We start from the raw sequence: 53,956 nt of genomic DNA on the forward strand, positions 1-53,956 counted from the left end.
TCGTTGGAGGTGAGGACGTTCACGCCCTTGTAGTCGACGCCGACATAATCGAGAATCTGAACGACCTGACCGGAAAAGCCGCACTGCGGGAAGCCGGGGGTGCCCTTCATGAAAAGCACCACGTCGTTGCCCTTCACCTCGCTGTCGATGTATTCGCTGATTCCGCTCATAGTTTATCCTTTCATGCCCGTGGGAGTGGGGCCCGAAACATGCCAATCAAATAAACCCACTGCCGGTTTGAAACAAGGCGGCAAAGAATGGACCAGGGATGAGTCGTTGGATAGCAGGCCTTCTTCTACTGCTTCTTGCGACGGTCGGCGCACTGGTTTGGTTGTGGAGGATACCTGAGCCTGTGACCGAGCCGAAGCCGCAACCCGCCGCCTATCTGCCGCCACCCTGCCGCGAGATGGCCTTCGAGGCGGTGAATTACATCGTCTGCGAGGTCGAACTCGACCAATACGATCTCGTCCTCAGGCGGGTTGACGCGACAGCGAAACCCTACGGAAACCTTGCCGCGCTCGCGAAAGCGGAGCCATTCGTCTTCGCCACCAACGCCGGCATGTATCACGAGGATTTAACCCCGGTCGGTCTCTATGTCGAAGATGGCCGCGAGACGTCGCCGCTCAATCTCGGCGAGGCCCCCGGCAACTTCTTCATGAAACCGAATGGCGTGTTCTATGTCGATCAAGCCGGCAACGCTGGCGTCATGGAATCAGGCGCATTCGCTGCTTCCGGAATCAAGCCGGTGCTCGCCACGCAGTCCGGCCCGATGCTGGTGATCGACGGCAGCTTGCATCCGCGTTTCGAGGCGGATGGCGCCTCCCGCTACATCAGGAACGGCGTAGGTACGAATGGCGGCAAACAGGTTGTCTTCGCGATCTCGCGCCAGCCAGTCAGCCTCGGCAGCTTCGCCCGGCTGTTTCGCGACGGATTGGGAATCAGGAACGCGCTCTTCTTCGACGGCGCCATTTCGGCGCTTCACGACGGCAGCAAATATCTCGTTGGCGGGAGCCATCCCGCGGGGCCGATCCTGGCTGTAAGAGAAAAGCCGGCAGGCACTGCTCAGTAGCTGCGTCGCTTCGCCTTCGACCGCGCCTTTACCGTTCTTCTTTTGCTGGTCTGGCGTTTCGCCGGCTTGCTGGCCTGACGCTCAAGTCGTCGCAGCCTTTCGGCAACGGTGAGGCTGCTGGTCCGCTTGCGCCGCTTGGCGCGCTTGCTGGCCGATGATTTGCGCAGCATGTCTTCGAGAACATCGGCGACCACGCCCTTGACGAAATCGGCGACGGACATGCGCTACTCCGGAACGCTGGTCTGCAGCGCCAGTGCATGCAGCGCGCCGCCCATGTTTCCCTGCAGCGCATTGTAGACCATCTGGTGCTGGTGCACGCGGCTTTTTCCCCGAAAGCTCTCGGCGACGACCTCGGCTGCGTAGTGATCGCCGTCGCCTGCAAGATCGCGGATGGTAACCTTCGCGTCAGGAATGCCCTCCTTGATTAGCCGTTCGATCTCGCGTGCATCCATCGCCATCAGCAGTCTCCGCTTACTCGCCATCCATGAAACGCGGGAACCACGATTCGTGAGCGGACTTCAGTTCGGAAACGAGCATTGCACGCGTCTTGCCGAGTTTCAATTCCGTGCCCCCGGTCGTGCCGATCCACGGGGCATGGATCCCAAGCGCCTTGGCTTCACTCCATAGCGCCGCCATCTCCTCGCTCTGCGGATCGAGTTTCACGGTGACGACGTAACGTCCCTGGTCCTCGCCGAAAAAGACCGGGATGGGGTCGGCTTTTTCCAGGCCGGGGATGGTCGCGCCGATCCCGGACGCCATCGCCATCTCCGCGAGCGCCGTCGCAAGGCCACCGTCGGAAACGTCGTGCACCGCCGTCGCGATGCCATCGCGGATCAGCTTGCGAACAAAATCGCCGACTCGCTTTTCATGCGCGAGATCGACAGGCGGCGGCGGACCGTCGGTGCGGCCGTGGACATCGCGCAAATAGATCGATTGCCCGAGATGCGAACCCCATTCCGGTGGGCCGCCCACCAGAAGGATGACCTCGCCTTCGCGTGCAAAGGCGATCCGCGCCATTTTGCCCCAATCTGGCAGCAGACCGACGCCGCCGATCGTCGGGGTCGGCAGAATGCCTTGGCCGTTGGTTTCGTTGTAGAGCGAGACATTGCCCGAGACGATCGGGAAATCCAGCGCGCGGCAGGCCTCTCCGATCCCTTTGATCGCATACACGAACTGCCCCATGATCTCCGGGCGCTCCGGATTGCCGAAATTGAGGTTGTCGGTCGCCGCGAGCGGCTCCGCGCCCGTGGCGGTCAGGTTGCGCCAGCACTCGGCGACAGCCTGCTTGCCGCCTTCGAACGGATCGGCCTCGCAATAGCGCGGCGTGACGTCGGACGAGAAGGCCAGCGCCTTGGTTGGATGCCCGTCGACGCGCACGACGCCAGCGTCACCGCCCGGAAGCTGCAGCGAGTTGCCCTGGATCAGCGTGTCATACTGCTCCCACACCCACCGCCGGCTGGAAAGGTCCGGCCCGCCGAGCATCTTCAGAAGCGCGTCGGCGACATCAGACTGGGGAATATCATCGGCGGCGAGCGGCGCGGGCTTCTTCGGCTCGACCCAAGGACGGTCGTATTCCGGAGCCTTGTCGCCCAGATCCTTGATCGGCAAGTTCGCGGCTTCCGCGCCCTTGTGCAGGATGCGGAAGCGCAAATCGTCCGTGGTGTGGCCGACGATGGCGAAATCGAGACCCCATTTCCGGAAGATCGCCTCGGCTTCCTTCTCTTTTTCAGGCCGGAGCACCATCAGCATGCGCTCCTGGCTTTCCGACAGCATCATCTCGTAGGCCGACATGCGCTCCTCACGCACCGGAACCTTATCGAGGTCGAGTTCGATACCGAGGTCACCCTTCGCGCCCATCTCGACGGCGGAGCAGGTGAGGCCCGCCGCACCCATGTCCTGGATGGCGATCACCGCGCCCGACGCCATCAACTCCAGGCAGGCCTCGAGCAGGCATTTTTCTGTGAAGGGGTCGCCGACCTGCACGGTCGGGCGCTTCTCGTCGATCTTGTCATCGAATTCGGCCGACGCCATCGTGGCTCCGCCAACGCCGTCGCGACCGGTCTTGGCGCCGAGATAGACAACCGGTAGGCCGACTCCCTTGGCCTCGGAGAGGAATATTCCGTCGGTCTTCGCGATCCCCGCGGCAAACGCATTGACGAGGATGTTGCCGTTATAGCGCGCGTCGAAATTGACCTCGCCGCCGACGGTCGGAACGCCAAAGGAATTGCCGTAACCGCCGACGCCCGATACCACGCCCGCGACGAGGTGGCGGGTCTTCGGATGATCCGGCTCGCCGAAGCGCAGAGCGTTCATGGCGGCGACCGGCCTCGCGCCCATGGTGAAGACATCGCGCAGGATGCCGCCGACACCCGTGGCCGCACCCTGATAGGGCTCGATGTACGACGGGTGATTGTGGCTCTCCATCTTGAAGACCACGCAGTCGCCGTCGCCGATGTCGACCACGCCGGCGTTCTCGCCAGGGCCCTGGATCACGCGCTCGCCTGAGGTCGGGAGGGTCCGCAGCCACTTCTTGGACGACTTGTAAGAGCAGTGCTCGTTCCACATCGCCGAAAAGATGCCGAGTTCGGTAAAACTCGGCTCGCGGCCGATCAGGTCCAGGATGCGCTGGTACTCGTCCGGCTTCAGTCCATGCGCTTTGATGAGCTCTGGCGTAATAGCGACGGTTTTCTCGGCGGTCATAGGCTGTTGTCGGCTCCGGATAGCGGGGAGGGCGCAATGGGCATCCTTAACCCAGGCGCGTTGGGGGCTATACCGCACCGCGAAGAAAAATGCAGCCTTTTCGGCGGCAATCTACAGACTACGCAACCGGCAGATACCGTCGCCGTTCAGCCGTAGCTGTCGTAGCCTGCGTTCGGATTGTCGAGCAGCCGTCTCACAATGGTGAGGCCGGTCTTCAGTTCTTCGCGGGACACAATCGAAAAGCCGACACGAATGCGATGGTAAACCTCTTCGGTCCGTCCGGGCTTGTATTCATCCTCGTCATCGACCAGCACACCCTCGCTGGCTGCTGCCTGTTTGAAGGTGCCGGAAAGCCAGGGGTCCGGAAGTTTCATCCAGATAAAGGGCGCCCTCTTGTGCGAGACGAAGTCCAGTCCGGAAAAAGCTTCTCGGACAATGGCCTCTCTCGCCTCGATTTCGACCCTCGACGCCTGCCGGATCGTATCGGCGGCCCCGGAAAGCACGAGACGCGCCGAAAGCTCTGCCAGCATGAAAGGCATGCCGCCAGTGACCATCTTGTGGGCGACCTGGATGCGTGGTGCCAGATTGGCAGGGCAAGCGACCCATCCGCCGCGAACGCCGGCTGCGACCGTCTTCGACAGGCCACCGATATGGAAGGTCCGCTCGGGAAGCAGTGCCGAAAGCGGCGTCGGCTGTTCGTCGAGTAGAGCGCCGTAGATTGAATCCTCGATCAGCCAGACATTGTTCCGGCGTGCGATCTCGGCGATCTGTCGCCGTCGCTGCAACTGCATGATGTTGAGGGTGGGATTGTGCAGCGACGGGATGAAGAACGCCACTTTCGGGTGCTGTTGGGCACAGACGCGCTCGAAATCTTCGGGGTCCGGCCCTTGGGCATCGAGCTTCACGACGATGCTGCGCCGGCCCATGAGGTTCGCGCTGCGGGCGATCGAGGAATAGGTCAGTTGCTCGAACACGATCTTGTCGCCGGGCGAGGTCATGGCCGCGATGACCGCCATGGCGGACGCATGCACACCGATCGTCGGAATGACGCATTGGGGCTTCGGCATCCATTCGCCCGAACCGAGCCAACGCGAACCGGCTTCTCGCCAGTCCTCGGGCCACGAGCGCGTGTAATCGAGCGCCCGGCCCGAATGATCCCGCATGACGTCGGCAAGAATGCGCGCGACGGTATCAGCTTGTCCGACATCGGGGGCAGACGTGCTGTCCATGATCAGGCGGCCGGAGGGGCTGCCTTCCATGCTGCGCCGCGTTCCTTCGAACGCGGGCTGTGGCGCGTCGGGGATAACAGTGTGCTGATCCGTCTCTCGGCCAAGCACGAATGTGCCGCGTCCAACCTCGCCGCTAACGAGGCCACGCTCACGCACAAGAGCGTAGGCACGTCCAATTGTACCAATTGTAACCCCGATGTCGTACGCCAGGTCGCGTTGCGGCGGCAGCTTGGATCCAGAGGGCAGGATACCCTGTGCGATATCGCTTTCGATACGATCCGCCAGCCGCAGGTACAGCGGGCCCGAGCCTTCGGATAGGTTGGGTAGCCAATTTGTCATCGTGACAATTTCATATATTGCCTTCGAAATAGAGTCAATTCATTGGAGGCAAGCGATACAATTTGATCACTTGTAGCCATAAGGAGAGGGCAATGAGTACATTCACGACGACCCGAACTGACACTTCGATGCGGACTTCAGGATCTCGCGGCAGTTTGCTGCTGCGGTTGATATCGATGATCGAGATGGCGGTTCAGCGCAGGCGCAGCCGCATCGCGTTGATGGAACTGAGCGACGACATGCTCAAGGACATCGGCGTCTCCCGCTCGGAGGCATTCCGGGAATCCAACCGTCCGTTCTGGGACTGAGTAAAGGCAAATGGGCGTAAGACTGCTTCGAACACGTTCCCGCAAAACTGTACCGCAAATGTGATGGCCGCCTCGAAAGGGCGGCCATTGTGCTTTTGGGGACTATGCCGCCGATCCGCAACTGCCGTCGCCGGCCTTCCAGCGGTTGATATCCGAACTGATGCGTGAGCCCGCAGGCCCTTCCATCATCGGACCAAAGACCTCTACATGGCTCGACTGACCTTGCGCCTGCACGACGAGCAACGGCTTGCCGCCGTAGTTGTTCTTGGGGACGACCAGAAAGCGCGGCGTCCCGGCGAAATTGTTCAACTCATTCGCCATCGAGTATTTGCTGAAGGCAGGGTCCTTGCTGGCGAACCAGCATTTGTGCGCAGCGATTGCCACCTGCTCCATCACGCGCAGCGATGCGCTCTTGCCGGAGCCGCCTGGAGTGGCAGGTCGTTTGTCGGACTGGCAGGCAGACAGCGCAAGCATGGAAGCCGAAGCGACTGCGAGTGCCAAGGGAAATCTGGTCATGCGGCCTCTCGAATCGCGCGGCTGATGGCGCATGGTGGACCAGCGCCAATCAAATGGGAATTGCCGGATCAGGCAGCCTTCAGAGCCGGCAGTCCGAGCGCGCTTTCAAACAATCCGCGCCCGTCCGTTCCGCCGTGTGCGGCCTCGATCAGGTTCTCGGGGTGGGGCATCAGGCCGAGCACATTGCCCTTGTCGTTCACTATCCCGGCGATATCGTTGATCGAACCGTTGGGATTGGTGCCTTCGGCGTAGCGGAATACGACCTGGCCTTCGCCCTCGAGGCGCGCCAGCGTTTCCGCGTCGGCGAAATAATTGCCGTCATGATGTGCGACAGGCGTGCGGATGATCTGGCCGGGCGTGTAGTTGCGCGTGAAGGCCGTGTTGGCGTTTGCGACGCTCAGCTTTACCTCGCGGCAGACGAATTTCAGCGACGCATTGCGCATCAGCGCGCCGGGAAGCATGCCGGCCTCGACTAGGATCTGGAAGCCGTTGCAGACGCCGACCACCTGGACGCCCTTCGCGGCTTTTTCAGCAACCGCGCGCAGCACCGGTGAGCGGGCAGCGATAGCCCCACAGCGCAGATAGTCGCCGAAGGAGAAGCCGCCGGGAATGGCGATCAGGTCGACATCCGGGATTTCGGTGTCGGTCTGCCAGACCGTCGCCGGCGCCTTGCCGGAAATCTTGGTCAGCGCCGCGATCATGTCGCGGTCGCGATTGAGGCCGGGAAGAAGGACGACGGCGGTTTTCATCAATTCACGGCTACGCTGTAGTTTTCGATAACCGTATTCGCCAGAAGCTTGTCGCACATGGCTTTCAGTTCGGCCTCAGCCTTCGCCTTGTCAGTGCCATCGAGTTCGAGGTCGAAGACCTTGCCCTGGCGAACCGAGCCGACACCGTCGAAGCCAAGCCCGGACAAGGCATGCTCGATCGCCTTGCCCTGCGGGTCGAGCACGCCGTTCTTCAGTGTTACGGTGACGCGGGCCTTGATCACGCGTGAATACTCCTGTGCTGTCAGTGCGGCTTGCCGCGCCGGCCGTCGCCAGTTGCGACCAGGACGGGTCCTGTCGGTCGAGGAGGCTCGTTCTCGTTCATGATGCCGAGGCGGCGCGCCACTTCCTGATAGGCCTCGACCAAGCCACCCATGTCGCGCCGGAAACGGTCCTTGTCGAGCTTGTCCTGCGTCTGGACGTCCCAAAGCCGGCACGAGTCGGGCGAAATCTCGTCGGCAACGACGATGCGCATCATGTCGCCCTCATACAGCCTGCCGCACTCCATCTTGAAGTCGACGAGCTGGATGCCGACGCCGAGGAAAAGGCCAGAGAGGAAGTCGTTGACGCGGATGGCGAGCGCCATGACGTCGTCGATTTCCTGCGGGCTCGCCCAGCCGAAGGCGGTAATGTGCTCCTCGGAGACCATTGGGTCGTCCAAAGCATCTGCCTTGTAATAGAATTCGATGATCGAGCGCGGCAGCACGGTGCCTTCCTCGATGCCAAGCCGCTTGGCGAGCGAGCCGGCGGCGACGTTGCGCACCACGACTTCGAGCGGGATGATCTCGACTTCCTTGATCAACTGCTCGCGCATGTTGAGCCGGCGGATGAAGTGCGTCGGAATCCCCATGCGGTTCAGATGGTTGAAGATGTGTTCGGAAATGCGATTGTTCAGCACACCCTTGCCGTCGACGATTTCGTGTTTCTTTTTATTGAACGCCGTCGCGTCGTCCTTGAAGAACTGGATCAGTGTTCCCGGCTCGGGCCCTTCATAGAGGATCTTGGCCTTGCCTTCATAAATGCGGCGGCGGTTTTTCATCGGATTTCCTGGATTTGTCGAGCCGGCGGATGGACCGAACGGCCCGGAAGAGATAATGCGCCGGACGTATCGTTCAATGCCGGTCTATCCGAATCGGCTTACATGCTCAATCATCAAAGCGGCCGATCAACCGCTTTCCGCTGCGAAATACCGCACTGCAACAAGCCGTGATCGTATTGACCCGGACGCAGGCTTTTGGTTTGTGCGGACAAACACCACATCTGGTCGGAACGACCGTCACCTGCCTGGAGGATCTTGATGAGCGATTTTTCTGACCGCGAGAAGGGTTTTGAGCGCAAGTTCGCTTTGGACGAGGAACTGCGTTTCAAGGCTACGGCGCGGCGCAACAAGCTTCTCGGGCTCTGGGCTGCCGAAAAGCTGGGCAAGGCCGGCGCAGACGCGGAAGCCTATGCCAAGGAAGTTGTCGCGGCCGATTTCGTGGAAGCCGGCGATGACGATGTCCTGCGCAAGGTGAAGGCGGATTTCGAAGCTGCGGGTGTAGACCAGTCGGAACACCAGATCCGACGTACCATGGACGAATTGCTCGCGCAGGCGATCGAGCAGGTAAAGAGCTGATCCAGCTCATGGGAAGCAGGAAAAACCGCCCCTTCCGGGCGGTTTTTCTTTGCCTTTTCGTTTTGCTGGCGTGACAAACGGAAGATTCGGGAGAGGTTCGATGTCACTTGGAGCAAAGCTCGCCGCCGGCGAAACCGTTTGCAGCGCCTGGTCCGGCGTGCCGGACGCATTGACCGTCGAGATTCTGGCGTCGCAAGGCTTTGACGCGGTCACACTCGATATGCAGCACGGCGGGCACAACGAAGACAGCGTCCTTCGGTCGATCATACCCGTCCTCCGTCTCGGAAAGCCGGCGCTCGTCCGAGTCCCTGTTGGCCGCTTCGACATGGCCAGCCGGGCGCTGGACTTCGGCGCCGAGGCGGTCATCGCGCCCATGATCAACACCATCGAAGATGCCCAGCGCTTTGCGGCCGCGATGAAATACCCGCCAGTCGGCGAGCGCTCCTGGGGGCCGACATTCGGCTTTCCCCGTCACGGGAAGGGCGACCACCCGAAGTGGCTGCGTGAAAGCAACACGCGGACCCTGTCCTTCGCCATGATCGAAACCCGCGCTGCGGTCGATATTCTGGACCGCGTCCTCGATACACCCGGCATCGACGCGATCTTCCTCGGTCCCTCGGACTTTTCGATCGCCTGGACGAACGGAGAGCGCATCAATTCGACCCTTGAGGACATGATGCCGGCGATAGAGCAGGTAGCCGGCCGCGCGCGTCGCGCCGGAAAATATGCCGGCATCTACGTCGTCGATCCGTCCATCTCCGGGCGCTTTGTCTCCATGGGCTACCAGCTTCTTGCGATGGGCCAGGAGATGACCGTCATGAAGCTCGGCTCCGAAGTGCTTCTGAAGGCGGTCCAAGCGTCGCTCAAGGGCGCCTGAACCCGAGCGTCACGGCGACGGCCGCAAGGTGCTGCGGTTGGGATCGTAGGGCGCGAGGTCGGCGTCGCGCAAATCCGTGGCGATTTCCCAAGCCGCCAGTTCGCCGACGACAGGGGCCAGCGTCACGCCGGAGTGAAGCACCGCGACGTAGATGCCATGGACTCCATCGGGCCGGCCGATCGCCGGATAGCCGTCGCGCGGCGTAGGGCGATATCCCACGGTGAGGAAATCCCGCTCAAGCCCTTCCGCGCCGCCGACCATGGTCCGGACATTGTCGAGAAGGCTGGTCGCCATCTCCCTGTCGCGGCCCCCTGGGTCGCCTCCAGCGAAGTCGGTCCCTATGATGAGCCTGCCTTCCCGCGTCTGGCGAACATGGAAATCGGGTGTCATGACGAGCCCGTTCAGTAGCTTGCGGTCCGATATTGTCGAATGGGCGATGAGACCCGGCGGTGCATCGATAGCCAGGTTGACGCCGGCGGTTTCGAGAAGCCTTGCCGTCTCGGCGCCTGCGGTGATCAGCACCTCGTCCGCCAACAGCGTTTCGCCGTCCGTCGTTTCGATCCCGGCGACACGGCCAGCGTGAAAATGCAGGGACATGGCCTCGGTTCGGTCGATGAAGCGTGCACCGCGCGCAACTGCGGCCGCCAGAAGCGAGTTCGACGCCGCGACCGGCTCCAGCATCCCTTCCTCTGCGACATGGAGCGCCAGTTCTGGCGGATTTTTCAAGCCTGGTTCGATTTTCAGGGCCTCGTCGCGGTCGACCGTACGGATCCCATAGCCCCAGCCGGCATGTTCCTGCGCGTAGGCGGCAAGTTCAGCTTGGGGCAGGTCCCAAAGGAGGCCGCCGCACCAGTCGACCGACAGGCCTGGCACGCTGCGTTCCAGGTTCCGCCAGCCTGCCATGGACCGGCGGCGGAAATGAAAATACCATTCGGGGTTGCCCCAACTCGCGTTGATCCAGGCAAAGGAGTTGCGCGTCGCGAGCCCGCCACCGTCGCCGGCATCGACGATCGTCACCTCGCAGTCAAATCCGGTCAGGTGCCATGCAACGGATGCGCCGATGATGCCGGCGCCGACGACGAGTACCCGCTTGGCCATGCTTTTCTCTAGGCTTTCAGTCCGGTCAGGAATTTCGCGAAGATCATCGACCCTTCTGGCCAGGGCCCGTGCCCGGATTCTGCGTTGAGATGGCCGACTTCCCCTGCATCGAGGAAGAGGGAACCCCAGGCGCCGGCGATGTCCTCTGCGACGTCGAACGATCCGTACGGATCGTTGCGGCTCGCGATGACCACCGACGGGAAGGGCAGCGGGTCGCGAGGGTAGGGGCCGAACGTCATCAGGTGCTTTGGCCGGATCGACGGATTGGCGACCTCAGGCGGGGCGACGAAGAATCCACCCGCGACCCGCTTCTTGAATCGCGGGATCGACTGGATGACCGTCGGCACCCCCAGCGAATGGGCGACCAGCACGACCGGCCGCTCGGCTTGGTTAACGGCGTCGGCTACGGCCTCGGTCCAGTCCTCCCGTACAGGCTTCGACCATTCCGCCTGCTCCACGCGGCGCGCCGTCGAAAGCTTGGCCTCCCAGCGGCTTTGCCAGTGATCGGCCCCGGAATTGGTGTAGCCCGGTACGATGAGAATATCTGCTTCGCTTACTTTCATGGGGCGGATGTAGCGACCGGTTGCGGCAGGCGCAACCTTCGCAACAGTCAATGATTATCGAACGTCGTGTTCGGGATTGGAGGTCTTGTGTGAACGATCCTTCGAAGTATCTATAGGACGAAGGTTGGCCAGCACGGAGTGGATTTGTGGCGATCGACAGACGTACGGTCATCGGTGGACTGGGTGCAATGGCGGCGGCGCCGGCCGGACTTGCAGCTGCAGAGGAACAGACAATGAGTAATCTTCCATTCGCGGCGACGACACCGATAAGTGTCGGTCAGGTCGGCCTCAAGGCCCGAAACGCAAAGGCGCTTGCAGACTATTACAGCGCGGTCGTCGGGCTGGAACAGTTGTCGTCCGACGGCGAGACGATCACACTCGGCTCGAAGGACAGGCCGCTACTCGTCATCGAAAACGACAAAGCGTCCAAACCGGATGATCCGCGCAGCGCCGGACTTTTCCATACCGCGTTCCTGCTGCCCTCCCGGGCGGACCTTGGCCGCTGGATAAACCATGCGATCGAAAACAGGATTCCAGTTGATGGAGCTTCCGATCACCTCGTGAGCGAGGCGCTCTATCTGACTGATCCCGAAGGCAACGGCATCGAGATCTATGCCGACCGGCTTCCCACCGACTGGAAATGGAATGGCAGTCAGATCGAGATGGCGACCAACCGCATGGATGTCGAAGGCGTCCGTGGCGCGGTGCCGGCTAGGGGCCCGAAATGGCAAGGCGCTCCCGAAGGATCTGTCGTCGGCCACGTCCATCTGCGCGTCGGCGACCCGGTTGCGGCGGAAGACTGGTGGAAGCGCACGCTCGGCTTCGACACGGTGGCGAAATACGGGGCGCAGGCGGTGTTTTTGTCGACCGGCGGCTATCACCACCATATCGGCGCCAACGCGTGGCAGAGCGCCGGCGCGGGCCAACGCGATCACGGACGCTCGGGTCTCGATTGGGTCGAACTGCGCTCCTCGCAGGCGCCGGAATCGGCTTCCTACGAGGACCCGTGGGGCACGACCATCCGCGTCGTGCCGGGCCAGCCTGCCTGATCGAAGCTAGGCGGTCGTTGCGGGGGGCGGGTTCGCGCGGGCGGCGCGGCGTTTTCGTTTGTGCCCGCTCACGCCCCACCGCTTGTGGAACCACATCCATTGGCCCGGGTCCTCGCGCACCCAGCCCTCCACCACGTCGTTCAGCAATTGGGCCGAGGCGTTGATGTCGATTTCGCCGTCAGGTCCGCGGGGCAATTCCAGCGCTTCGTGGATTTCGAGCCGATAGCGATTGCCCGGCAGGCGGACACAGCGCGCCGGATGAACCGGGCAGTCGAACCGCCGGGCAAGCATCGCCACCACCGGGTTGGTCTCGCAGGCGCGTCCGAAAAAGGTGGTTTCCACACCGTTCCGATACTTCTGATCAACAAGAGCACCGACATTGCCACCCTTTTCCAGGATTGCGGCAAGCGTGAACGCTGCACCTGCGCTGGTCGGCAGAAGCCCGCCCATTTTCGACGTGCGCGTCGAAAGAATGTAGTCGGCGATATAGGGGTTATTGGGGGGCCTGAACAAAGCGGTCATGTTCAGGCCGTGAACGGCCGCGGCGATCGGCAGAAGTTCGAAATTTCCGGTATGCGCGGTGAAAAGGATGTGGGGCTTCTCTTCGGCGGCGAGCCGATGGAAGAGCTCAGCGCCGACGATTTCGATGCGTCCGTCCGTTCGGCTGTGGGCGTCGGCATCGAACAACTGGTCGAGGAATATGTACTCGGCCGCGAGCCGGGCCATGTTGTCCCACATTTCGAGGGCGATCGCCTCGATCTCCAATTCGGACTTTTCGGGATAGGCGTGTCGTAGGTTGTCGCAGGCCGTGCGATGCCGTCCCAGCCAAGGCCCGACCTTCCTCGAAGCGCGGCCTGCAAAATCCAGCGCCCGGTCAGGCGGAAGCTTGCGCAGGAACCACAGCGCAGTCATGGCCACCCGCGCGATCAGCCAGTCGCCGACCTTGCGCGACCAGATGATCACAGGCCGCATCACCCTGTAGCGGAAGTCGAACGAACTCCTACGCGTCAAGGCGAGCCTCAGCCCAGGCGCAGGATGATCTTGCCGAACACATCGCGGCTTTCCATGCGCTTCAGCGCATCGCCGATCCCGGCAAAGTCCACTTCCGTGTCGACCACAGGCGAAACCAGGCCGCCCGCCATCTTCTGCATGGCGTTCGCCATGTTCTCCATGCGACAGCCGAACGAACCGAAAATCTTCAGTTGCTGTTGGAAAAGCTGCATCAGATTCATCGTCGTGGAGACACCGGACGTCGAGCCGCAGGTGACGAGCCTTCCGCCGCGCTTCAGTGAGAGCATCGAGCCGGCCCAGGTGTCGGCCCCGACATGCTCGAAGACCACATCGACGCCCTTCTTCTTGGTGATCTTGCGCACCGCGCCTTCAAAACGGTCTTCGCGGTAGTTGATGACGTGGTCTGCGCCAAGCGCTGTCGCCTTCGCCATCTTGTCGTCTGAACCGACGGTGGTGATGACCGTGCAGCCCATCTTCTTGGCAAGCTGGATCGCGGCCGTGCCGATGCCCGAGCCGCCGGCATGGACGAGGATCGTTTCGCCAGGCTGCAGCCTGGCGTTGTCGAACAGCATGTGCTCGACGGTTCCGAAGGTCACCGGCGCGACCGCCGCGCCGACTGCGTCGACGCCGGGCGGAGCAGGGACGAGCAGACGCGCCGGAAGGTTGATCTTTTCCTGCGCGAAGCCGTCGAGATGGAATCCGTGGACGCCCGAAACATGCTCGCAAAGATTGTCTCGGCCTTCGCGACAAGCCTTGCACAGCCCGCAGGTGCGCGCGCCGTAGATCGAGACGAGTTGGCCGGGAAGAAGTCCCGAGACGCTCGGCCCGACGGCAGCGACCTCGCCTGAGGCTTCAGCACCGATCGTGAGCGGCAGCTTGCGCTTCGCGAAGGCCATGCCGCGCCAGCCCCATACGTCGATATGGTTGAGCGCGACCGCCTTGATGCTGACCGTCACTTCGCCAAGTCCCGGCTCCGGCGGAGACGGGATTTCGACCGCTTCGAGCCGGCGGTCCTCGATCAGTTGCAAAGCGCGCATTGTGCGGGCGAATTCCCTTAAAAATTGTCAGGGCGTTCGCTTAGACGGGTTCCCGCGTCAACACAAGGCAGGCGTTCTGGCCGCCGAAGCCGAAGGAATTGGAGAGCACGCTCGAGATATCGGCCGAACGCTTTACGTTGGGCACGACATCGAGCTCGATCGACGGATCGGGATTGTCGTAGTTGATGGTCGGCGGAATGACGCCTTCACGCATGGTCATCAGCGAGAACGCGGCCTCGACCGCTCCTGCGGCCGACAGCGTATGGCCGATCATCGATTTGTTCGACGAAACCGGAATATCGCGGATACGTTCGCCGAAGACGGTCGACAGCGAAAGATGCTCCATCTTGTCGTTTTCGGGCGTCGAGGTGCCGTGGGCATTCACGTAACCGATCCGGTCTTCGGAGAGGCCGGCATCGGCAAGCGCCGCCCGTACAGCAGCAATGGCAGGCGAGCCATCCGGCTTCGAACGGGTGCGGTGGAAATCATCGGCACGCTCGCCGCAGCCGCTCAAGATGCCAAGCACCGTAGCGCCGCGCGCGAGAGCGGCTTCCAGCGATTCGAGCACGAGGGCAGCAGCGCCTTCGGCGATGACGAAGCCGTCGCGATCGCGCGAGAACGGTTTAGATGCCTTCTCCGGTATGTCGTTCTGCGTGGAGAGCGCCGACAGCAGCGAGAAGCGGATCAGCGCCTCAGCCGTCACCGAACCGTCTGCCCCTATCGAAAGCGCACGTTCGGACTCGCCGCGCCGGATCGCCTCGACGCCGAGCTGGATGGCCGTTGCACCAGACGCACAAGCAGTGGAAAGCGTGATCGGCAGGCCGCGCGCGCCGAACTCGTCCGCCAGCCGGTCGGCTATGGTGCCAAACTGCGCCGCCTCGAAGATGTCCTGCGAATTGAGGCCGCGCGCGATCTCCAGAACCGTGTCGGTGGCCGTGCCCTTGTGCCCCGGCGCGTAGAGACTGAAGCGATCCGCCCAGTCCAGTTCCACCGGCGGCGAGGCGAGGAAAAGCGGCCCACCAAAATCCTCGGGCGGCAAACCGGACTCGCCGATGGCCTCGCGCGCGGCTGTCTCGGCAAGCTCATAGGTAAGCGCCGTCGCTCCTTTTGAACTAGAAGCCAGGAAATCGACGGTGCCGCATATTGTGGTGTTCAGGTGGTCGGTTGGAAACCGCGTAATCGGGTGGATGCCCGATTTTCCGCTGGTCAGGGCATTCCAGTTATCCCGCTTGCCGACGCCCAGCGACGTCACGATGCCTATGCCGGTGACGGCGACGATCGGTCGTCCAAGGTGGTCAGTGAGCTTCGTCATGCATCGTCCCCGGGAGTGTCTGCGGCAAGAACCCGCGCAATGCCCTCAAACTGGTGATAGCCGACCGTTGTTGCAAGTACGGCACTGGTGTCGCCGTCGAACGGTCGTTCGTTTTCTGCGTCGAAAACGGGGTAGGCGGAGCCCTTGTTTACCGCAAGCGCCGCCAGCGCGACGGCGAAGGGGAACTGTGCCTCCTTCATGTGGCCCGTGATGCCTGTGAAGCCTCGCAGCGCCACTGAGGGGAAGGCGCCAAACACGTCCTTTTCGGCCGCCGTTGCGGCGTGCGCGCCCGATAGGCCCGATACCGCCAGGATCGGCTTCTGGCTCGGCAGCCCGGCTTTCCCGGCCAGCGCTGAGAGGGCGCCGGACAGGCTTTCCTTTCTGCGGCGCGCGCGGCCAGAAACAATTGGCCCGAGTTGGGCATAAGCCTTTCGGCCGCGCTTTTCGGCGTGCTCGCGCGATTCAAGCACGAGGAACGCGCCGCCCGAGCCGGTAACGACGCCGCCACCCTCGGAGCCTTTGCGCTGCCAGACCGGTTTCCACGGACCGCGGTGCAGATAGCCGCCGAGTTCGTAGCCGAGAAGCATGTCGTAGTGTTCGGTCTGGAAGGCTGCGCCAACCAGCATATGCGAGGACTGGCCCGAACGGATGCGGGCCGCGGCCGTCTCGACGGCGGCGACGCCGGCGCCTTCCTCGCCCATGAAGGTGCGCGAAGAACCCGTTACCTTGTGCACGATCGAGATATTGCCCGCGAGCAGGTTGGAAAGCTGCGCCAGGAAAAGGGTAGGGCGCAGTTCGGTGGTGAGCTTTTCGTTGAGCAACACGCCACGATCGTTACGCGTCGTGGAGGCTTCGAGGATCGTGGTATCGACGGTCTCGTCGCGCTCACCGCCACCGGCAGCGACGACCATGTCCATGGTTGAGCAAAGCGCTTCGTCGGCCTTCAGCCCTGCGTCGTCGAGCGCCAGCCCGGCGGCATAGGTGCCGAGCCGCTGCCATGTCTCCATCTGGCGCTGGTCGCCGCGCTTGGGGATTTGCAGGCCCCAGTCGATCGCAGGCAGCGGATGAACGAGATAAGGCGGGAAACGCGTGTCGTCGATGACAGGCGCCGGCGGGTCGACCGCCAGCTTTTGCCAGTGTGCTTCGATGCCTTCGCCAAGCGAGGACACCAGGCCAATGCCGGTTATGAGAACGTCGTTGGAGTTCATGATGCCGTTTCGCCTAAACGGCCGGCTTGATCAAGCGGCCTTTGCGGCCACGAGCCCGTCGATCTTTGCGCAGAGGTTCTTCATCAGGAAGTATTCGTCCGTCGAGGCCTTGCCGTCGTTGACTTCCTGAGTCCACTTCTCGAGCGGCACCTTGATGCCGAATTCCTTGTCGATCGCAAAGACGATGTCGAGGAAATCGAGGCTGTCGATCCCAAGATCGTCGATCGTGTGGCTTTCCGGGGTGATCGTGTTGATGTCGATCTCGCTGGTATCAGCGATGATCTTCGCGACTTTCTCGAAAGTGGTCGGCACGGTTCTTCCTTCAAAAATCCCTGCAAACCAAGGCGTTCAGCCCCGGCGCGGCTCGTTGAGGCGCTGTCTAGTCGCTTTTTCGCGTCGTGAAAAGGGCCGGCAGGCGTCAGCGCGGCTTACTACGGAAGGGTTTGCACGTCTAATTGAAAATAATTCGCCCGACGACGCGCAACCCGTCACCTTCGGGAACAACGATCACAGCCTCGCCTTCACGGGCGGTTTGGCCGCCTGTAAGCGCCTGAATCGTCTCAAGATGGGTCACGAGGACGAGATTCCCTGAGTCGGAATAATCCCGAATCTCGGCGAGGATTGCATCCAGCTGCTCCTTGCGCGCTGCCTCGTCTCCAACCGGCGGGTCCATTGGTGCGAACTCCTCCGCGTCTCCAAACGCGAGTCGTGCCGTTTCCTTCGTCCGACAATAGCGGCTTGTCAGCACGCGGCCCGTCGGAGCCGCGCGGGCGGCGAACAACGCGCCGATCTTGCGCGCCTGCTGCTTCCCCCGCTCCGAAAGGTTACGCTGCGTCGAGCACTTTTCGATGTCGAACGTGGCTGGTTCGGCGGCGCCGGGGGCCATAGCATGTCGCAGGAGCACGATTTGCTCGCCTTCGCGCAGAAGTGCCCAGCCGGCCTCGGTTGCATTGGCCTCCGCCGCAAATAACAGCATGAACGCGGCGGCAAGTAAGCGGAACACTCGTAATTCACTCCCCATAGGCCCGACATAGGGATGGGAATTGCGAAAGAAAGGCAAGGGCGGCCGAGGTCACTTCGCCGCCATTGCCTGCCGGATCAACTCGATCTTCTGATCGGTGATTGCGATCGGAGCGACATAGCCGGACTCCGTGAAACCTGCCTTCGCGTTCTCGAAATACGCGATTGCCTTGGCGTATTCCGCATTCCCGCCGCCCAGAGCGCCGCGATTCCAGTGGATGTCGCCAAGGTTGTTCTGTCCGAACGCCCATTGCAGTGGCTGCGATTCACGCGTGAAAACCCGCAGCGACGCCTCGAATGCCGCCGCAGCTTCCTCCAGATGCTGGCCGCTGCTCTGGCGCGTGCCGAGATTGAGAAGAGCCATGCCAAGCCCGTTCTGGGCGTTGGCCCAGTCGACCGGCGTATTCTCGAAGGTAAGCACTTCAAGTGCCGCGCGGCGGGCGGCGATCGATTCGACCAGGCTTTGCGTCCCTTCCTCGCTGTTGCTGAGCCACAGGAGGGTGGAAGCGACGCCGGTCTGCGAGAGCGCCCACTGGTGAGGCCAGATGTCGCGCCGGTATTCCTCCAACGAATCCCTGTAGGCTTGGACAGCCTCACGATACCGCGCGGGCTCGCCGCTCATGCCGCCGAGCAGTTGGAGAGTGTTACCGGAATTGTAGCGCGTCATCGCCCAGTCGAGCGGCAGCGCATCACGTGTGTAGATTTGTGCCGCTGCCTCGAACGCCTCGACCGACTCCTCCATTCGCCGCACTTCGGACGTGCGCTGCCCCAGCGTTTGGTAGACCGCTCCGAGATTGTTCTGGGCTGATGCCCAGTCCATAGGGAACTTGTCGCGCGTATAGACTTGAAGTGCGTCCTGGTACGCTGTCACCGCCTCTTCCAGCAGGGCGGTATCGAGATCGAACTTGCTGATATGCGTCAGCGTGTTGCCGAGATTGAGCCTGCTGGTCGCCCAATCGATCGGGAAGGTGTCGCGCATACGGACCTCCAGCGCCGAGCGGAAGGCGTCTGCCGCTGCCTCGAAGGAGGTCTTGTCGTTGCGGGCGTTTCCGAGCCCGTTCAGCGTGTTGCCGAGATTGTTCTGGACCATTGCCCATTGAACTGGGGCGGCTTCCTTCGTGTAGACCTCGAGCGCCGCGCGATAGGCGGCTTGCGCCTCCGTGAGACGCGCGACATTCGGATCGCGCTCGGACAGGGCATAGAGCGTGATGCCGATATTGTTCTGCGTCGCTGCCCAATCGAGCGGAACTTTGGTCCGGTCACGCTTCTCCAGCGCTGCGCGAAACGCTGCAACGGCCTCGTTAAGCTGACTCGCATCCCCTCGGCGCTGTCCGAGAACGAGCAGGACATTGCCGATGTTGTTCTGGGCAGCAGCCCAGTTCACGTCGTCCTTTGTCTCGGTGAAGACGCCGAGCGATTCCCGGAAAATCTCGGCCGCCTGCAACAGTTGCGCATCGTTCGTGTCGCGCTCGCCAAGGGTCTGAAGCACGACCGCCATGTTGTTGCGGGTGATCGCCCAGTCTTCGCCCTGTTCGCCGTAGGGCAGCATCCCGAGGATCTGTTCATACGCCTTGATCGAGCGGTCGAGCGCGGCCTTGTCGCCCTTGTTGTCGCCGAACGCGCCAAGAGCCTCGGCCTCCATGTTCTTGTAGTTCCAGGCGAGCTTTTCGTCCCACTTCTCGACCAGTCCGAAGGCCTTGCCGTAGTCGCCCGCGGCAGCCGCGTAGTCGAAGACCAGGGAGGCAGCATCCGCGCGCTGGATGTAGACCGCTGCGTCTGCAAGACGCTTCTGCCTGACCGCATCCTCGGCCGCGTCGACTGCGCCGCTCGTAGCCTCGACACGCGCGACAGCCTGGTCGAGGAATTGCCGTGCGGTGACGATCGCGCCTTCGCGGATTGCTGTGTCTGCTGCCGAGGCCAGACGCACGATTTCCGGGTCGTCGGTCCTGAGCGCGTCCCGTTCCGCGAACATTTTCGTCAGCCGTTCCGCCTGGGAGTCGAGGACCTTCTCCAGGTCCGCGGGATTCTCGGGAATTTCGTTTGTGCCGAGCGCTCGCAGCACGCCGTAAAGTGAGTCCAGTGGCACATTGCCCTTGGCTGCGGCCAATTCAACCTGCGAACGCTTCACGTCTGGCAGGTCCGCTATGGTCAACAGGAGTTCCCGGCGCTCGCCAGTTATCATTGCCTCGTCGCCGGCTGGTTCATCCTGCGCCACGCCGAAATAGAGCAGCCTGCGCAGGCTCTCGTTGACCCACGGCCGCTGCGCGCCCCTTGTGTCGAGATAGACCTCTTCCGTCACCATGCGCATGACGTTGCCGAATTCGGCCCCCTCCATCGCGCCGAGGTGGCGAAGCAGCGCTGACGCGTAGGGGCTGGTCTCGCCCGCCGTCCCATCCAACGCAGGTTGGCCGGGCTCTGCGGCAAAGCCGATGACGGTTCCGAGGTTGTCATTTGCGGGCGCATCTTTTGTCTTGAGCGAGACTGCACCGCGAACCGGAGCCAGTCCGCCAGCCGTCACCTTGTCGCCCGAGGCTTTCGGTTGACGACGAACGACGGCGTCGGGCGGGAAGGGGTTGGTCCTGCAGGCGTCCAGGAGTAGGATCGCTACGGGCACCTTCTGCTTCAGTTCATCCATGATTTCAGATAGCGGAACCAGCGCTTCGGACGCATTCGCGAGCGACGAAACGTCTGCGTCGATGGGGATCAGCCAGTTTTCGCCGCCCGCCTCGATGCCATGGCCCGAATAGTAGAGGAGGGCGACATCAGCCTCTTCGGCATCCTCGACAAACCGTTCGATGTCGCGCTTGAGCTTGGACGCATCCCGGTCGGTTACGCCGCGCGCTTCGAACCCGAGATCGGTAAGCAGCTTGACCACGTCGCGGGCATCGTTCGCGGGGTTCGGCAGGGCGGTGATGTGTTCATAGTCCGACTGGCCGATGACAAGGGCAATGCCGTTAAGGCTGCTTTTCTCCTCGGCCTTGACCGGCGGTGCAACACCCAGCGCAAAAACCACAACGAGGACCAACCTCGCCGTGGCGGCATATCGGGACAGCGATGAACGCCCAGCTTGCATGTCTGCTCCGGAAAACCCGATCTACCCATGCAATTGCCAGCCGACAATGATCAAAATCGGGCAATCGCATTGCGCGGGGCAGGCCCGTGGCCTATTCGGGACCACCGTGTCCTCGGTCATCGAAACCACACTTTTCGTCTTTGGGCTGGTCGCGCTCGGCTATCTCGCCGGGCTAAGCGGCTACCTGAAGATTCAGGTCGGCGATGCTTTGACCGACTTTGCCGTTGGCGTGGCCCTGCCGCTCCTGCTTTTTCGAACGATGGTGGGTGCCGATTTTCATGGCTCCGCCCCATGGGCCTTGTGGGGCGTCTATTTTACTGGCGCCGCCCTGACATGGGTCGTCGGGCATCTCGTCATGACGAGGGCGTTCGGACGAGACTCGCAGGCCGGTGTCGTCGGAGGTGTATCAGCCGCCTATTCCAACCTTGTGCTGCTGGGCATCCCCTTCATGCTCGGGGTGTATGGCCCGCCGGGATTCGAAGTCCTCTCCCTGCTGATCGCCATCCACTTTCCCCTGATGACCATGGTTTCCATCATCCTGTTCGACCTGTTCGGACACCGCAAGAACGGCAGGATCAGCGCGGGCGAAATCCTGCGCGCGTTCCTGAGGCGCGTTTTGCCGAACTCGCTGATGATCGGTATCCTCGCTGGCCTGCTTTGGCGCATCACCGGACTGCAGCTTCCCTTGTTCGTCGATCGTATGGTGGACGCGCTTGCCGACATCGCGGGACCTCTGGCGCTCTTTGCGATGGGACTTGGGCTGAGGAAGTTCAGCATTTCCGGAAACATCTTGCCGGCCGCTGCCCTTACCGTCCTGAAGCTGTTCCTGATGCCAGCTCTGGTCCTCGGCCTGGCGTTGCTGATGGGCCTGCCACCGATGACGGCCAAGGTGGCTGTCGTCGCTGCCGCACTGCCCTCCGGCGTGAACTCCTATCTCCTTGCCGTGCAATTCGGAACCGGACAGGGGCTGGCGTCCAGCCAGGTCAGCATAGCCACGGCCTTTGCGGTATTGACCACTGCTTTCTGGCTGACGGTCGTGCAAGCAGTCTTTGGCTAACGCGTGGCCTCCCGCATACATCGCTGGACCAAGCCCTTTCGGCCAATAAACATTGATCGACTTAGGTCCGGTGCGCTAAAGCGGCATCGGCTTTGGACGCTCGGCGTCCCCCACAATCAAACAACGCGGCCAGACATGTCGCACAGGAGGCAGAACGATGCTCCAGAAAACCAGCCATTTCTTGCGTGAGGCCAACCTCATCGGCGGCGAATGGGTCCAGGCAGACAGCGGCGCCACGGTCGACGTGACCAACCCCGCGACCGGACTCAAGATCGGCACTGTGCCGAAGTCGGGCAAGTCTGAAACACGCCGCGCGATCGAGGCAGCCGAGGAAGCGTTCCAGTCATGGCGCAAGACCTCCGTGCTGGAGCGCCACAAGCTGCTCCGCAAGCTCCACGACGCCATCATGGACAACCAGCAGCCGCTCGCCGAACTGCTGACCACCGAGCAGGGCAAGTCGCTTGCCGAGGCCAAGGGCGAGGTCGGCATCTCCGCCGCCTACGTCCTGTGGTTCGCCGAGGAAGGCCGCCGCACCTATGGCGACGTTGTGCCGTCTCCATGGGCCGACCGCCGCATCATCACCACCAAGCAGCCGGTCGGCGTCGTGGCGGCGATCACGCCTTGGAACTTCCCGTCCTCGATGCTCGCTCGCAAGCTCGGCCCTGCCTTCGCCGCTGGCTGCACGGCGGTCGTCAAGCCAGCCTCGCAGACGCCCTACTCAGCGCTTGCGTTCGGTGTGCTGGCCGAGGAGGCGGGTTTCCCGAAGGGCGTTATCAACATCGTGACCGGCTCGGCCGGTGAGATCGGTGACGAGATCTGCTCCAACCCGCTGGTCAAGAAGCTGACCTTCACGGGCTCGACCGAGATCGGCAAGATGCTGATGGCCAAGTGCGCCGGCACGGTGAAGAAGGTTTCGATGGAACTCGGCGGCAACGCGCCGTTCCTCGTCTTCGACGATGCCGACGTTGATCGCGCGGTCGAGGGCGCCATGGTCGCCAAGTACCGCAACTCGGGCCAGACCTGCGTCTGCACAAACCGCTTCTTCGTGCAGGCCGGCATCTATGACGCCTTCGTCGAGAAGCTCGCAGCCGCCAGCAACAAGTTGAAGATCGGCTCGGGCCTCGAGGACGGCACCCAGCAGGGTCCGCTGATCGATGTGAAGGCGGTGGAGAAGGTTGAGGAATTTGTTGAGGACGCAAAGGCGAAGGGCGGCCGTGTCGTCGCAGGCGGCAAGCGCCACGCGCTCGGCGGCTCCTTCTACGAGCCGACCGTCATCGCCGACGCCAAGCCGTCCATGAAGTTTATGAAGGAAGAGATTTTCGGCCCCGTCGCCCCAGTCTTCAAGTTCGAGACCGAGGAAGAGGCGGTGAAGCTCGCCAACGACACCGAGTTCGGCCTCGCCGCCTATGCGTACACAGGCAGCCTCGGCCGCGCTTTCCGGGTCATGGAAGAGCTGAAATACGGCATGGTCGGCATCAATGAAGGCCTCATCACCACGGTCGAGGCTCCGTTTGGCGGTGTCAAGGAATCCGGTGTCGGCCGAGAAGGCGGGCATCAGGGCATCGAGGATTACCTCGACACCAAATATGTCTGCCTCGGAGGCCTCGGTCTCTGATTTCTCTTGCAGGCCGGGCCAAAACCCGGCCTGTTTTGTTTTCAACAGTGGTGGAGACGCGCGATGGCAGAGGGTGAAATCTTCGGGAAGACCGCAGACGGCAAGCCGGTCCATCGTTTCGGTATAACCGGCGGCGGACTGACGGCTCATATCATGACGTGGGGCGCATCCGTCCAGGACCTTCGCCTTGCCGGCCACGGCGCTCCTTTGGTGCTCGGCTTCGACACGTTCGAGCCCTATCCGCAATATTCGTCCTATATGGGCGCGATTGCAGGGCGCTACGCCAACCGCATCGCCAACGGCCAGTTCACCATCGACGGCAAGACCTATCAGGCTGACAGGAATTTCCTCGGCAAGCATACGCTGCATGGCGGTTCACACAGCTACGGGAAGCAGGTGTGGGGCGTTGCGGGCCATGGCGCGGACTTCGTCACATTGACCTTGCGCGATCCGGACGGCGCGATGGGCTTTCCGGGCAATCTGGATGTCGTCTGCACATACCGCGTCAAGGCCGGCGGCGTGCTTTCGGTCGAGCTGACTGCCACCACGGACAAGCCGACGCTCTGCAACCTCGCGCACCATTCCTATTTCAATCTGGATGACGGCGGCAGCGGCGACATCCTAGGCCACAGCATGGTCATCCCGGCCGGGGCCTATCTGCCGGTCGATGACGAACTGATCCCGACCGGCGTTGTGCAGCCTGTCGACGATACCGCCTTCGACTTCCGCAAGCCCCGCGCCGTCGGACTGGAAGAGGAGGGCGAGCAGGTCCCGTATGACCACAACTTCTGCCTCCACTCCGACAAAGGACCGCTTAGGCAAGCCACCTGGGTCAAGGGCGCAACCTCGGGCGTGGAGATGGAGGTCTGGTCGACAGAGCCTGGTGTGCAGTTTTACGCCGGTGCAAAGATCGAGCGTCCGGTACCGGGGCACGAAGGCCGGATGTACAAGGGCTATGCGGGCCTCGCACTGGAACCGCAGGTCTGGCCGGATTCGCCCAACCGAGCCTACTTTCCGCAGGCCGTACTACGGCCTGGCGAGGAATATCGGCAGGTGACCGAGTACCGCTTCAGGAAGGCCTAGACGAACGCCGCGCGCAGCGTCTCGAACGGGGCCAGCGCACCGCGCACCTGTACGACAGCCGCCGCCACGGCGTGAGCCTTTTTCGCGGCCTCGATCGGCGGCAGCCCCGCGAGCCGCGCGGCGAGATAGCTGCCGTTGAAGGAGTCGCCCGCGCCGGTCGTGTCGACCGGTTCCGGCACATGCACCGCCGGCACGCTTTCCGCACTTGCCTCGTATCGGACAAGCGCGGCCGCCTCTCCATTCTTCACCACGACCTCCCGGACACCGGCCGCCGCGATTCTGTCCGCGGCTGCTTCCGGTGACTGATCGCCATAGAGCGCCTGTTCATCCGGAAACGTGGGCAGCGCAATGTCGGCGACGCGCAACGCTGCATCTATCGCAAGGCGCGCCGCCTCAGGCGATTTCCAGAGGCGCGGCCGATAGTTGGCGTCGAAGGCAATCAGGCTCCCAGCTTCCCGTGCGGTCCTGATCGCACCTATCAGGACACTGCGAGGCTCGTCGTCCAGAATTGCGAGCGTAATTCCGGAGAAGTAGACAAGTGATTGACGCTCAAGGCTTTTGGCCAACTGCGTCGGATCTGAAGTAAGCTGGCGAGCTGCCGAATCGCTTCGCCAGTATGTGAAAGAGCGTTCGGCTCCAGTCAGTGTGATCGCGTAGAGGCCGGGCCGTGCGCCCGGAATAACGAGACTGTTGCCGATGCCGATCCCGTTGGCGCTGAAGAATGCGATCTGTTCGCGCGAAAAGGGGTCGTCGCCGAAAGCCGAGATGTAGTTGACCGGACGCTCGGGCCCCGCGAGCGCACGCAGAGCCCACAGCGTGTTCAGCGTGTCGCCGGCGAACCCCATCCGCCAGTCCTCGCCGCCCCTGCCGGACAATTCCAGCATGCATTCGCCTATCGATACGATTCCGCCGCTCACGAGGGACCCCTCCATTTCGTGCGACGCTATAGCTTTTTGTCGCGCTTGCACAAAGCCTCGGTGGAATGATTTACAGGACCGTCGAACGCGCCGAGGAGGATGTCTTGAGGTCGATCGGACTATATGCGCTTGCACTCGTCGTGCTGCTTGGGCTTGCGTTCGGTGCATATCTTCTTGTGCCGCCCGTGGCCCAGAAACCCGAACTCGACACGTCGCGCGAGCGGACGACGGCCGACGGCCTCTATGTCGCTGCAATCGCGCCTGAAGCTGCGGAAATAAAGCAGCGCGAACTGCAGTCGTGGACAATCACGGTAAAGACGGCAGCCGGACAACCGGTGAGCGACGCGACGATCAAGGTGGATGGCGGCATGCCTGACCACAATCACGGGCTGCCGACAGCGCCCGAGGTGACGGAAAACCTCGGCGAGGGACGCTATCGTATCGAAGGCATCAAATTCTCGATGAGCGGTTGGTGGGAACTGCGCTTCGACATCACGTCGCCAGCCGGGACCGATACGGTGACGTTCAACCTGGTCCTGTAGCCATGAGACCGCGCCGTCCGGCCTGGTGTAGCGCAGCGATATTGGTATCGACGCTGGCGCTGGGGGGATGTGGCGGCGAGGACTTCAGCGAGGCGGAGAAGGCGACGATTGCCTCGCTCTCGCTCGCTTCCCTTCCGCCGCTTCCTCCAGACCCGTCCAACAAATATGCCGACGACCCGGCCGCCGCGGCGTTGGGCGCGACGCTTTTCTTCGACCAGCGCTTGAGCCCGGACGGCGTCGTCGCCTGCGGCACCTGCCACTTGATCGACAGGCAGTTCCAGGACGACCTACCGCTCGGCAGGGGCGTTGGCGTCGGCAACCGCCGCACAATGCCGCTGGCCGGCGTCGCCTGGGGGCCATGGTTCTTCTGGGACGGCCGGCGCGACAGCCTTTGGGCACAGGCGCTGACGCCGCTGGAGGATCGCCGCGAGCACGCCGGCACGCGTGCCTTCTACGCGCATTTCATCGCTGACAATTTTGCCGAGCGCTATGAGCGGATTTTCGGAAAGCTGCCCGACCTTTCCGCTGTGCCCTCAAGTGCGGGACCCTTCGGTACGGAGGCCGAGCAGTCGGCATGGACGGCCATGCCGGCCGATCAGCAGGATGAGGTCAATCGTGTCTTTGCCAATCTCGGCAAGGCCATCGCCGCCTTCGAGCGCTCCATCGCGCCGGAGGAAACGCGCTTCGACCGGTTTGCGAAAGCGCTTGCCGCCAAAGAAAATCCAGAAGATCCGCAAGGCGACGCTGCGTTCGCGCCCGAGGAAATCGCCGGTCTGAAGCTCTTCATCGGCAAGGCGGCCTGCGCGACCTGCCATACCGGGCCGCGCCTGACGGACGACTCGTTCCACAACACGGGCGTGCCGCCTGTCGAGGGACTCCCTGAAGACCTTGGGCGCGAAACGGCAGTGGCGCAGGTATCCGCCGACCCGTTCAATTGTTTCGGTCGATACAGCGACGCTCCGCCCGAATCCTGTGGCGAACTGCGCTTCATGGTCAAGGACAACGCGCGCATGACCCGCGCGTTCAAGCCACCGTCGTTGCGCGGGGCCGCGACCCGGCCACCCTATATGCACTCAGGCCAGTTCAAGTCGCTCGAAGAGGTCGTCGATCACTACGATCGTGCGCCGGCAGCACCTTCGGGCGAAACCGAACTGCACCCGCTCTCGCTTTCCGAGCGCGAGCGCCAGCAACTGATCGCTTTTCTCAAGACGTTGGCCGAATAGGGCCGCTCAGCGGTCCTTCACCGTCTCCATCGCGACGAAGGTTGAGGTCTGCGCAACGTGGGGCAGGGCAGAGATGCGCTCGCCAAGCACCCGGCGATAGGAGGCGATGTCGGCGGTGCGGACCTTCAGCAGATAGTCGAAGCTAGCCGCCATCATATGGCACTGCTCTATCTCCGGCACGCCCTGTACGGCGCGATTGAAGGCGTCCAGCGCGGCCGAGCGCGTATCGGAGAGCTTGACCTGCACGAACGCGACATGGCCTTCGCCCATGCGTTCGCGGTCGATGACTGCGGAATAGCCGCGAATGTAGCCGTCCTTCTCCAGCCGCTTTACGCGTGCCTGCACGGGGGTCTTCGACAGGCCGACCTGAGCGGCGAGTTCGGCCATCGAGAGCCGCCCCTCGCGTCCGAGCGCGGCTATGATGTTGCGATCGAGGCGGTCCAATTGATCTGTCATGAGGCAATAGATGATCAGATTCGGCAAAATTGGAACACTAATTTAGGTCGTTTGTATTGTTACGTGAATATTTTCAGACCGCTGCGAAATCGCCTGATGTGCTAGGGTCAGGCCGTTGTCATTGCCGGGATTTCCTTCATGCCGACGCTTGCAGCCCTTCGCACCCAAATCCGCGCCAACTACCTTCCTGATGAGGACAAGGCGCTGCAGCGCCTGATCGGCACGGCCGCGCTAAACGAGACCGAGCGCGCGGCGATCTCCGGCCACGCTACCGAACTGGTGAAGGCCGTGCGCACCTCCTCGGATCCGCGTCTGATGGAGGTATTTCTCTCCGCTTACGGCCTTTCGACCAAGGAAGGCGTGGCGCTCATGTGTCTCGCCGAAGCGCTGCTGCGTGTGCCGGACACGGAAACGATGGACGAGTTGATCCGCGACAAGATCGCCCCGCAGGACTGGTCTGCTCACTCGGGAAGCTCGGCGTCGATCTTCGTCAACGCCTCCACATGGGCGCTGATGCTGACCGGCCGCGTTCTGGACGAAGGCGAGGGGGGCATCGAGCGTACCCTCCGCTCCATGGTGCGCCGCCTTGGCGAACCGGTTATCCGCACTGCCGTCGCTGCCGCCATGCGCGAAATGGGCGAGCAGTTTGTCCTCGGTCGCACAATTGCGGAGGCCGTCAAGCGCGGCAAGCCGATGACGTCCAAGGGCTATCTTTACTCCTACGACATGCTGGGCGAGGCGGCGCGCACCGAGGCCGACGCGTTGCGCTACTTCAAGGCTTATCAGGACGCTATCGCTGCCTTGGCCAAACATGCGGCCGGCGACGACATCCGCTACAACCCGGGCATCTCGGTCAAGCTGTCGGCCATCCATCCACGCTACGAACAATCCCAGCGCGACACGATGCTTCCCGTCATGGCTGATCGCCTTCTCGCTCTGGCGATTGCAGCGCGCGATGCCCGCATGGGCCTCAACATCGACGCGGAGGAGGCCGACCGGCTCGACCTCTCGCTCGACGTGATCGAGCGCGTGCTTGCCGATCCGCAACTTGCCGGTTGGGATGGCTTCGGCGTGGTCGTGCAGGCCTACGGTCCGCGCTGCGCCTTCGTCATCGACTGGCTGCATGCGCTGGCGACCAAGCTCGACCGCCGCATCATGGTGCGCCTCGTCAAGGGCGCTTACTGGGACACCGAGATCAAGCGCGCGCAGGTCCTTGGCCTGCCGGGCTATCCCGTCTTCACGCGCAAGCCCAACACCGACGTCTCCTACATCGCCTGCGCCCGCAAGCTTCTCTCGATGACGGACCGCATCTATCCGCAGTTTGCCACCCACAACGCGCATACCGTTGCAGCGATCCTCGCCATGGCCCACGACAAGACCAGTTTCGAGTTCCAGCGCCTGCATGGCATGGGCGAACAGCTTCACGAGGCCGTGCGCAAGGCCGAAGGCACGCGCACCCGCATCTACGCGCCGGTCGGCGCCCATTCCGACCTGCTTGCCTATCTGGTTCGCCGCTTGCTGGAGAACGGCGCGAATTCCTCATTCGTGCATCAGTTGACCGACGAGGACGTGCCGCCGGAAATGATCGCGCGCGATCCGTTCGAACTGGTGGCCGAACAGGGGCCGGCCTCCAACACAGCGATTCCGAAACCCGCGTCGATCTTCGGTGGCAGCCGCATCAATGCGCAGGGCTGGGATATCACAGATCCGGTGACTTTGGAGAAGATCGACAAGGCGAAGGACGCCTTTGCCGGCGCGGATCGTTGGCAAGCGGCGCCCATCACCCGCGCAGACGCCAAGGGGCCATTGCGTACTGTTGCGAATCCTGCACGTATCGAAGATCTCGTCGGAACCGTCACAGAGACGAAGCCGGAGGCTGTTTCCGTCGCTGTCGAGATAGCGGTAGAGACGCAGCCGCGCTGGGCTGCCCGCCCGGTTGCAGAGCGCGCCGCGATCCTGCGCCGAGCCGCTGACCTTTACGAAGAGAACGCCTTCCAGTTCTACTCGCTCTGCACGCGCGAGGCAGGCAAGAGCCTCGCGGATGGCATTGCCGAAGTGCGCGAGGCGGTGGACTTCCTGCGCTACTATGCTGCCGAGGCCGCCAGCGTGGAGCAGGGGACGCAGGCGCGCGGTGCGATCGTCTGCATCTCGCCGTGGAATTTCCCGCTCGCCATCTTCACCGGGCAGATCGCAGCTGCGTTGGTCACCGGCAACACCGTCATCGCCAAGCCCGCGGAGCAGACACCTCTGATCGCGGCGCGCGCCGTCACCCTGTTGCGCGAGGCCGGCATACCCGAGGACGTTATCCAGCTTCTGCCAGGCGATGGCCCAAATGTCGGTGCACCGCTGACGGCCGATCCGCGCATATCAGGCGTCTGCTTCACCGGCTCGACCGATGTCGCCAAGGCCATCGAGCGCCAGCTCGCCAATACGGCCGCGCCCGATGCCATGCTCATCGCCGAGACAGGCGGGCTCAACGCGATGATCGTCGATTCCACCGCGCTGCCGGAACAGGCGGTGAGGGATATCCTGGCTTCTGCCTTCCAGAGCGCAGGACAGCGCTGCTCGGCGCTGCGGATTATCTACGTCCAGAAGGACGTCGAGAAGAAGATGCTGGAAATGTTGACAGGCGCGATGGAGACGCTGGTCGTCGGGGATCCCTGGGAGATCGCAACGGATGTCGGCCCGCTGATCGACGCGGAGGCCCAGCAGTCGATCGGTGACTATTGCGCCGGTATGGAAGCGAAGGGTCGCCTGATCGCCAGGCTGGATGCACCGTCTGGCGGTCGTTTCGTCGCCCCGCACATCTTCCGGGTTTCAAGCATCGAGGAGATGGACCGCGAGATTTTCGGCCCGGTGCTACATGTCGCGACCTTCGACGCTGACGAGATCGACGGCGTGATTGCCGCAATCAACCGCAAGGGCTATGGCCTGACCTTCGGGCTGCACACCCGCATCGAGGCGCGCGTCCAGCACATCGTGGACGGCATCCACGCAGGCAATATCTACGTCAACCGCAACCAGATAGGTGCCGTTGTCGGTTCCCAGCCTTTCGGCGGGGAGGGGCTTTCGGGCACCGGGCCAAAGGCGGGCGGACCACATTATCTGCGCCGTTTCCGCAAGTCCGCGAACGAAGATTTCGGCAACAATGCGGGTGACCAGACCGTCGCCGATGTTGCTTCCAGGACCCTCCGGGACAATATGCCCGATCCTGCCCTTGGCGGCTGGTCGGCTCGCACCGACCGCATCGCGGTTCTGCGAAAACACCTGCGAGGCAAGGGCGGTGAGGCGATAAAGGCTGCCGCCGCGCTCGATTTCGGACCTATTGATCTCCCTGGCCCGACCGGCGAGGCAAACACGTTGACGCTTGTGCCGCGCGGCCGGGTTCTGTGCCTGGGGCAGGACGATGAAACGCTTCTTGCGCAGGCGATTCAGGCGCTAGCTGCTGGCAACGCAGTGCTGGCAGTCGCGCCCGGCGCAGCCGCCGCGCTCGCATCGCTGACCGGCAAAGGCCTGCCGGTTGTGGCATTCGACGGTGCGGTCGACCTTGCGGATTTGAAGGCGCTCGACATCGATGTCGTCGCCTTCTCAGGTGGCACTGAAACCGCGCGTGCCGTCCGTCAGGCGTTGGGCGAAAGGGATGGTCCCATCGTGCCGCTGGTCAACGAGGCGATCTACCCGGCAGCCTATGCCCACGAACGCTCGGTCTGCGTGGATACGACAGCCGCGGGCGGTAATGCCAGCCTGCTTGCAGGCGCTGGTTAGGCCTCTTCTGGAGCGCAGCCGAGCCTCAGCAGGTTGCCGTGCGGATCGTGGACATAGAATTCCTTCATGTTCCACTGCCGCACCGTAAATTCGCTGAGCCGATCGAAGCCGCGCTCGGAGAACTCCGCGTAAAGTGCTGAAACCTGACCGCCGCGAATGTAGCAGGAGGGAACTTCCGGCAGCCTCCGGTCTTCGGCCAACCAGAAATGGAACTCCATCTCGTCGCGCCGGACGATCAGGTAGTTGTCCACTTCGGGACCGACGACCGCGAAGCCGAGGCTGTCGCGGTAGAAGGCGGCCTTCGTCGCGCCAATATCCGGCGAAGGCAGGACCGGAATGGTCCTTGCAGGATCAGCGGGCGACAAGTCAGGCACCCTCGACGACCGAGAAGCCCTCGAAATTGGGATGTCCCATGTAGTGCACGTCGTTGGAACCAGCGTTGCGGTGCGCGGCGCGGAAATTCTCCGACTTGGTCCATGCGACGAAATCGTCCTTGCTCGCCCAGACGGTGTGCGAGGCGAACAGGGTATAGCCCTCGGCCTCGTTTTCCGGCCCGCGCAGCAGATGGAACTGCTTGAAGCCGGTCATCTCGTGCAGCGTCGAATCGCGGTTCTTCCAGATATTCTCGAAAGCCTCCTCCGAGCCCTTCTTCACCTTGAAGCGGTTCATAGCGATAAACATGGCGTTCCTTTCGATTGATGCTTTTGTTGTTAGACCTGATTGGGTGGACGCGGAAGGTGCTTGGTCGCTCGCTGCCGAAAGCGAACACGGTAGCCTTTGCGGTGAGCTAGCGCATGAACGCCAGCGGGACCAAAAACTCCCAACTTGAGCGTCCGGCATTGACCGGAATGGGCGGGAAGGGCGCAGCTTTCCTGACGGCTTGCAACGCCGCCTGGTCGACCGACGCCACGCCCGAACTGCGTGCGACCCTGGCCGAGTGCACGTTGCCGCTGGAGCTCACGGCAAAGGAGACGACGACCTCGCCCTTTCCCTTGGCCCGCACGGAGCGCGCGGCCCGCACCAGCTTCGAGCGGACCTTGCCGGGGTAATTCGAGACGGCTGCGTTGCCGACTTCGCCGTTCTTCGAGCCTCCCTTGCTCGCCTGCTTGCTGTCGCCCTTTTCCTGGCCGTCGGCTTGTCCGCGCCTTGTGTTGGCATGGCTCTGGCCGCCATTGCCCAAACGCGTCTTTTTCGGCTCTGCCTTCTCGGCGGCTTTCTTGCCCTCGGCAACTTTCTTTTCGGGCTTAGTCTTGGCGGCTTCCTTTTTAAGCGCCTCTTTCGGTTGCGCCTGCTCAGCAGCTTTGCGTTCGGCAGGTTGCTCGATCGGCTTGGCTTCCGCTGCCCGCTGCGGCTTTGCCTCGGGCTTTGGCGCCTCGTGCGGCGTCTCGACTGCCTCGGCCTTTACGACCTCTGTTTTGTTCGGTTCTGCCTGTGTGGTTTCCGTGGTTTGGACTTTGGAGCTTTCGGCGGCGTCGGCTTTTGGAGCGTCCAGCCATTCGGTCTGAACGGCTTCTGTCGGCTGCGAGTCGGCCGGCATCAACGGCGCTTCGGCAGCCGTCACCGCTTGAGTTGCTTCCGTTTCCGTGGGCTGCGCCTTTGCGGTCTCCTCGGCCTCGACCGATTCAGCGGCTTGCACCTCGGTTTGCCTCTGGACGACGTTGACTTCATCAACCAGTTCCACGCGATCCGTCGCGTGGACCTCGGGAACCTGCTCGGTCACGGTCGGTGCAGGCTTGCTTTCGATGGGTTCGGGCTGGACAGCCTCGGGCTGCACGGCTTGCTCCGGTTCGGCGCGCACAACCTCAGTCTGCTCGGAGTTCGCTGGCTCAACCCTTGCCTCCGCGACCTGCTGGGCCGGCGGTCCGGAAACGGGCTGCAACATTTCGGCTTCGGCCGTAACCGCCTCCACCGTCTGCATAGGCTCTGCTGCGTCCTCAACAGGAACAGCTTCGGCCTCGACGGTTTCAACCGGCTTTGCCTGCAGCATCGTCACCATCGTGACATCGACAGCGTCGTCGACGTTCTCAGAGACTTCGCCGGCCTTGATCTGATCTTCGCCGGACCCGAGATAGGCTACGCCGGAAAAATCTGCTCCCTCCATCAGGACGGCTTCATCGACTGCGTAAAGAAAGAAGCCAGCTATGGCCGCGTGGAAAATGCACGAAGCGACAATAGCGAGGTTCCATTTGCCGCCTTTCGGAAGAGGCTTCGTCGGCGCGAGCGGCTCAGTTGCGGTATGGGTGACTGAATGATCCCGATGGACCGGAAAATGCCGTTCAGGCGCTTCCCTCGCGCCATTCCTTATGGCGTGGTGCGGGATATCGAGATCCGGGTCGTCGGGCTCGAATCCAGCCGGCATGCCGGCGAGCGGCCAAGCCGGCCCGCCGGATGCAAAGACTGGTTCAACGCCCAACGCCACGGCTACACACCGAAGACGATGGCCGACTTCGTTTCCGGCTTAAGCTTGCTCAGGCACGCTTTCGGTTCGATGCCGGCACCGGTGCACTCCGTCGCGTGATTGATCAGCACACGGCTGATCTTCGTGCAGTCCGTCCCAGAAAGGTCGAAACGCGCGACCTTGGTCTTGCCTGCGGGAAGTTCGTTGAAGTCGAGCACGGTGAGACGGTCGACCACGCCTGTGTTGTTGAAAAGCGCGATTTCGAACGCTGCCTTGGTTAGTTCAGAGCCGAGATTATTTGTCACCACGAAGGTCAGACGGCATCCCTTGTCGGAGGGCTGCGCCCCGTTCAGTTCGAGCACGAGGGCGGGTGTGTCGGCCGGCGAAAACTGATCCTGAGCCAGAACGGGCGAAGCCGCGGCGAACAAAGCCGCGGCTGTGATTGTGGCAGATTGCCTGATGCACATCGTAAAGGTCAGCTCCCGAACCGCATTGTGGCCGCGAGCTTGAACGATATTCCAGGTTCATAGACGATTGTGGTCGTCGAGGCATTGAGCGGATTCGTGTAGTTCACGTCGAACAGGTTATCGACGCGCGCATTGAATTTCAGATCGTCGGTTGCCTGGTACGAGGCAAACAGGTTGACCAGGGTATAGTCCCGCGCAATCGCGTTGCCTGCTGGCGCACCGTTGTACTGCACCTCACCGCCCGCGATCAGCTTGTCGTCGAGAAACTTGAAGCCAAGTTGCGCGGTGACCTGAGAGGAAGGAATGGTCGACAGGTCCTCACGCTCGCCTTCGTAGGAGATCGTGTGCCCGTCTATGATCGACACCGACAGGCCTCCGAAGCCCCAACCTGCCTCATAAAAGCTCTCGAGTTCGAAGCCGTTTATCTTGGCATTGGCGAAGTTCTGGTACTGGTAGCAGATAGGCACTGCGGGAATTGGGAAAACGAACGGACAGGCCGGATTGCCATCGAAGCGCGAAATCGTCGCGCCGCCGATGTAGTCGTCAATGTCGTTGTTGAAGTAAGCAGCTTTCAACCGAAGGCTGTCATCGGCCTGAAACACGCCGTCGCGGCTGTAGTTCACGCCGAATTCGACGGTACGAGCAGTTTCAGGCTTGAGATCTGGATTGGGTAGGAACGGGAACACCACGCCATTCGGGTGCAAGCCGCTGATCAGCGTCTCCGAGAGCGACGGCGAACGATAGCCCTCGGCATAGGTACCGTAGACCTGAAGGCCATCCAGCCCGATCTGCTCGAAAGGCGATACGCCCACCGTGATTCGAGGTGATATCCGGTCACCACTCGCTTCTCCGACATCGCTATCGAGTTTGTAGCTGTCGTACCGGAGCGCTCCGACGACTTCGAGCCATTCCCAGGTAAGCTTTTCCTGGACATAGGCACCCGATACGCGCCGTTTTCCTGACGGGGTGTAGATGTCGCTTCCGCCTTCCGGGCTGGTGGTCACAACATCATCCTGAACCCAGTCGCCGCCATAGGTAAGCTCATGCGCAACGGCGCCAGTGTCGAACCGTGATGTGTTCCAGAGGTCCAGGCTGGGAGTCTCAACCTGATAAGTGGTCTGCGAACCCGCGGGCACGATGATCGCCGACCCGTCAATCGAACTAAAACGCGGGACGTCCCTGAGATAGGTTTGGTCCAGGTTTGCCTTGTTGTATGCAACGTTGATATGCAGGTCGAGCCAGCTCTCGTTCTCGTCCTTGATGTTGTAGCGGCCGGTGAAGGTGTTCTGCCTGCTGTCCAGCTGGTACGTGTCGCCGCTCTCGGTCCAGCTGTCGTCCGATCCGATCCAGCCCAGCTTCAACTCGCTGTTTTCGGTGGGGCGGATGGATGATTTGAGCATGCCGCTCAGCACGTCGAAACCGCTTCCGGCGACATAGTCGCCATTGCCATCCTTATATTCGTCGTAGTCGCGCCAGACGATGTTGCCTAGCACATCGAACGCCTCGCTGAAGCGGTACGCACCGGTCCCGCTGGTTGTCCAACCGTTACCGTTGGTCTCGTATTGGCCTGTGACCGAACCACCCCAGGTTTCGCCGTCTCGGAGGAAGTCGTTGGCGTCCTTTGTGTCAAACATGACGACGCCGCCGATCGCTCCGGATCCATAGGTATTCGCAACGGGGCCGCGGATGACATCGACCTGCTGCACAAGCTCGGGGTCCAGCCAGAACATCGACTGGGTGCCATGACCCGAACGCTGGAAATTCTGCCGCGCACCATCGACGATGACGGCTACGCGGCCGAAATCCTGAAGGCCCCTTATGTTGACGCTGGAAGCCGTTCGGTTTGCGTCGGTTTGCATCGTCGTCCCGGGGATGCCAAAAAGAATGTCCTGGGGTACAGTCGCCATTCGCCGTTCGAGCTGTGCCTGATCCACTTGGCTGGCCGAGGCCATCTGTTCGATCGCGCTTTCGCCGGTCCGGCTGACGATGGTGATCTTGTCGAGCGCGGTGGTGCCCCGCGCTGTATTGGTCCCTTGCGTCGCTTCGCTAGACGTCTCCGTGCGGACCGTTTTTTCCGTCGTCGGTTGTGCAGCCTGCTGTGCCCAGCCCGGCTGTGAATCCAACAAGATCGTCATCGCGGCCCCGCCAAGCAGAACCGCCATATTTCGACCGACCATCCCCATGTCCCAACTCCAATGCCTGAATTTCAATGCTGGCTGGCATGGAGCTCGCTCGCACTTTCATGGTCCCCGGAATGCTTTAAATGTTGACTCATTTAGTCCGGTATTGCACTGACTAATAAACATGATTATTCGAGTCAAGAAATCAAATCACGTTTCAGCCCGGTCGGACAAATCGGCCCAGCCGACATTGGAAAGGAGCGGATTATGAATACGCATAACCAGAATGATTTCAGGTTCCGGTCACGCCGTCCCGTGCAGGAAGAGCACGTGCAACACTACGCGCCCCCCCGACTGCCATCGCGCACTGTTACCAGCGAGTCGCTCTTCAACGGCCTTTATGAAATCGGCATCAACCACGGCGGGTCGCTCTACCGCCTGAAGATCACCCGCCAAGGCAAGCTCATTCTCAACAAGTAGGCAGTCAGCATATGGACCAGCGCGTCAAACCCGCACCGCACGAGATCAGGACCGCTCGTGCGGACAACCCCAAGATGCGGGAACGTGAACTCGCCGCCCAGCTCGGCATCTCCGAAGCCGAGCTTGTGGCGGCGCACTGCGGTGATGGCGTCCAGCGTATCGAGCCGCGCGTCAATGACGTGCTGCTCGGGCTGGAAGCCGTCGGCGAAGTCTTGGCGCTGACCAGAAACGAGAGCGCGGTCCACGAAAAGATCGGCGTCTACGACAAGGTGCAGGCCGGCGAGCATGCCGCCCTCGTCCTCGGCGAGCATATCGACCTGCGCATCTTCCCGAAGATATGGGCTCACGGCTTTGCCGTGGAGAAGCGCGACGGCGACGAGATCAGGCGTTCCCTGCAGTTCTTCGATGACGCCGGCGATGCAGTTCACAAGGTGCACCTGCGGCCCGCCTCCAACCTCTATGCATATCAAAAGCTCGTTGCCAGCCTGGTCTCGATCGACCAGTCGCCGACGGTTTCGCTGAAAGGCATCGACACGCCCAAGCCGGCGGGCGAGCCGGGCAGCGCCGAGGAGCTGCGCGACCGCTGGAGCTCCATGACGGACGTGCATCAGTTCTTCGGCATGCTGAAGGCGCTCAAGCTCTCGCGTCATCAGGCACTGCGCATGATCGGGGCCGACTACGCCTGGGAGCTCGCCGGTGAGAGCCTGGAAACGATGTTCAATCTCGCGGCCTCCAACGGCGTTCCGATCATGTGCTTCGTTGGCAATCGCGGCTGCATCCAGATTCACTCCGGCCCGGTCTCCAACATCAAGACGATGGGGCCGTGGATCAACGTGCTGGACGAGACCTTCCATCTTCACCTGCGCATGGACCACGTCGTCGAACTTTGGGCCGTGCGCAAGCCGACCAAGGACGGGCATGTGACGTCGATCGAGGCGTATGACGCGAACCACGAACTGATCATTCAGTTCTTCGGTCAGCGCCATGAAGGCGAAAGGGAACGCGACGACTGGCGGTTCCTTGCTGAAAATCTGCCGCGCACCCTGTCCCGGACAGCCGCCTGAGGAAAGTTCGATGAAGAGTATGGGTTTGTTCCTGCGGGCGGGCCGCGTCGCGTCGCTCTGTGTTTTGCTGACGGCGGGTTCCAGTCTGGCCGAGGAAGGCCAGACGGTCTTCCAGGACAAGTCGCGCATCGCTTCGGTAGGCGGTTCCATCACCGAGATCGTCTATGTGCTCGGCGAGCAGGACAAACTGGTCGCGCGCGATTCGACGAGCACCTATCCCGAAGACGCGACCAAACTTCCCGACGTGGGCTACATGCGCGGCCTCTCGCCCGAAGGCGTCCTGTCGGTCAATCCAACCGGCATCCTCCTTCTGGAAGGCAGCGGGCCGAAGGAGGCGATCGACGTCCTCAAGAAGGCGAGCGTGCCCGTCATCACCGTGCCCGACACCTATGATCATGCAGGCATCCTGGAGAAAATCCGCGTCGTCGGCGAGGCGCTCGGCGTTGACCAGAAGGCCTCGGAGCTTTCCGCCGAGGTGGACAAGGACCTCTCGGCGGCCGAACAGTTGACGGCACACGTGCCCCAGAAGAAGCGCGTCCTCTTCATTCTGTCGCTGCAGGGCGGCAAGATTCTCGCGGCGGGGGGAAACTCCGCAGCGGATGGCATCATCCAACTTGCAGGCGGCATCAATGCTGTCGAAGGCTTCGATGGCTACAAGCAACTGACCGACGAGGCCGCGATCGTAGCCAACCCCGATATCATCCTGATGATGGATCGTGGCGGAGACCACAGCGTCGCCAATGCCGAACTATTCGCGCATCCTGCCATTGCCCCGACGCCGGCAGGGCAGGCGAAGCATGTCGTTCGCATCGACGGAAGCTATCTGCTCGGCTTTGGCCCGCGCACCGCAGGCGCGATCCGCGATCTCGCGACCGCCCTCTACGGCGACCAGATCAAGGGCTGAGATGCCTGTCGCGGTTATTGCCGGCGCAAACGGCGCCAGACGGGAAGCGGCGCCTGCCGGGGATCGCTCATTGCGGGCGCGCGCAGCTATCGGCGCGCTTGCAATCTTGTTGCTGGCCACGGCGCTTTTCAGCCTTGCCTCTGGTGCGTCCGATGCGTCTGCCTGGGCGGTGGTGCGCGGCTGGCTCTTCGCGTCGTCATCGGCTGATCCGCTTTCCATGCGCGACAGCATGATCGTCTACGACATCCGTCTGCCGCGCGTGATTCTTGGCGTTCTCGTCGGCGCGGCTCTGGCCGTTTCCGGCGCCGTACTCCAGGGCCTGTTCCGCAATCCGCTTGCGGACCCCGGCCTCGTCGGCGTTTCGGCGGGTTCGAGCCTCGGCGCGGTCTCTGTTATCGTGCTGGGAGCGACGGTTCTCTCACCGCTCACCGCCGTCTTCGGCACATTCGCGCTGCCGTTTGCCGCATTCGTCGGCGGACTGGTGACGACCTTCGTCCTTTATCTGATTTCGACGCGACAGGGGCGAACCTCCGTCGCCACGATGTTGCTTGCGGGCATCGCGCTCGGTGCGCTTGCGATGGCGCTCACCGGCATTCTGGTCTTTCTGGCTGATGACAGGCAGCTGCGCGATCTCACCTTCTGGCAGCTCGGTTCGCTTGCCGGCGCAACATGGCAGAAGATCGCAATGGTTTCGCCAATCATCATTATCGCCTTACTGGCAACCCCGTTCCTAGCGCGGGGCCTCAACGCATTGGCCCTTGGCGAGGCTGCTGCCAGCCACCTTGGCATCCCAATCCAGCGTCTGAAATATGTGGCGATCGTTGCGGTGTCGGCGGCGGTCGGGTCATCGGTGGCCGTCAGCGGTGGCATCGGCTTCGTTGGTATCGTGGTGCCACATCTGCTGCGGCTTCTGATCGGTCCCGACAATCGCTATCTGCTGCCGGCCTCCGCCCTGCTTGGCGCCTGCATGCTGCTGCTTGCCGACGCGGTCAGCCGCACGATCGTCGCGCCCGCGGAATTGCCGATCGGCATCGTCACTGCGATCGTCGGCGCGCCGTTCTTCCTGTGGATACTCCTGCGCCGACGCGGCGTTCTGGACCTGTAGGCGACCATGATCGAAGCGCGCGATATTTCCGTTTCCATCGGCCGCCGCCGGATCATCGGCGGCGTCGATTTCGATGTCCGTCCCGGCGAACTCGTCGCGATGTTGGGACCGAACGGTTCCGGAAAAACCACTTTCCTGAAAGCGCTGTCCGGCGAGCTTGCCTACACCGGCCGTATTACCCTCAACGGCTACGATCTCTCGGCAATGAAGTCGTGGCAGGCAGCGTCTCATCGGGCGGTGCTGCCGCAGTCCACCGCGCTGTCCTTTCCATTCACCGTTCGCGAGATCGTCAAGCTCGGCCTGACTGGCGGCCGGTCGGGCGCGGTCGCAGGCGAAACGGAACCACTGCCCGAACGCGCGCTTGCACGCGTCGACCTGGAAGGCTTCGCCGGGCGGTTTTATCAGGAGCTTTCAGGCGGCGAGCAGCAGCGCGTACAGCTTGCCCGCGTTCTCTGTCAGGTCTGGGAGCCTGTGCTCGATGCCGTTCCGCGCTTCCTGTTCCTCGATGAACCGGTGTCGAGCCTCGACATCAAGCATCAGCTCATCATCATGAACATTGCGCGCGATTTCGCCGCGCGAGGGGGAGGGGTGGTCGCAATCCTCCATGACCTGAACCTGACTGCCATGTTCGCCGACCGGATTTTTGTCATGCACAATGGGCGGCTTGCAGCATCCGGCTCCCCTGATCAGGTGCTCAGGGATGACCTGATGTCCGAGGTGTTCGAATGCAACCTGAAGGTCGGCGTGCTACCGACGAAGGGCGCTCCGTTCGTGCTCCCGCAATCGGCAGGACTTGGCTGATAGTTAGCCGGCCAGCGACCTCTGCTCGACCGGCATCTCGATACCGAGAAGGCCGCGCATGCTGGATTTATGAGCGACCAGATCGGCAATCGAATGACGCATCAGCACTTCGAAGAACGCATTGAGCGCCTCACGCAATGCCGCGTTCAACGAACAGGAATCGACCAGCGGGCACTCGGTCGCGTCGTTTTCGAAGCACTCCGCCATGGCGAAGTTTTCCTCGGTAACGCGCACGACGTCGAACAGGCTGATGTCTTCTGCCGCGCGCCCCAGGCGTACACCGCCGTTGCGGCCACGAACCGTTTCCACCAGACCGGCCTCGACGAGAGGCTGCAGGATCTTGAACAGGAAAAGCTCGGAGACGGTGTACGCGCTGGCAATCTCCGGGATCCGGCTCAGGCGCCCGTCATTGGCCGCGCAATACATCAGGATGCGCATGGCGTAGTTTGTCTGTCGTGTAAGCCGCATTTAGCAAACCTCGGCGGATATCGTGTTCGCCCCTATATGGCCCATTTCTTAGAACAATTCCAGACAAGGCGCCATATCAACTTGATTAGTTTAGTCTAGTTTTGTCGACGCCCCTTGCTTTTCATGTTGCGGCGCACAATATTTTGCGTGCCAAGGAGGTCGGCGACTCGGGGAGGAACCCACGAGGACTACGACATGCGACAGCCAGCAGAACGGATTGTCGGCAAAAAAGGCGACATCAGGCAGTTGCGGCCCTCGGATTTGCCGCGCTTCAGGGATCACCTGCTTCGGCTCGATCAGGAGAGCCGGCGTGACCGTTTCAACGGCGCGACCGACGACTCGTTCCTGGATACCTACGCTAGGCGTTGTTTCACCGATGGCACGACAGTTGTCGGCTACATCGAAAACGAACAAGTTGTGGGTGCCGCCGAAATCCACGAGCGGCCCGAGGACGAAGAGCCGACGGCCGAAATCGCTTTCAGCGTCGAGCGACCATTCCAGAATCGCGGCATTGGCGGGCGTCTGTTCGAGAGGCTGATCGTCCATGCGCTGGCGCTTGGCTATTTGAAACTTCGGGTTACGACTCACGCCCAGAACGCGGCGATGAAAACTCTGGCGCGCCACTTCGACGCCACGCTGAAATTCGAGGAAGGCGAGGCTGTCGGCCTCATTGAACTCGATCCCATGCTGGAGCCGGGTCTGCGTCGGTCGGCGAGGGTTTTCTCGCGATCGGCCTCCGGTCTTCTTGAGCCGAAACAGCGGCTGGCCGCCACCGTGGATTGAGTGGCGATCAAAATCCCTATCTACGTATCAGGATATCCTGAATCCGCAGAGAGGGCCTGATGCCTCCCGCTACCGCCTTTGCCGCCACGGCGTCCTTTGAGCCAGAACGAGAGAAGCTGGCGGCATTGCGTCGAACCAAGACGATTGCAGCGGCCGCCTTGTGCCTTTGCGTAGGCATCTTCGTGACGGCCCGCATCTTTGAAGCGCAGTGGCCCTGGCTTTCCTTCGTCGCAGCCTTCGCGGAAGCCGCCGTCATCGGCGGCATCGCCGATTGGTACGCCGTCGTCGCGCTCTTCCGCCGGCCGCTCGGCCTTCCGATCCCCCACACGGCGATCATTCCCAGAAACCAGACCCGCATCGCCGAAAATCTCGGACGTTTCATCGAGACGAATTTCCTGTCGCCCGAGCCGGTTCGCGAAAAGCTCAAGGAAGTTGATTTCGCCGCCCTTGTGGCCGACTGGCTCTCCGCGCCCGAACGCGCCGACGGGCTGTCGCGTTTCGTAGCGCGGCTAGTGCCCCAGACCCTGTCGGCAATCGAACAGTCGGGCCTGCGTGACTTCCTCAGACAGAGAGCGCTCAGCGAGGTCGAGAAGGTGAATGTTGCACCGCTCGCTGCCGACCTGCTTGCGGCATTCACGGACGACCAGAGGCATCAGCAACTGCTTGATGACTTCATCAAGGTTATGGGCCGCTTCCTGAACGACGAACAGGCGCTTGCGTCGATGCGGGAGCGTATCCGCGAGGAATTGCCGTCACTGTTCAATCTGTTCCGCGCCGACGCCTACCTCCTGAAGAAGATCGTCGCGTCGGCGAGTTCGCTTCTCGAGGAAGTCCGCGACGATCCCGATCATCCGATGCGCCACGAATTCGATCGCTTCGTCCATCAGTTCATCGACAAGCTCCGCACGTCGGAGGAATATGCGAAGCGCGCCGAAAAGCTGAAGCAGGATTTGCTGGCCCGGCCCGAGCTGTCTAACTTCGCAGCGGATATCTGGCGGAGCTTCCGCGCCTTCGTCGAACAGGATGCAGTGGCCGAAAATTCCGTCGTCAGGCAGCACCTCGCTTCAATGTTCGTGGATGTCGGCCGCCACCTCGCCGCCGATCCGCGCATCCGCGCGGACATGAACGAGGGTTTTGTCGTCGCGCTGGCCTCGTTCGTGGAAAGCCAGAAAAGTGGTGTATCGGCCTTCATCGCGGATCAGGTGCGGCGTTGGGACCTCGGCCAGCTGACACGTCTGGTCGAACTCAACATCGGCCGCGACCTGCAATACATCCGCTTCAACGGCATGATCATAGGCGGCTTGGCCGGGCTGGCGCTGCACGTGTTCGAGCGTCTCGCCTCCCTGAACTGAATATCTGGCGAGTGCCTACATCACTCGAGGGTCTTAAGAAAAGCGATGAAATCGACGATCTGGTTGGGCTCGAGGTGAAACTCAGGCATGCTCGGATGGCCTGTGCGGATACCTTCGGCGAAAGATTCTTCCAGATCCTCGACGGGATACCTCTTGTGGAGGTCGCGAAAGGGCGGTGCGACCGACAACGGGCTCGGGCCGGCAGGGTCGATCGAATGGCATTGCGCACAATTCGTCTTCGCAAAGGTCAGGCCGCGTTGCGCGGCGGGATCGAGCGCCATCGCGGCATCGACGGTCATAAGCGTGACGACGAGTGCCAAGCCGAAGTGAGCAGATATCATCCGATGGGTCCTTTCGCCTTTCGAATGCACGGCTGAGAAGCTCATTCGCTGGGAACGACTTTGTCAGCTAAGGCATCCATAGCGACGGCGCCGCATGCCCGCTTTGATCCAGGGCAAATTGAGGCCCGCGACAAGGTTGACCGACGGCCGGCAAAGTGGGACCGCTTCCTGGCAGATGGAGACCTGAAGGAGAGACAAGATGGTCGGGAGGCTGGACGGCAAGGTGGCGCTGGTCATTGGTGCTGCGCGCGGCATTGGCAGGGGTATAGCGGAGCGCTTCGAGGGGGAAGGCGCGCGCCTTGTGCTTGCTGACTCGCTCGCCGAGGCAGGTGCGGCCACCGCCCGGGATCTCGGCGCGGTATTCGTTAGAACCGACATCTCGCAGATGGAGGACGCGCAAGCCGCGGTCGCCGCCGCGGTCGACCGCTACGGGCGTCTCGATATCCTTGTCCAGAATGCCGGCATCTACCCCTGGCAGTTGATCGAGGACACCAGCCCAGACGACTGGGACCGTGTCATGGCGGTCAATCTGCGCGGCACCTTCAATGCGGCGCGCGCCGCGCTGACGCCCATGAAGGCTCAACGTTATGGCCGGATGCTGTTCACGTCCTCGATCACGGGACCTCATGTGACCAGCCCCGGGCATGGTCACTATTCGGCGACCAAGGCCGGCATAAACGGGTTCATCCGGTCAGCCGCGCTGGAGTTCTCGGGCTACGGCATCACCGTCAACGGGGTCGAGCCCGGCAATATCATGACGGAGGCCATCCGCGAGCAACGCGACGCCGGCTTCATCAAGTCGATGGAGGACTCGATCCCGCTGGGCCGGCTCGGGACGCCGCGCGATGTCGCGAACGCCTTCCTCTACCTCGCTTCCGACGAGGCAAGCTATATCACCGGCACGACTATCGTGGTGGACGGCGGCCAGTTGCTGCCGGAGGGGGCAGATTTCCGGATCGGACCGAAATAAGCCATGCTGGCGAAACGCTCCGAATACCGTAAATTACGTTCCGTTCCGCTACGGGATTTGTGAGAAGACGGCGCGACTTACGCGATATGCCGCTCGTGACGGCTGGAGGGAACTGCGATGACTTTATATCTGTCGAAATTTTGTCTTCGGTTGGCAATTGCGGGCACGGCGCTGGCCGCGACGCTTGGGAGCGGGAGCGCCGTCGAAGCCGCCGGCGCAGGGACGATCGTCCCCCAAGAAGATATGACTGAGTTTTGCCAGCAGGCGGCGGCGGCCAGGTACGAGGTCAGCCTCGACGCAATAACCACCAACCCACCTATCGAACGCGATGGCAAGATCCTGGTGCTTGGCTCGGTTCAGAATGACGATACCGACCAGGCCATGGGCATTGATTGCCGTTTCGAACCGAACGGCGCGTTCATCGATATTATCGAAGCGCCGGGCATGAACGATTAACGGGCGTGTCGGAGAAGCGTCGACAGAGGACCGCAGGTGACTGCGCTCCCTGTTGATAAACCGTCTCCGCATTGACGCGCCACGAGCCATGGCTAAATCATGAGCCATGGCTCTCAACCTCATAAAGCTCTGCGTCGGCTGCGAAAGCGTCGAGGATCTAGAGGAATGGATCGCGATGCGGCTCGATCAGCGCCGCAGGGCGCGCGAACCCGTCGAGCAGTGGCACACGACCCGCATGGTTCCCACGCGCAGAACGGAGCTTCTTGATGGCGGCTCGCTGTATTGGGTCATCAAGGGTTCCGTGCAGTGCCGGCAGACCTTGCTGGACGTACGGCCCTTCGTCGATGACGAGGGTATATCCCGTTGCCATCTGGTTCTCCACCCCGAGGTGGTGCGAACGGACTGGCAGCCGCGGCGCGCCTTTCAGGGCTGGCGTTATCTCAAGCCCAACGAGGCTCCGGCCGATCTCGGCAGCGCGCGCGCCGAGATAGCCGCAATGCCGCCGAAGCTGCGCCAGGAACTCGCCGAACTCGGCCTTCTGTAGTGTCAGCGTGGCGCTGCCCCATGCGCGCGGGCTTGCAAGCTAGTCAGCGCCGTCACATCTTCAGGGCATGAACGACAGGAAGACACCGCTTCCGGCCAAGAGATCGACGGCACCACAAACCCGTTCATCGGCCGGAGATATCGACGCCTTCGTCAGACAGGCAAAGGCAGTCGCGGCCCGCGCCTCGGGCGCAGGCCGGCTCATTCTCGCGCTTGACGCGACGATGTCACGCCAGCCGACATGGGACATGGCATGCGCCCTGCAGGCGGAAATGTTCGATGCAGTAGGCAAGACCGACGGGCTGGACGTGCAGCTCGTCTATTTTCGCGGTCTTGGCGAATGCCGGGCATCGAAGTTCGTAAAGGACACGGTCGCGCTGAAGCGGCTCATGACGGGCATATCCTGCCAAGGCGGCTATACGCAGATCGGCAAGGTGCTTGGCCATGCCCTTAAGGAAAGGGAGCGCGGCAAGGTCGATGCCTTGATCTACATCGGCGATGCGATGGAGGAGGGGATCGACGACCTATCCGACAAGGCAGGCAGGCTCGGTCTGCGCGGCGTGCCCGTCTTCGTCTTTCAGGAAGGACGCGACGGCAAGGCTGAGACCGCCTTCAAGGAGATCGCGAGACTGTCGAAAGGTGCGTGGTTTCGCTTCGACCGCAATTCCGCCGCGACGCTGGCCAAACTGCTTGCCGCGGTCGCGGTCTTCGCAACGGGTGGGCTGACGGCGTTGGAGGCGCGCGGCCGGCCGGAGGATAAATTGATGATCGAGAATCTGCGAGGCGGCGGAACGCGATGAGCCTCGTCATAGGCGTCGCTGCCAGCCTGCTTGTGTTTGCCGGGATAGTCCTGGCGTTTCTCAAGGCGGATGCCGCAAGTATTGCGAGAAGCTTGCGTTTGGCGGGACCTGTTCTGCTGGCGATTGCAGGCTTTGGCCTGATAGCGCTCGGCCGGGCCGCTCTCGGTGGAATGCTGCTGTCTGGCGCCGCAGGCTGGTACACGCTCGGTCGTGCACGTCCGAGCGTCTCGAAATCACCCGGCCAGCGCTCGACTGTCAGGACTGCCGCGCTGGAGATGGAACTCGATCACGACACCGGCGCGCTTGAGGGCATGGTTCTTGCTGGGACCTACGAGCAGAAGATGCTCTCCGCCCTGTCCCAAAAGCAGTTGTTCGAACTCTACCGGGAGCTTTCCTCGGACTCCGAGAGCCGCCAGTTACTGGAGACGTATCTTGACGGCCGGTTTCCCACCTGGCGCGACGACGTGAAGCCGAACGGTCGCGACCGGCATGGTGTTTCGCCAGGTTCTGGCCCCATGACTAAGGAGGAGGCCTACAAGGTCCTTGGTCTTGAAGCGGGCGCGACCACGGCGGACATCCGAAAGGCGCACCGCCGCCTGATGCAGCGCCTGCATCCCGACCTCGGAGGGACCTCGTTCCTCGCGGCGCGCATCAACGAAGCCAAGGACGTCCTGCTCTCCAATCACGGGTAGTTCTCCTTCGACGCGATACATTCCGGAAACCCCTTCAAACCCTGCCGAACTATTGCTCTGAATTACTGTTGCACGGCGTAGCAATCGATCTTCTTGCGCTTCAGCGCGTTACAGGTGTTCCAGGCGGCGTTCTTGGAATCGAAGCCGCCAAAGCGCGCGCGATAGTAGGTCACGCCGCCCTTCTCGAAAGTCTCGGTAAACGGCGAAGCGCTTGCGAGTAGGTCGCCGGCTTGACGGTTTGTTCGGGTCAGGAAGGCGCGCGCCTCGACCTCGCTTGGCGAGGACGCCACCTGGATTGCCCAGCCAGACTTTGGCACCGCCGCAGTCTTGATCGGATCGATATCGGCCATGCGCGCAGGGATGGGCTCAGCGTAGGCGAAAGGAACTTCAGGTTCCGCTGACCCCTCTTCTTCCTGCACGTTGGCAGCGGGGACATTGTCGGCGGTCGCGAAGGCGACCTCTTCGTCCTCGACGCGCGGGGCCGCCTTCGGTTTAGGCGCATTCTTTGTCGGCAGCAGGGCCGCCAGCGCCTTGATCGGCGACTTCCGGGTTTCTCCGGCTGCGCTTGCCACCAGGTCGTTGCCGCCACGCCTCGTCGAGGCTTTCGGCAGATAGGTGCGGATCAGTTCTGCCATGTGGTCGTCACGCGACTTGCCGCTCTTGCCGCCCATGACGACCGCGACGATGCGGCGGTTGCCGTCAGATACCGACGAAACGAGATTGAAACCCGATGCGCGGGTATAGCCGGTCTTGATGCCGTCGACGCCCTTGATGCGGCCGAGCAGCCTGTTGTGATTGGCGAGCCGCTGCTTGCCGTATTGAAACGAGCGCGTAGAGAAATAATCGTAGTACTGCGGGAAGTGCTCGCGCAGCGCGATGCCGAGCGTCGCCATATCGCGCGCCGTGGAATGCTGCGCCGGGTTCGGCAGGCCGTTGGCGTTGCGGAAAATGGTGCCCGTCATCCCGAGTTGCCGAGCCTTCGTCGTCATCATGCGCGCGAATTCGGCCTCCGAGCCGCCGAGCATTTCGGCAAGCGCAGTCGATGCGTCGTTGGCCGACTTGGTCACCAGCGAATAGATTGCGGTTTCGACGGTCACCGAACCGCCCGCCTTCACGCCGAGCTTGGTCGGCGGTTCGTTGGCGGCGTTCTTGGAAAACAGGACTTTCGAAGACTTCTTGATGCGCCCGGACTCCAACGCCTCGAACGTCAGGTAGAGGGTCATCATCTTGGTCAGCGAAGCGGGGAACCGAGCCTCGTCCGCGCTGGAAGAGAACAGCGTCTTGCCGGTGTTGGCATCCACCACGATGGCGGCATACTTCGGATTGGCATGAGCCGGAGCGACAATCAGGGCCGTCGCGGCTATCGCAACAGCTAACGTCGATTTGGCGGAAGAGACTGCACGGTGAGCGATGCGAGCCAAGATCTGACGCACTGTTACACCCTTTGATTTACGCGTTGCACGGAGAAGGCGGCAAAGGTCCGCCTCGCTTATTGAGGGACAGTACGAGAGGCGGCGTTACCAAACTGTTTATGGTAACCGGGACGTTCATACTTTTGTCCGGCTTTGACGCTGATTTTCCGAAAATGCAGTGTTTGGCCCTCGCGGTACGCAGTCGTTTGACTTGTTGTGCGGTGCACAATAGCATCTCAAGTGCTGGGGTCGCGCGCACCGAAAGGAAATGCAGATGACGCAGACGTTCGAGGATGCCGGAAGGGTCGGCCAGGAAATTCTCGACACTGCGCTCGACAGCATGTCCGCGGTATGCACGGACGCCCGGGCGATCGGCCTCGAAGCTTCGGACTATGCGAAGAGAGTCTTCGAAGCCGGCGCCATGACGCTTGGCAAGTTGATGTCGGCGAGGTCACTCGAAAAATTCACCGAAATCCAGACCGACTATTTCAGGCAAACCTACGAAGGGTTCGTCGCCGAGACGACTAAGCTAGGTGGCCTGTACGCGGACATGGCAAAGGACGCGTATCGTCCGTTTGAGGCGGTCGTGGCCAGGGCAAAGTAAGCTGCCGTGCGGTGCTCTCCTCAAATTCGCTCGCGACTTCCTCTACAACGATCTGTCTTGCCAGCAGTCCGGTTTTCGTGCGCCCATCACGATTGCGCAATCGCTGGGATTGCGTCGAGGGGCCGTATTGTCACCGGACCAGAAGGGCTTAAAATCGACACTCGACGCACTACATAGGGTTGGTCGGGTGTAGCATTGAAATGAGAATTCTCGGGTTGAAGATCAGCGGTTTCGATGGTGGCATGGCACCTACCTCCACAAGCGCCACGCGGATGCAGGATGGTGACGACGACCGCGGTTCGCCCGGCCGCGGCACAGCCGTCATCACGCGGACGAGACCCAAGACCAAGAAACCCAGTCTCTACAGGGTCTTGATCCTCAACGACGACTACACGCCGATGGAATTCGTAGTGCACATTCTGGAGCGCTTCTTCCAGAAGGACCGCGAAGCCGCGACCCGCATCATGCTCCATGTCCATAATCACGGAGTGGGCGAATGCGGGGTCTACACGTTTGAAGTGGCCGAGACAAAAGTGTCGCAGGTCATGGATTTCGCCCGCCAGAATCAGCATCCGCTGCAATGCGTGATGGAGAAGAAGTGAGGACTGAATAATGCCGGCTTTCTCCCAAGGCCTGGAAAAGGCGCTTCATCAGGCGCTGACCTTTGCCAACGAACGTCACCACGAATACGCAACGCTTGAGCATCTCCTGTTGGCGCTGATCGACGACGCCGAGGCCGCCGCTGTCATGCGCGCTTGCAACGTCGATCTGGACGAGCTCAAGCACACCGTTCTCACCTACATCGACACGGAACTGGACAACCTCGTCACCGGTTACGATGAGGATTCCAAGCCGACCGCCGGCTTCCAGCGCGTTATCCAGCGCGCCGTCATCCATGTCCAGTCGTCAGGCCGCGATGAAGTGTCAGGCGCCAACGTGCTTGTCGCGATCTTCGCCGAGCGTGAAAGCCACGCCGCCTATTTCCTGCAGGAACAGCAGATGACCCGCTACGACGCGGTCAACTACATCAGCCATGGCATCGCAAAGCGCCCCGGGTCGAGCGAATCCCGCTCGCCGCGTGGCGCCGAGGACGAGCAGCGCGGCGGCAACGCCGAGCAGGGCGAGGACGGCAAGAAGAAGCCGCAGGACGCTCTCACGGCCTATTGCGTCGACCTCAACAAGAAGGCGCGCTCGGGCAAGATCGATCCGCTGATCGGCCGCACCGACGAAATCAACCGGACTATCCAGGTTCTATGCCGCCGCTCCAAGAACAACCCGCTCTATGTCGGCGATCCCGGCGTCGGCAAGACGGCGATTGCCGAGGGGCTTGCCAAGCGCATCGTTGAGGGCGACGTTCCCGAAGTGCTGCAGGACGCCACGATCTTTGCGCTCGACATGGGCACTTTGCTCGCCGGCACCCGCTATCGCGGCGACTTCGAGGAGCGCCTGAAGCAGGTAGTCAAGGAACTCGAGGAGTATCCCGGCGCCGTTCTCTTCATCGACGAAATCCACACCGTGATCGGCGCTGGTGCGACTTCGGGCGGCGCGATGGATGCGTCAAACCTCCTGAAGCCAGCGCTCTCCTCAGGTGCAATCCGTTGCATAGGTTCAACAACCTACAAGGAATTCCGCCAGTTCTTCGAGAAGGACCGCGCGCTCGTGCGGCGCTTCCAGAAGATCGACGTGAAGGAGCCCACCGTCGACGACGCGATCGCCATCATGAAGGGCCTGAAGCCCTATTATGAGGAGTTCCACAATGTGAAGTTCACCAACGACGCCATCAAGGCGGCGGTGGAGCTTTCCGCGCGCTACATCAACGACCGAAAGCTGCCCGATAAGGCGATCGACGTGATCGACGAGACGGGCGCGTCGCAGATGCTGCTCCCCGAGGGCAAGCGCAAGAAGACGATCGGCATCAAGGAGATCGAGGCGACGATCGCCACCATGGCGCGCATCCCCCCGAAGACAGTTTCGGCCGACGACGAGGCCGTGCTCGCCAATCTGGAGGTCGAGTTGCAGCGGGTTGTCTACGGGCAGGACACGGCAATCACTGCGCTCACCTCGGCGATCAAGCTGGCTCGTGCCGGCCTGCGCGAACCGGAGAAGCCGATCGGCTGCTACCTGTTCTCAGGCCCGACAGGCGTCGGCAAAACGGAAGTCGCCAAGCAGCTTGCTGCCTCGCTCGGAGTCGAGCTGCTGCGCTTCGACATGTCGGAATACATGGAGCGCCACACGGTCAGCCGCCTGATCGGAGCGCCTCCCGGCTATGTCGGCTTCGACCAGGGCGGCCTGTTGACCGACGGCGTCGACCAGCATCCGCACTGCGTGCTGCTGCTCGACGAGGTCGAGAAGGCGCATCCGGACCTGTTCAACATCCTGTTGCAGGTCATGGATCACGGCAAGCTGACGGACCACAACGGCAAGCAGATCGACTTCCGCAACGTGATCCTGATCATGACGACCAATGCCGGCGCATCGGAAGCGCAGAAGGCGGCGATCGGCTTCGGCTCGACGAAACGCGAGGGCGACGACGTGGAGGCGATCAACCGCCTGTTCACGCCGGAGTTCCGCAACCGGCTCGACGCGATCATCCCGTTCGGCGCGCTGCCGGTGCCGGTGATCCACCAGGTCGTGCAGAAGTTCGTCATGCAGTTGGAGGCTCAGCTGTCCGAGCGTGGCGTGACCTTCGACCTGTCCCAGGAGGCGGTCGCGTGGCTCGCCGACAAGGGCTACGACGAGAAGATGGGCGCGCGTCCGCTCGGCCGCGTCATCCAGGAGCACATCAAGAAGCCGCTGGCCGACGAGGTCCTGTTCGGCAAGCTCAAGAAGGGTGGCACGGTCCGCGTCACGGTCGAGACCAAGGAGGACGGCAAGACCGGCCTCAAGCTCGAGACCATTGCGGACGAGCAGCGCGTCAAGCCGAAGAAGGAAGATCCCGCCGAGGAAGAGGTGAAGATCGCTCCGAAGAAGGCGAAGAAGCCGACGGCGGCCGCCAAGGCCAAGCCGGCTCCCAAGTCTTCGGGCAAGGAACCTCCCTCCGGTAAGCGCAGCCTGGTGCCTCAGCTTCCGCGCAAAAACTGAACGGGCGCGCCTGGACGCAAAGGACAGCCCTCATAAAAAAGCCCCGGTTCTCCGGGGCTTTTTTGCGCGGTGCGGCTGGCCGGAAAATCCGTCCAGTACGAAAACAAAAGCGCCGCCCCGGGAAGGGCGGCGCTTTGTCGGCGCGACGATGCTCAGAGCGCCGGAGGCACCCCATTGCTCTTTACCTTTTTATAGGCTGCGTTTTCATGCTTCACCATGCTGAAGATCGCATAGATGCAGACCGCGATCGCGCCGAGCAGCCAGATTGCGATCATTCCGGGGCTGTCGGCGTAGGTGTAATAGGCCGTCGCGCCTTCCCAGGTGGTGATGGGAGCAGAGTTCATTTTCAATCTCCTTTCTTCGATCCAGTTATTCGGCCGGCGTCAACGCGCCGTCGCCGAATGCAGGGATGCGTGACTCGGGATAGGCCTTGACCGGCACTTCTGTGATGTCGAGGCCAGCCTCTTCTGCTTCCGGAGCGCACCTGAGCAGGCCTGCCATCTTGAGGATGTAGGACAACACAAATCCCGGTATGAGGCCGAGGGCGAGGAACACGAGCATGCTCATGAACTGACCGCCCAGCGAGATAGCCGGACCCTCGACGTTCGGGTAGCCCGAGGCGAAGATACCGACTGCCACAAGTCCCCACACGCCGCCGAAGCCGTGGACCGAGACGGCACCGACAGCGTCATCGATCTTGAACTTCGTAAGCAGGATGTTGTGCAGCTTGGGGATCACAAGTCCGCCGGCGAAGCTGATGAGGAACGCGAGCGGCGGATAGTAAACATCGAGGCCGGGAGCCGACGAGATGACGCCGACAAGCGCGCCGGACATCATCCAGAACGGGTCGCGGGTGACCAGATAGCAACCCAGCATTCCGCCTGCGACCGCCATCAGCGTGTTGAAGGCAAAAGCCGAGAAGGTTGTCGGCGTGTTGTAGATCGTCATCCAGGTGTCGCCGGTGTAGATGATGCAGCCGCCGAGGAAGCCGAAAAATCCCATGACGATGAGCATCAGGCCGATCAGCGACATCGCCATGTTGTGGCCGTTGATCTCGTTGACCGTGCCGTCAGCGTTGAAGCGGCCGATGCGCGGTCCGAGATTGATGAGGACGCCGAGCGTGAAGAAGCCGGCCACCATGTGCACGCAACCGGCCGCACCGATGTCATGCAGGCCGAAGGTCGAGGTCAGCCAGCCGGCCGGGTGCCATCCCCATGCCGCGCCAAAAACCCAGACGACCGAACCGAGGAAGATGGCAAGGATGATGAAGCCTGACACACGAATGCGCTCGATTACCGCGCCAGACATGATCGAAGCGGTGGTCGCCGCAAACATCGTGAAGGCCGCCCAGAAGATGCCGGAGGCCTGGTCCTCGAGGTTCGGACCCATGTGCGTGCTCCATGGCAGAGCTCCTGAAGCGTCTCCCGGTATGAACCCGGCCGGAAACGCGTTGTAGATGTACCAGCCCACGAAATAGAAGAATGGAATCAGGAAGGCGAAGGCAGCCAGGTTTTTGACGCCCGTGGCGAGCGCATTCTTGGCGCGGGAAGCGCCCATTTCATACGCCAGGAAGCCTGCATGGATTGCCACCATAAGTGCGGTGCACCACCAGTAGAAGACTTCCGAATTGACGGTCGTCGCCATCTTAAGAGACGCCTCCAGCGCC

Annotated in this window: 56 protein-coding genes (2 of these 56 only partly in view); 26 read left to right on the plus strand and 30 right to left on the minus strand. The window is 62.1% G+C overall.

Annotation, left to right across the window (positions count from 1 at the left end; all coding sequences use genetic code 11):
* Positions 1–170, minus strand: partial view of a Grx4 family monothiol glutaredoxin gene (gene grxD, locus ABMA32_RS17660; RefSeq protein ID WP_292773082.1) — the 5' portion only. The gene continues 163 nt to the left of window position 1, outside the view; only the first 170 of its 333 coding nucleotides appear in the window; the start codon lies at positions 168–170; the stop codon falls past the left edge of the window.
* 182 nt (positions 171–352) lie between these two features.
* On the opposite strand from grxD, the gene ABMA32_RS17665 reads away from it, so the two are divergent.
* On the plus strand, positions 353–1,069 hold the full coding sequence (locus ABMA32_RS17665; RefSeq protein WP_349015122.1) for a phosphodiester glycosidase family protein: 717 nt from the start codon (positions 353–355) through the stop codon (positions 1,067–1,069).
* On the opposite strand, the gene ABMA32_RS17670 is transcribed toward ABMA32_RS17665, so the two are convergent.
* From ABMA32_RS17670 to ABMA32_RS17685, 4 genes are all read right to left on the minus strand, one after another.
* Positions 1,063–1,290, minus strand: coding sequence for a hypothetical protein (locus ABMA32_RS17670; protein WP_349015123.1), 228 nt, complete (start codon positions 1,288–1,290; stop codon positions 1,063–1,065). The genes ABMA32_RS17665 and ABMA32_RS17670 overlap by 7 nt on opposite strands.
* 3 nt (positions 1,291–1,293) lie before the next feature.
* Positions 1,294–1,527, minus strand: coding sequence for a BolA/IbaG family iron-sulfur metabolism protein (locus ABMA32_RS17675; RefSeq protein ID WP_349015124.1), 234 nt, complete (start codon positions 1,525–1,527; stop codon positions 1,294–1,296).
* Positions 1,528–1,540: 13 nt separating this feature from the next.
* Positions 1,541–3,769, minus strand: coding sequence for a phosphoribosylformylglycinamidine synthase subunit PurL (purL, locus tag ABMA32_RS17680; protein WP_349015125.1), 2,229 nt, complete (start codon positions 3,767–3,769; stop codon positions 1,541–1,543).
* 146 nt (positions 3,770–3,915) lie between these two features.
* On the minus strand, positions 3,916–5,337 hold the full coding sequence (locus tag ABMA32_RS17685; protein WP_349015126.1) for an aminotransferase-like domain-containing protein: 1,422 nt from the start codon (positions 5,335–5,337) through the stop codon (positions 3,916–3,918).
* Positions 5,338–5,429: 92 nt separating this feature from the next.
* Here ABMA32_RS17685 and ABMA32_RS17690 point away from each other — a divergent pair, with 92 nt between their 5' ends.
* Positions 5,430–5,645, plus strand: a complete 216-nt coding sequence (locus ABMA32_RS17690; RefSeq protein ID WP_349015127.1) for a DUF1127 domain-containing protein — start codon at positions 5,430–5,432, stop codon at positions 5,643–5,645.
* Positions 5,646–5,747: 102 nt separating this feature from the next.
* On the opposite strand, the gene ABMA32_RS17695 is transcribed toward ABMA32_RS17690, so the two are convergent.
* The 4 genes from ABMA32_RS17695 to purC all read right to left on the minus strand — a co-directional run bounded on the left by ABMA32_RS17695 (position 5,748) and on the right by purC (position 7,967).
* Positions 5,748–6,161, minus strand: a complete 414-nt coding sequence (locus ABMA32_RS17695; RefSeq protein WP_349015128.1) for a hypothetical protein — start codon at positions 6,159–6,161, stop codon at positions 5,748–5,750.
* Between the two features lie 68 nt (positions 6,162–6,229).
* Positions 6,230–6,910, minus strand: a complete 681-nt coding sequence (gene purQ / locus ABMA32_RS17700) for a phosphoribosylformylglycinamidine synthase subunit PurQ (protein WP_349015129.1) — start codon at positions 6,908–6,910, stop codon at positions 6,230–6,232.
* On the minus strand, positions 6,910–7,152 hold the full coding sequence (gene purS / locus ABMA32_RS17705) for a phosphoribosylformylglycinamidine synthase subunit PurS (RefSeq protein ID WP_349015130.1): 243 nt from the start codon (positions 7,150–7,152) through the stop codon (positions 6,910–6,912). Before purS ends, purQ begins: the two co-directional genes overlap by 1 nt.
* 20 nt (positions 7,153–7,172) lie before the next feature.
* Entirely contained in the window at positions 7,173–7,967 is a 795-nt protein-coding gene (gene purC / locus ABMA32_RS17710) for a phosphoribosylaminoimidazolesuccinocarboxamide synthase (RefSeq protein WP_292773125.1), read from the minus strand.
* A 258-nt stretch (positions 7,968–8,225) separates the two neighbouring features.
* On the opposite strand from purC, the gene ABMA32_RS17715 reads away from it, so the two are divergent.
* Entirely contained in the window at positions 8,226–8,543 is a 318-nt protein-coding gene (locus tag ABMA32_RS17715) for a DUF1476 domain-containing protein (protein WP_349015131.1), read from the plus strand.
* Positions 8,544–8,643: 100 nt separating this feature from the next.
* Complete coding sequence (locus tag ABMA32_RS17720; protein ID WP_349015132.1) at positions 8,644–9,420, plus strand: HpcH/HpaI aldolase family protein; 777 nt, start codon at positions 8,644–8,646, stop codon at positions 9,418–9,420.
* A 9-nt stretch (positions 9,421–9,429) separates the two neighbouring features.
* On the opposite strand, the gene ABMA32_RS17725 is transcribed toward ABMA32_RS17720, so the two are convergent.
* Both ABMA32_RS17725 and ABMA32_RS17730 read right to left on the minus strand, forming a co-directional pair.
* Positions 9,430–10,518 (minus strand): NAD(P)/FAD-dependent oxidoreductase, encoded by a 1,089-nt coding sequence (locus ABMA32_RS17725; protein ID WP_349015133.1) that lies wholly within the window; start codon positions 10,516–10,518, stop codon positions 9,430–9,432.
* An 8-nt stretch (positions 10,519–10,526) separates the two neighbouring features.
* Positions 10,527–11,081, minus strand: a complete 555-nt coding sequence (locus tag ABMA32_RS17730) for an RBBP9/YdeN family alpha/beta hydrolase (RefSeq protein WP_349015471.1) — start codon at positions 11,079–11,081, stop codon at positions 10,527–10,529.
* 233 nt (positions 11,082–11,314) lie between these two features.
* On the opposite strand from ABMA32_RS17730, the gene ABMA32_RS17735 reads away from it, so the two are divergent.
* Positions 11,315–12,130 (plus strand): VOC family protein, encoded by an 816-nt coding sequence (locus ABMA32_RS17735; RefSeq protein ID WP_349015134.1) that lies wholly within the window; start codon positions 11,315–11,317, stop codon positions 12,128–12,130.
* Positions 12,131–12,136: 6 nt separating this feature from the next.
* On the opposite strand, the gene ABMA32_RS17740 is transcribed toward ABMA32_RS17735, so the two are convergent.
* The 7 genes from ABMA32_RS17740 to ABMA32_RS17770 form a co-directional block, all read right to left on the minus strand.
* Entirely contained in the window at positions 12,137–13,102 is a 966-nt protein-coding gene (locus ABMA32_RS17740; RefSeq protein ID WP_349015472.1) for a lipid A biosynthesis lauroyl acyltransferase, read from the minus strand.
* 47 nt (positions 13,103–13,149) lie between these two features.
* Entirely contained in the window at positions 13,150–14,178 is a 1,029-nt protein-coding gene (locus tag ABMA32_RS17745) for a zinc-binding dehydrogenase (RefSeq protein WP_349015135.1), read from the minus strand.
* A gap of 40 nt (positions 14,179–14,218) precedes the next feature.
* Positions 14,219–15,490 carry a beta-ketoacyl-ACP synthase gene (locus ABMA32_RS17750; protein ID WP_349015136.1) on the minus strand — a complete coding sequence of 424 codons (1,272 nt, stop codon included), beginning with the start codon at positions 15,488–15,490 and terminating at the stop codon, positions 14,219–14,221.
* Positions 15,487–16,698 (minus strand): beta-ketoacyl-ACP synthase, encoded by a 1,212-nt coding sequence (locus ABMA32_RS17755; protein ID WP_425475555.1) that lies wholly within the window; start codon positions 16,696–16,698, stop codon positions 15,487–15,489. Before ABMA32_RS17755 ends, ABMA32_RS17750 begins: the two co-directional genes overlap by 4 nt.
* A 30-nt stretch (positions 16,699–16,728) precedes the next feature.
* Entirely contained in the window at positions 16,729–17,010 is a 282-nt protein-coding gene (locus ABMA32_RS17760; protein WP_292773135.1) for an acyl carrier protein, read from the minus strand.
* A 139-nt stretch (positions 17,011–17,149) separates the two neighbouring features.
* Positions 17,150–17,701, minus strand: a complete 552-nt coding sequence (locus ABMA32_RS17765; protein ID WP_425475562.1) for a histidine phosphatase family protein — start codon at positions 17,699–17,701, stop codon at positions 17,150–17,152.
* A 69-nt stretch (positions 17,702–17,770) separates the two neighbouring features.
* Positions 17,771–20,791: a caspase family protein gene (locus ABMA32_RS17770; RefSeq protein ID WP_349015137.1), complete on the minus strand. Its 3,021-nt coding sequence runs from the start codon at positions 20,789–20,791 to the stop codon at positions 17,771–17,773.
* A gap of 106 nt (positions 20,792–20,897) precedes the next feature.
* Here ABMA32_RS17770 and ABMA32_RS17775 point away from each other — a divergent pair, with 106 nt between their 5' ends.
* The 3 genes from ABMA32_RS17775 (at position 20,898) to ABMA32_RS17785 (ending at position 24,546) form a co-directional block, all read left to right on the plus strand.
* Entirely contained in the window at positions 20,898–21,848 is a 951-nt protein-coding gene (locus ABMA32_RS17775; RefSeq protein ID WP_349015138.1) for an AEC family transporter, read from the plus strand.
* Between the two features lie 157 nt (positions 21,849–22,005).
* The gene (locus tag ABMA32_RS17780; protein WP_349015139.1) at positions 22,006–23,463 is read left to right on the plus strand and encodes an NAD-dependent succinate-semialdehyde dehydrogenase; all 1,458 of its coding nucleotides are present in this window, start codon (positions 22,006–22,008) and stop codon (positions 23,461–23,463) included.
* Between the two features lie 63 nt (positions 23,464–23,526).
* The gene (locus ABMA32_RS17785) at positions 23,527–24,546 is read left to right on the plus strand and encodes an aldose epimerase family protein (protein WP_349015140.1); all 1,020 of its coding nucleotides are present in this window, start codon (positions 23,527–23,529) and stop codon (positions 24,544–24,546) included.
* Here ABMA32_RS17785 and ABMA32_RS17790 read toward each other — a convergent pair.
* Entirely contained in the window at positions 24,543–25,478 is a 936-nt protein-coding gene (locus tag ABMA32_RS17790) for a sugar kinase (protein WP_349015141.1), read from the minus strand. The genes ABMA32_RS17785 and ABMA32_RS17790 overlap by 4 nt on opposite strands.
* Before the next feature lie 50 nt (positions 25,479–25,528).
* Between ABMA32_RS17790 and ABMA32_RS17795 the strand changes: the two genes are divergently transcribed.
* On the plus strand, positions 25,529–26,005 hold the full coding sequence (locus ABMA32_RS17795) for a FixH family protein (RefSeq protein ID WP_349015142.1): 477 nt from the start codon (positions 25,529–25,531) through the stop codon (positions 26,003–26,005).
* A gap of 2 nt (positions 26,006–26,007) precedes the next feature.
* Entirely contained in the window at positions 26,008–27,228 is a 1,221-nt protein-coding gene (locus tag ABMA32_RS17800; protein WP_349015143.1) for a cytochrome-c peroxidase, read from the plus strand.
* Positions 27,229–27,234: 6 nt separating this feature from the next.
* Here ABMA32_RS17800 and ABMA32_RS17805 read toward each other — a convergent pair whose 3' ends face one another.
* Entirely contained in the window at positions 27,235–27,684 is a 450-nt protein-coding gene (locus ABMA32_RS17805) for an Lrp/AsnC family transcriptional regulator (RefSeq protein WP_349015144.1), read from the minus strand.
* 138 nt (positions 27,685–27,822) lie between these two features.
* On the opposite strand from ABMA32_RS17805, the gene putA reads away from it, so the two are divergent.
* Entirely contained in the window at positions 27,823–31,449 is a 3,627-nt protein-coding gene (gene putA / locus ABMA32_RS17810) for a bifunctional proline dehydrogenase/L-glutamate gamma-semialdehyde dehydrogenase PutA (RefSeq protein WP_349015145.1), read from the plus strand.
* On the opposite strand, the gene ABMA32_RS17815 is transcribed toward putA, so the two are convergent.
* The 5 genes from ABMA32_RS17815 to ABMA32_RS17835 form a co-directional block, all read right to left on the minus strand.
* On the minus strand, positions 31,446–31,814 hold the full coding sequence (locus tag ABMA32_RS17815) for a VOC family protein (RefSeq protein ID WP_349015146.1): 369 nt from the start codon (positions 31,812–31,814) through the stop codon (positions 31,446–31,448). The two genes, putA and ABMA32_RS17815, sit on opposite strands and share 4 nt — an antisense overlap.
* A 1-nt stretch (position 31,815) precedes the next feature.
* Positions 31,816–32,130, minus strand: a complete 315-nt coding sequence (hmuQ, locus tag ABMA32_RS17820; protein ID WP_349015147.1) for a heme-degrading protein HmuQ — start codon at positions 32,128–32,130, stop codon at positions 31,816–31,818.
* 106 nt (positions 32,131–32,236) lie between these two features.
* Positions 32,237–33,868: an energy transducer TonB family protein gene (locus ABMA32_RS17825; RefSeq protein WP_349015148.1), complete on the minus strand. Its 1,632-nt coding sequence runs from the start codon at positions 33,866–33,868 to the stop codon at positions 32,237–32,239.
* 2 nt (positions 33,869–33,870) lie between these two features.
* Positions 33,871–34,314, minus strand: coding sequence for a hypothetical protein (locus tag ABMA32_RS17830; protein ID WP_349015149.1), 444 nt, complete (start codon positions 34,312–34,314; stop codon positions 33,871–33,873).
* Positions 34,315–34,322: 8 nt separating this feature from the next.
* Complete coding sequence (locus tag ABMA32_RS17835) at positions 34,323–36,497, minus strand: TonB-dependent hemoglobin/transferrin/lactoferrin family receptor (RefSeq protein WP_349015150.1); 2,175 nt, start codon at positions 36,495–36,497, stop codon at positions 34,323–34,325.
* A 204-nt stretch (positions 36,498–36,701) separates the two neighbouring features.
* On the opposite strand from ABMA32_RS17835, the gene hemP reads away from it, so the two are divergent.
* From hemP to ABMA32_RS17860, 5 genes are read left to right on the plus strand one after another with little or no spacing between them, the layout of a single operon-like run.
* Positions 36,702–36,914 (plus strand): hemin uptake protein HemP, encoded by a 213-nt coding sequence (hemP, locus tag ABMA32_RS17840; protein WP_349015151.1) that lies wholly within the window; start codon positions 36,702–36,704, stop codon positions 36,912–36,914.
* Between the two features lie 11 nt (positions 36,915–36,925).
* Positions 36,926–37,978 carry a hemin-degrading factor gene (locus ABMA32_RS17845; RefSeq protein WP_349015152.1) on the plus strand — a complete coding sequence of 351 codons (1,053 nt, stop codon included), beginning with the start codon at positions 36,926–36,928 and terminating at the stop codon, positions 37,976–37,978.
* A 10-nt stretch (positions 37,979–37,988) separates the two neighbouring features.
* Complete coding sequence (locus ABMA32_RS17850) at positions 37,989–38,882, plus strand: heme/hemin ABC transporter substrate-binding protein (RefSeq protein WP_425475556.1); 894 nt, start codon at positions 37,989–37,991, stop codon at positions 38,880–38,882.
* Position 38,883: 1 nt separating this feature from the next.
* Positions 38,884–39,987, plus strand: a complete 1,104-nt coding sequence (locus tag ABMA32_RS17855; RefSeq protein ID WP_349015153.1) for a FecCD family ABC transporter permease — start codon at positions 38,884–38,886, stop codon at positions 39,985–39,987.
* 6 nt (positions 39,988–39,993) lie between these two features.
* Positions 39,994–40,788: a heme ABC transporter ATP-binding protein gene (locus ABMA32_RS17860; protein WP_349015154.1), complete on the plus strand. Its 795-nt coding sequence runs from the start codon at positions 39,994–39,996 to the stop codon at positions 40,786–40,788.
* Between the two features lie 3 nt (positions 40,789–40,791).
* Here the strand turns inward: ABMA32_RS17860 and rirA are convergent, their stop codons facing one another.
* A complete protein-coding gene (gene rirA / locus ABMA32_RS17865) occupies positions 40,792–41,256 on the minus strand; it encodes an iron-responsive transcriptional regulator RirA (protein ID WP_349015155.1) in 465 nt (154 codons plus the stop codon).
* Between the two features lie 195 nt (positions 41,257–41,451).
* Between rirA and ABMA32_RS17870 the strand changes: the two genes are divergently transcribed.
* Both ABMA32_RS17870 and ABMA32_RS17875 read left to right on the plus strand, forming a co-directional pair.
* The gene (locus ABMA32_RS17870; RefSeq protein WP_349015156.1) at positions 41,452–42,039 is read left to right on the plus strand and encodes a GNAT family N-acetyltransferase; all 588 of its coding nucleotides are present in this window, start codon (positions 41,452–41,454) and stop codon (positions 42,037–42,039) included.
* Positions 42,040–42,098: 59 nt separating this feature from the next.
* On the plus strand, positions 42,099–43,391 hold the full coding sequence (locus ABMA32_RS17875) for a DUF445 domain-containing protein (protein WP_349015157.1): 1,293 nt from the start codon (positions 42,099–42,101) through the stop codon (positions 43,389–43,391).
* A gap of 20 nt (positions 43,392–43,411) precedes the next feature.
* Here ABMA32_RS17875 and ABMA32_RS17880 read toward each other — a convergent pair whose 3' ends face one another.
* Positions 43,412–43,690 carry a c-type cytochrome gene (locus ABMA32_RS17880; protein ID WP_425475563.1) on the minus strand — a complete coding sequence of 93 codons (279 nt, stop codon included), beginning with the start codon at positions 43,688–43,690 and terminating at the stop codon, positions 43,412–43,414.
* A gap of 241 nt (positions 43,691–43,931) precedes the next feature.
* On the opposite strand from ABMA32_RS17880, the gene ABMA32_RS17885 reads away from it, so the two are divergent.
* The 5 genes from ABMA32_RS17885 to ABMA32_RS17905 all read left to right on the plus strand — a co-directional run bounded on the left by ABMA32_RS17885 (position 43,932) and on the right by ABMA32_RS17905 (position 47,193).
* Positions 43,932–44,702, plus strand: a complete 771-nt coding sequence (locus ABMA32_RS17885) for an SDR family oxidoreductase (RefSeq protein WP_349015159.1) — start codon at positions 43,932–43,934, stop codon at positions 44,700–44,702.
* 117 nt (positions 44,703–44,819) lie between these two features.
* Positions 44,820–45,158 carry a hypothetical protein gene (locus ABMA32_RS17890; protein ID WP_349015160.1) on the plus strand — a complete coding sequence of 113 codons (339 nt, stop codon included), beginning with the start codon at positions 44,820–44,822 and terminating at the stop codon, positions 45,156–45,158.
* Positions 45,159–45,264: 106 nt separating this feature from the next.
* Positions 45,265–45,702 (plus strand): DUF1489 family protein, encoded by a 438-nt coding sequence (locus ABMA32_RS17895; RefSeq protein WP_349015161.1) that lies wholly within the window; start codon positions 45,265–45,267, stop codon positions 45,700–45,702.
* A gap of 67 nt (positions 45,703–45,769) precedes the next feature.
* Complete coding sequence (locus tag ABMA32_RS17900) at positions 45,770–46,501, plus strand: vWA domain-containing protein (protein WP_349015162.1); 732 nt, start codon at positions 45,770–45,772, stop codon at positions 46,499–46,501.
* Positions 46,498–47,193 (plus strand): DnaJ domain-containing protein, encoded by a 696-nt coding sequence (locus ABMA32_RS17905; RefSeq protein WP_349015163.1) that lies wholly within the window; start codon positions 46,498–46,500, stop codon positions 47,191–47,193. Before ABMA32_RS17900 ends, ABMA32_RS17905 begins: the two co-directional genes overlap by 4 nt.
* 62 nt (positions 47,194–47,255) lie before the next feature.
* On the opposite strand, the gene ABMA32_RS17910 is transcribed toward ABMA32_RS17905, so the two are convergent.
* A complete protein-coding gene (locus ABMA32_RS17910) occupies positions 47,256–48,626 on the minus strand; it encodes an SPOR domain-containing protein (protein ID WP_349015164.1) in 1,371 nt (456 codons plus the stop codon).
* 253 nt (positions 48,627–48,879) lie between these two features.
* On the opposite strand from ABMA32_RS17910, the gene ABMA32_RS17915 reads away from it, so the two are divergent.
* The 3 genes from ABMA32_RS17915 (at position 48,880) to clpA (ending at position 52,290) form a co-directional block, all read left to right on the plus strand.
* Positions 48,880–49,209, plus strand: coding sequence for a phasin family protein (locus ABMA32_RS17915; RefSeq protein ID WP_349015165.1), 330 nt, complete (start codon positions 48,880–48,882; stop codon positions 49,207–49,209).
* Positions 49,210–49,481: 272 nt separating this feature from the next.
* The gene (gene clpS / locus ABMA32_RS17920; RefSeq protein ID WP_292773306.1) at positions 49,482–49,811 is read left to right on the plus strand and encodes an ATP-dependent Clp protease adapter ClpS; all 330 of its coding nucleotides are present in this window, start codon (positions 49,482–49,484) and stop codon (positions 49,809–49,811) included.
* A gap of 10 nt (positions 49,812–49,821) precedes the next feature.
* The gene (clpA, locus tag ABMA32_RS17925; protein WP_349015166.1) at positions 49,822–52,290 is read left to right on the plus strand and encodes an ATP-dependent Clp protease ATP-binding subunit ClpA; all 2,469 of its coding nucleotides are present in this window, start codon (positions 49,822–49,824) and stop codon (positions 52,288–52,290) included.
* Between the two features lie 152 nt (positions 52,291–52,442).
* Here the strand turns inward: clpA and ABMA32_RS17930 are convergent, their stop codons facing one another.
* A complete protein-coding gene (locus ABMA32_RS17930) occupies positions 52,443–52,634 on the minus strand; it encodes a hypothetical protein (protein ID WP_349015167.1) in 192 nt (63 codons plus the stop codon).
* A gap of 25 nt (positions 52,635–52,659) precedes the next feature.
* Positions 52,660–53,956, minus strand: partial view of an ammonium transporter gene (locus tag ABMA32_RS17935; protein WP_349015168.1) — the 3' portion only. It continues 32 nt past the right edge of the window; only the last 1,297 of its 1,329 coding nucleotides appear in the window; its start codon lies off the right edge, out of view — the gene reads right to left on this strand; it ends in the stop codon at positions 52,660–52,662.

It is taken from the genome of Mesorhizobium quangtriensis, assembly GCF_040081925.1.
GTDB classification, from domain to species: Bacteria; Pseudomonadota; Alphaproteobacteria; order Rhizobiales; family Rhizobiaceae; genus Mesorhizobium_K; species Mesorhizobium_K quangtriensis.

What these genes read in the sequence shown, in the direction of transcription:
- ABMA32_RS17670 (WP_349015123.1), bottom strand. Translation starts at nt 1,290, where the DNA reads ATGTCCGTCGCCGATTTCGTCAAGGGCGTGGTCGCCGATGTTCTCGAA.
- ABMA32_RS17675 (WP_349015124.1), bottom strand. Translation starts at nt 1,527, where the DNA reads ATGGCGATGGATGCACGCGAGATCGAACGGCTAATCAAGGAGGGCATT.
- purL (WP_349015125.1), bottom strand. Translation starts at nt 3,769, where the DNA reads ATGACCGCCGAGAAAACCGTCGCTATTACGCCAGAGCTCATCAAAGCG.
- ABMA32_RS17685 (WP_349015126.1), bottom strand. Translation starts at nt 5,337, where the DNA reads ATGACAAATTGGCTACCCAACCTATCCGAAGGCTCGGGCCCGCTGTAC.
- ABMA32_RS17690 (WP_349015127.1), top strand. Translation starts at nt 5,430, where the DNA reads ATGAGTACATTCACGACGACCCGAACTGACACTTCGATGCGGACTTCA.
- ABMA32_RS17695 (WP_349015128.1), bottom strand. Translation starts at nt 6,161, where the DNA reads ATGACCAGATTTCCCTTGGCACTCGCAGTCGCTTCGGCTTCCATGCTT.
- purQ (WP_349015129.1), bottom strand. Translation starts at nt 6,910, where the DNA reads ATGAAAACCGCCGTCGTCCTTCTTCCCGGCCTCAATCGCGACCGCGAC.
- purC (WP_292773125.1), bottom strand. Translation starts at nt 7,967, where the DNA reads ATGAAAAACCGCCGCCGCATTTATGAAGGCAAGGCCAAGATCCTCTAT.
- ABMA32_RS17715 (WP_349015131.1), top strand. Translation starts at nt 8,226, where the DNA reads ATGAGCGATTTTTCTGACCGCGAGAAGGGTTTTGAGCGCAAGTTCGCT.
- ABMA32_RS17720 (WP_349015132.1), top strand. Translation starts at nt 8,644, where the DNA reads ATGTCACTTGGAGCAAAGCTCGCCGCCGGCGAAACCGTTTGCAGCGCC.
- ABMA32_RS17725 (WP_349015133.1), bottom strand. Translation starts at nt 10,518, where the DNA reads ATGGCCAAGCGGGTACTCGTCGTCGGCGCCGGCATCATCGGCGCATCC.
- ABMA32_RS17730 (WP_349015471.1), bottom strand. Translation starts at nt 11,081, where the DNA reads ATGAAAGTAAGCGAAGCAGATATTCTCATCGTACCGGGCTACACCAAT.
- ABMA32_RS17735 (WP_349015134.1), top strand. Translation starts at nt 11,315, where the DNA reads ATGAGTAATCTTCCATTCGCGGCGACGACACCGATAAGTGTCGGTCAG.
- ABMA32_RS17740 (WP_349015472.1), bottom strand. Translation starts at nt 13,102, where the DNA reads ATGCGGCCTGTGATCATCTGGTCGCGCAAGGTCGGCGACTGGCTGATC.
- ABMA32_RS17745 (WP_349015135.1), bottom strand. Translation starts at nt 14,178, where the DNA reads ATGCGCGCTTTGCAACTGATCGAGGACCGCCGGCTCGAAGCGGTCGAA.
- ABMA32_RS17750 (WP_349015136.1), bottom strand. Translation starts at nt 15,490, where the DNA reads ATGACGAAGCTCACTGACCACCTTGGACGACCGATCGTCGCCGTCACC.
- ABMA32_RS17755 (WP_425475555.1), bottom strand. Translation starts at nt 16,698, where the DNA reads ATGAACTCCAACGACGTTCTCATAACCGGCATTGGCCTGGTGTCCTCG.
- ABMA32_RS17770 (WP_349015137.1), bottom strand. Translation starts at nt 20,791, where the DNA reads ATGCAAGCTGGGCGTTCATCGCTGTCCCGATATGCCGCCACGGCGAGG.
- ABMA32_RS17780 (WP_349015139.1), top strand. Translation starts at nt 22,006, where the DNA reads ATGCTCCAGAAAACCAGCCATTTCTTGCGTGAGGCCAACCTCATCGGC.
- ABMA32_RS17785 (WP_349015140.1), top strand. Translation starts at nt 23,527, where the DNA reads ATGGCAGAGGGTGAAATCTTCGGGAAGACCGCAGACGGCAAGCCGGTC.
- ABMA32_RS17790 (WP_349015141.1), bottom strand. Translation starts at nt 25,478, where the DNA reads ATGGAGGGGTCCCTCGTGAGCGGCGGAATCGTATCGATAGGCGAATGC.
- ABMA32_RS17795 (WP_349015142.1), top strand. Translation starts at nt 25,529, where the DNA reads ATGATTTACAGGACCGTCGAACGCGCCGAGGAGGATGTCTTGAGGTCG.
- ABMA32_RS17800 (WP_349015143.1), top strand. Translation starts at nt 26,008, where the DNA reads ATGAGACCGCGCCGTCCGGCCTGGTGTAGCGCAGCGATATTGGTATCG.
- ABMA32_RS17805 (WP_349015144.1), bottom strand. Translation starts at nt 27,684, where the DNA reads ATGACAGATCAATTGGACCGCCTCGATCGCAACATCATAGCCGCGCTC.
- putA (WP_349015145.1), top strand. Translation starts at nt 27,823, where the DNA reads ATGCCGACGCTTGCAGCCCTTCGCACCCAAATCCGCGCCAACTACCTT.
- hmuQ (WP_349015147.1), bottom strand. Translation starts at nt 32,130, where the DNA reads ATGTTTATCGCTATGAACCGCTTCAAGGTGAAGAAGGGCTCGGAGGAG.
- ABMA32_RS17830 (WP_349015149.1), bottom strand. Translation starts at nt 34,314, where the DNA reads ATGTGCATCAGGCAATCTGCCACAATCACAGCCGCGGCTTTGTTCGCC.
- ABMA32_RS17835 (WP_349015150.1), bottom strand. Translation starts at nt 36,497, where the DNA reads ATGGGGATGGTCGGTCGAAATATGGCGGTTCTGCTTGGCGGGGCCGCG.
- hemP (WP_349015151.1), top strand. Translation starts at nt 36,702, where the DNA reads ATGAATACGCATAACCAGAATGATTTCAGGTTCCGGTCACGCCGTCCC.
- ABMA32_RS17845 (WP_349015152.1), top strand. Translation starts at nt 36,926, where the DNA reads ATGGACCAGCGCGTCAAACCCGCACCGCACGAGATCAGGACCGCTCGT.
- ABMA32_RS17850 (WP_425475556.1), top strand. Translation starts at nt 37,989, where the DNA reads ATGAAGAGTATGGGTTTGTTCCTGCGGGCGGGCCGCGTCGCGTCGCTC.
- ABMA32_RS17855 (WP_349015153.1), top strand. Translation starts at nt 38,884, where the DNA reads ATGCCTGTCGCGGTTATTGCCGGCGCAAACGGCGCCAGACGGGAAGCG.
- ABMA32_RS17860 (WP_349015154.1), top strand. Translation starts at nt 39,994, where the DNA reads ATGATCGAAGCGCGCGATATTTCCGTTTCCATCGGCCGCCGCCGGATC.
- rirA (WP_349015155.1), bottom strand. Translation starts at nt 41,256, where the DNA reads ATGCGGCTTACACGACAGACAAACTACGCCATGCGCATCCTGATGTAT.
- ABMA32_RS17870 (WP_349015156.1), top strand. Translation starts at nt 41,452, where the DNA reads ATGCGACAGCCAGCAGAACGGATTGTCGGCAAAAAAGGCGACATCAGG.
- ABMA32_RS17875 (WP_349015157.1), top strand. Translation starts at nt 42,099, where the DNA reads ATGCCTCCCGCTACCGCCTTTGCCGCCACGGCGTCCTTTGAGCCAGAA.
- ABMA32_RS17880 (WP_425475563.1), bottom strand. Translation starts at nt 43,690, where the DNA reads ATGACCGTCGATGCCGCGATGGCGCTCGATCCCGCCGCGCAACGCGGC.
- ABMA32_RS17885 (WP_349015159.1), top strand. Translation starts at nt 43,932, where the DNA reads ATGGTCGGGAGGCTGGACGGCAAGGTGGCGCTGGTCATTGGTGCTGCG.
- ABMA32_RS17890 (WP_349015160.1), top strand. Translation starts at nt 44,820, where the DNA reads ATGACTTTATATCTGTCGAAATTTTGTCTTCGGTTGGCAATTGCGGGC.
- ABMA32_RS17895 (WP_349015161.1), top strand. Translation starts at nt 45,265, where the DNA reads ATGGCTCTCAACCTCATAAAGCTCTGCGTCGGCTGCGAAAGCGTCGAG.
- ABMA32_RS17900 (WP_349015162.1), top strand. Translation starts at nt 45,770, where the DNA reads ATGAACGACAGGAAGACACCGCTTCCGGCCAAGAGATCGACGGCACCA.
- ABMA32_RS17905 (WP_349015163.1), top strand. Translation starts at nt 46,498, where the DNA reads ATGAGCCTCGTCATAGGCGTCGCTGCCAGCCTGCTTGTGTTTGCCGGG.
- ABMA32_RS17915 (WP_349015165.1), top strand. Translation starts at nt 48,880, where the DNA reads ATGACGCAGACGTTCGAGGATGCCGGAAGGGTCGGCCAGGAAATTCTC.
- clpS (WP_292773306.1), top strand. Translation starts at nt 49,482, where the DNA reads ATGCAGGATGGTGACGACGACCGCGGTTCGCCCGGCCGCGGCACAGCC.
- clpA (WP_349015166.1), top strand. Translation starts at nt 49,822, where the DNA reads ATGCCGGCTTTCTCCCAAGGCCTGGAAAAGGCGCTTCATCAGGCGCTG.
- ABMA32_RS17930 (WP_349015167.1), bottom strand. Translation starts at nt 52,634, where the DNA reads ATGAACTCTGCTCCCATCACCACCTGGGAAGGCGCGACGGCCTATTAC.